49 protein-coding genes (2 of these 49 only partly in view) are annotated in these 56,416 nt (G+C 71.7%); 19 read left to right on the forward strand and 30 right to left on the reverse strand.

The window, feature by feature from the left end:
• A protein-coding gene (locus ACH41F_RS19935) for an ATP-binding cassette domain-containing protein (RefSeq protein WP_391233101.1) crosses the window boundary here: on the forward strand, nt 1–199 show its 3' end. The gene continues 698 nt to the left of window position 1, outside the view; 199 of the gene's 897 nt are visible here — the last part of the coding sequence; its start codon lies beyond the left edge, outside the window; the stop codon is at nt 197–199.
• Nucleotides 196–1,764 carry an ABC transporter permease gene (locus ACH41F_RS19940; RefSeq protein WP_391233103.1) on the forward strand — a complete coding sequence of 523 codons (1,569 nt, stop codon included), beginning with the start codon at nt 196–198 and terminating at the stop codon, nt 1,762–1,764. The genes ACH41F_RS19935 and ACH41F_RS19940 overlap by 4 nt, the downstream gene beginning before the upstream one ends.
• Before the next feature lie 44 nt (nt 1,765–1,808).
• On the opposite strand, the gene ACH41F_RS19945 is transcribed toward ACH41F_RS19940, so the two are convergent.
• The 5 genes from ACH41F_RS19945 to ACH41F_RS19965 form a co-directional block, all read right to left on the reverse strand.
• Nucleotides 1,809–3,011 carry a cytochrome P450 gene (locus tag ACH41F_RS19945; protein ID WP_391233104.1) on the reverse strand — a complete coding sequence of 401 codons (1,203 nt, stop codon included), beginning with the start codon at nt 3,009–3,011 and terminating at the stop codon, nt 1,809–1,811.
• Between the two features lie 101 nt (nt 3,012–3,112).
• Nucleotides 3,113–3,655 carry a hypothetical protein gene (locus ACH41F_RS19950; RefSeq protein ID WP_391233105.1) on the reverse strand — a complete coding sequence of 181 codons (543 nt, stop codon included), beginning with the start codon at nt 3,653–3,655 and terminating at the stop codon, nt 3,113–3,115.
• 246 nt (nt 3,656–3,901) lie between these two features.
• Nucleotides 3,902–4,576, reverse strand: coding sequence for a response regulator (locus tag ACH41F_RS19955; RefSeq protein WP_391233106.1), 675 nt, complete (start codon nt 4,574–4,576; stop codon nt 3,902–3,904).
• Nucleotides 4,573–5,928 carry a histidine kinase gene (locus ACH41F_RS19960; RefSeq protein ID WP_391233107.1) on the reverse strand — a complete coding sequence of 452 codons (1,356 nt, stop codon included), beginning with the start codon at nt 5,926–5,928 and terminating at the stop codon, nt 4,573–4,575. Before ACH41F_RS19960 ends, ACH41F_RS19955 begins: the two co-directional genes overlap by 4 nt.
• 191 nt (nt 5,929–6,119) lie before the next feature.
• Nucleotides 6,120–7,013: an alpha/beta hydrolase gene (locus ACH41F_RS19965; protein ID WP_398836790.1), complete on the reverse strand. Its 894-nt coding sequence runs from the start codon at nt 7,011–7,013 to the stop codon at nt 6,120–6,122.
• A gap of 278 nt (nt 7,014–7,291) precedes the next feature.
• Here ACH41F_RS19965 and ACH41F_RS19970 point away from each other — a divergent pair, with 278 nt between their 5' ends.
• Nucleotides 7,292–7,894: a TetR/AcrR family transcriptional regulator C-terminal ligand-binding domain-containing protein gene (locus ACH41F_RS19970; protein WP_391233111.1), complete on the forward strand. Its 603-nt coding sequence runs from the start codon at nt 7,292–7,294 to the stop codon at nt 7,892–7,894.
• A gap of 49 nt (nt 7,895–7,943) precedes the next feature.
• Here ACH41F_RS19970 and kynU read toward each other — a convergent pair whose 3' ends face one another.
• The 11 genes from kynU to ACH41F_RS20025 all read right to left on the reverse strand — a co-directional run bounded on the left by kynU (nt 7,944) and on the right by ACH41F_RS20025 (nt 18,761).
• Complete coding sequence (kynU, locus tag ACH41F_RS19975) at nt 7,944–9,128, reverse strand: kynureninase (RefSeq protein ID WP_391233112.1); 1,185 nt, start codon at nt 9,126–9,128, stop codon at nt 7,944–7,946.
• The gene (locus tag ACH41F_RS19980; protein ID WP_391233114.1) at nt 9,121–9,960 is read right to left on the reverse strand and encodes a tryptophan 2,3-dioxygenase family protein; all 840 of its coding nucleotides are present in this window, start codon (nt 9,958–9,960) and stop codon (nt 9,121–9,123) included. Before ACH41F_RS19980 ends, kynU begins: the two co-directional genes overlap by 8 nt.
• Before the next feature lie 148 nt (nt 9,961–10,108).
• On the reverse strand, nt 10,109–10,522 hold the full coding sequence (locus ACH41F_RS19985) for a DUF3151 family protein (protein ID WP_391233116.1): 414 nt from the start codon (nt 10,520–10,522) through the stop codon (nt 10,109–10,111).
• Between the two features lie 57 nt (nt 10,523–10,579).
• Nucleotides 10,580–12,049: an MFS transporter gene (locus ACH41F_RS19990; protein WP_398836792.1), complete on the reverse strand. Its 1,470-nt coding sequence runs from the start codon at nt 12,047–12,049 to the stop codon at nt 10,580–10,582.
• Between the two features lie 57 nt (nt 12,050–12,106).
• The gene (gene fbaA / locus ACH41F_RS19995; RefSeq protein ID WP_391233119.1) at nt 12,107–13,129 is read right to left on the reverse strand and encodes a class II fructose-bisphosphate aldolase; all 1,023 of its coding nucleotides are present in this window, start codon (nt 13,127–13,129) and stop codon (nt 12,107–12,109) included.
• A 130-nt stretch (nt 13,130–13,259) separates the two neighbouring features.
• Nucleotides 13,260–13,811, reverse strand: coding sequence for an orotate phosphoribosyltransferase (gene pyrE, locus ACH41F_RS20000; protein WP_391233120.1), 552 nt, complete (start codon nt 13,809–13,811; stop codon nt 13,260–13,262).
• Nucleotides 13,812–13,821: 10 nt separating this feature from the next.
• Nucleotides 13,822–14,610, reverse strand: a complete 789-nt coding sequence (locus ACH41F_RS20005) for an aldose 1-epimerase (RefSeq protein WP_391233121.1) — start codon at nt 14,608–14,610, stop codon at nt 13,822–13,824.
• A 59-nt stretch (nt 14,611–14,669) separates the two neighbouring features.
• Complete coding sequence (locus ACH41F_RS20010) at nt 14,670–15,461, reverse strand: SRPBCC family protein (RefSeq protein WP_398836794.1); 792 nt, start codon at nt 15,459–15,461, stop codon at nt 14,670–14,672.
• A gap of 81 nt (nt 15,462–15,542) precedes the next feature.
• A complete protein-coding gene (locus ACH41F_RS20015) occupies nt 15,543–17,180 on the reverse strand; it encodes a polyamine aminopropyltransferase (protein ID WP_391233125.1) in 1,638 nt (545 codons plus the stop codon).
• A 248-nt stretch (nt 17,181–17,428) separates the two neighbouring features.
• Nucleotides 17,429–17,965 (reverse strand): DUF2617 family protein, encoded by a 537-nt coding sequence (locus tag ACH41F_RS20020; RefSeq protein WP_391233127.1) that lies wholly within the window; start codon nt 17,963–17,965, stop codon nt 17,429–17,431.
• A gap of 514 nt (nt 17,966–18,479) precedes the next feature.
• A complete protein-coding gene (locus tag ACH41F_RS20025; RefSeq protein ID WP_391233128.1) occupies nt 18,480–18,761 on the reverse strand; it encodes a hypothetical protein in 282 nt (93 codons plus the stop codon).
• 212 nt (nt 18,762–18,973) lie between these two features.
• Here ACH41F_RS20025 and ACH41F_RS20030 point away from each other — a divergent pair, with 212 nt between their 5' ends.
• The 4 genes from ACH41F_RS20030 (at nt 18,974) to ACH41F_RS20045 (ending at nt 25,326) form a co-directional block, all read left to right on the forward strand.
• Nucleotides 18,974–20,140, forward strand: coding sequence for a pyridoxal phosphate-dependent aminotransferase (locus ACH41F_RS20030; protein ID WP_391233130.1), 1,167 nt, complete (start codon nt 18,974–18,976; stop codon nt 20,138–20,140).
• Between the two features lie 329 nt (nt 20,141–20,469).
• Complete coding sequence (locus ACH41F_RS20035) at nt 20,470–22,581, forward strand: molybdopterin oxidoreductase family protein (RefSeq protein ID WP_398836796.1); 2,112 nt, start codon at nt 20,470–20,472, stop codon at nt 22,579–22,581.
• Nucleotides 22,578–24,026 (forward strand): FAD-dependent oxidoreductase, encoded by a 1,449-nt coding sequence (locus tag ACH41F_RS20040; RefSeq protein ID WP_398836797.1) that lies wholly within the window; start codon nt 22,578–22,580, stop codon nt 24,024–24,026. The genes ACH41F_RS20035 and ACH41F_RS20040 overlap by 4 nt, the downstream gene beginning before the upstream one ends.
• A gap of 94 nt (nt 24,027–24,120) precedes the next feature.
• The gene (locus ACH41F_RS20045; RefSeq protein WP_398836799.1) at nt 24,121–25,326 is read left to right on the forward strand and encodes a hypothetical protein; all 1,206 of its coding nucleotides are present in this window, start codon (nt 24,121–24,123) and stop codon (nt 25,324–25,326) included.
• Between the two features lie 7 nt (nt 25,327–25,333).
• On the opposite strand, the gene ACH41F_RS20050 is transcribed toward ACH41F_RS20045, so the two are convergent.
• The 3 genes from ACH41F_RS20050 to clpB form a co-directional block, all read right to left on the reverse strand.
• Nucleotides 25,334–25,864 (reverse strand): YbjN domain-containing protein, encoded by a 531-nt coding sequence (locus ACH41F_RS20050; protein ID WP_391233136.1) that lies wholly within the window; start codon nt 25,862–25,864, stop codon nt 25,334–25,336.
• Nucleotides 25,865–25,984: 120 nt separating this feature from the next.
• On the reverse strand, nt 25,985–26,512 hold the full coding sequence (locus ACH41F_RS20055; protein WP_398836800.1) for a hypothetical protein: 528 nt from the start codon (nt 26,510–26,512) through the stop codon (nt 25,985–25,987).
• Between the two features lie 400 nt (nt 26,513–26,912).
• Nucleotides 26,913–29,510 (reverse strand): ATP-dependent chaperone ClpB, encoded by a 2,598-nt coding sequence (clpB, locus tag ACH41F_RS20060; RefSeq protein WP_398836801.1) that lies wholly within the window; start codon nt 29,508–29,510, stop codon nt 26,913–26,915.
• A 118-nt stretch (nt 29,511–29,628) separates the two neighbouring features.
• Between clpB and ACH41F_RS20065 the strand changes: the two genes are divergently transcribed.
• Nucleotides 29,629–30,051, forward strand: coding sequence for a pyridoxamine 5'-phosphate oxidase family protein (locus ACH41F_RS20065; RefSeq protein ID WP_398836802.1), 423 nt, complete (start codon nt 29,629–29,631; stop codon nt 30,049–30,051).
• A 142-nt stretch (nt 30,052–30,193) separates the two neighbouring features.
• Here ACH41F_RS20065 and ACH41F_RS20070 read toward each other — a convergent pair whose 3' ends face one another.
• Nucleotides 30,194–30,529: a hypothetical protein gene (locus ACH41F_RS20070; protein ID WP_353692756.1), complete on the reverse strand. Its 336-nt coding sequence runs from the start codon at nt 30,527–30,529 to the stop codon at nt 30,194–30,196.
• Nucleotides 30,526–30,750, reverse strand: coding sequence for a hypothetical protein (locus tag ACH41F_RS20075; RefSeq protein ID WP_391233141.1), 225 nt, complete (start codon nt 30,748–30,750; stop codon nt 30,526–30,528). Before ACH41F_RS20075 ends, ACH41F_RS20070 begins: the two co-directional genes overlap by 4 nt.
• A gap of 181 nt (nt 30,751–30,931) precedes the next feature.
• Between ACH41F_RS20075 and ACH41F_RS20080 the strand changes: the two genes are divergently transcribed.
• Nucleotides 30,932–31,885, forward strand: coding sequence for a helix-turn-helix transcriptional regulator (locus ACH41F_RS20080; protein WP_391233142.1), 954 nt, complete (start codon nt 30,932–30,934; stop codon nt 31,883–31,885).
• Between the two features lie 117 nt (nt 31,886–32,002).
• On the opposite strand, the gene ACH41F_RS20085 is transcribed toward ACH41F_RS20080, so the two are convergent.
• Nucleotides 32,003–33,037 carry a LuxR C-terminal-related transcriptional regulator gene (locus ACH41F_RS20085; RefSeq protein ID WP_391233143.1) on the reverse strand — a complete coding sequence of 345 codons (1,035 nt, stop codon included), beginning with the start codon at nt 33,035–33,037 and terminating at the stop codon, nt 32,003–32,005.
• A 403-nt stretch (nt 33,038–33,440) separates the two neighbouring features.
• Here ACH41F_RS20085 and ACH41F_RS20090 point away from each other — a divergent pair, with 403 nt between their 5' ends.
• Nucleotides 33,441–33,986 carry a DUF4352 domain-containing protein gene (locus tag ACH41F_RS20090; protein ID WP_398836804.1) on the forward strand — a complete coding sequence of 182 codons (546 nt, stop codon included), beginning with the start codon at nt 33,441–33,443 and terminating at the stop codon, nt 33,984–33,986.
• On the opposite strand, the gene ACH41F_RS20095 is transcribed toward ACH41F_RS20090, so the two are convergent.
• On the reverse strand, nt 33,973–35,079 hold the full coding sequence (locus ACH41F_RS20095) for a substrate-binding domain-containing protein (RefSeq protein WP_391233146.1): 1,107 nt from the start codon (nt 35,077–35,079) through the stop codon (nt 33,973–33,975). The genes ACH41F_RS20090 and ACH41F_RS20095 overlap by 14 nt on opposite strands.
• A 459-nt stretch (nt 35,080–35,538) precedes the next feature.
• Here ACH41F_RS20095 and ACH41F_RS20100 point away from each other — a divergent pair, with 459 nt between their 5' ends.
• The 3 genes from ACH41F_RS20100 to ACH41F_RS20110 all read left to right on the forward strand — a co-directional run bounded on the left by ACH41F_RS20100 (nt 35,539) and on the right by ACH41F_RS20110 (nt 40,387).
• Nucleotides 35,539–37,251, forward strand: coding sequence for a fibronectin type III domain-containing protein (locus ACH41F_RS20100; protein WP_391233147.1), 1,713 nt, complete (start codon nt 35,539–35,541; stop codon nt 37,249–37,251).
• A gap of 95 nt (nt 37,252–37,346) precedes the next feature.
• Nucleotides 37,347–37,862, forward strand: a complete 516-nt coding sequence (locus ACH41F_RS20105) for a hypothetical protein (RefSeq protein WP_391233149.1) — start codon at nt 37,347–37,349, stop codon at nt 37,860–37,862.
• 89 nt (nt 37,863–37,951) lie between these two features.
• Nucleotides 37,952–40,387 carry a PA14 domain-containing protein gene (locus ACH41F_RS20110; RefSeq protein ID WP_398836805.1) on the forward strand — a complete coding sequence of 812 codons (2,436 nt, stop codon included), beginning with the start codon at nt 37,952–37,954 and terminating at the stop codon, nt 40,385–40,387.
• 62 nt (nt 40,388–40,449) lie between these two features.
• Here the strand turns inward: ACH41F_RS20110 and ACH41F_RS20115 are convergent, their stop codons facing one another.
• The 5 genes from ACH41F_RS20115 to ACH41F_RS20135 all read right to left on the reverse strand — a co-directional run bounded on the left by ACH41F_RS20115 (nt 40,450) and on the right by ACH41F_RS20135 (nt 45,731).
• On the reverse strand, nt 40,450–40,896 hold the full coding sequence (locus tag ACH41F_RS20115; protein WP_391233152.1) for a heat shock protein transcriptional repressor HspR: 447 nt from the start codon (nt 40,894–40,896) through the stop codon (nt 40,450–40,452).
• A gap of 5 nt (nt 40,897–40,901) precedes the next feature.
• Nucleotides 40,902–42,080, reverse strand: coding sequence for a molecular chaperone DnaJ (dnaJ, locus tag ACH41F_RS20120; protein ID WP_391233154.1), 1,179 nt, complete (start codon nt 42,078–42,080; stop codon nt 40,902–40,904).
• Nucleotides 42,081–42,122: 42 nt separating this feature from the next.
• Nucleotides 42,123–42,785, reverse strand: a complete 663-nt coding sequence (grpE, locus tag ACH41F_RS20125; RefSeq protein WP_391233155.1) for a nucleotide exchange factor GrpE — start codon at nt 42,783–42,785, stop codon at nt 42,123–42,125.
• Entirely contained in the window at nt 42,782–44,626 is a 1,845-nt protein-coding gene (gene dnaK, locus ACH41F_RS20130) for a molecular chaperone DnaK (protein WP_391233157.1), read from the reverse strand. The genes grpE and dnaK overlap by 4 nt, the downstream gene beginning before the upstream one ends.
• A gap of 94 nt (nt 44,627–44,720) precedes the next feature.
• Entirely contained in the window at nt 44,721–45,731 is a 1,011-nt protein-coding gene (locus ACH41F_RS20135) for an MraY family glycosyltransferase (RefSeq protein ID WP_398836808.1), read from the reverse strand.
• A gap of 195 nt (nt 45,732–45,926) precedes the next feature.
• Between ACH41F_RS20135 and ACH41F_RS20140 the strand changes: the two genes are divergently transcribed.
• The 5 genes from ACH41F_RS20140 to ACH41F_RS20160 all read left to right on the forward strand — a co-directional run bounded on the left by ACH41F_RS20140 (nt 45,927) and on the right by ACH41F_RS20160 (nt 54,023).
• Nucleotides 45,927–48,215: a (Fe-S)-binding protein gene (locus ACH41F_RS20140; RefSeq protein ID WP_398836809.1), complete on the forward strand. Its 2,289-nt coding sequence runs from the start codon at nt 45,927–45,929 to the stop codon at nt 48,213–48,215.
• 179 nt (nt 48,216–48,394) lie between these two features.
• The gene (locus tag ACH41F_RS20145) at nt 48,395–49,684 is read left to right on the forward strand and encodes an FG-GAP-like repeat-containing protein (protein WP_391233163.1); all 1,290 of its coding nucleotides are present in this window, start codon (nt 48,395–48,397) and stop codon (nt 49,682–49,684) included.
• Nucleotides 49,685–49,897: 213 nt separating this feature from the next.
• Entirely contained in the window at nt 49,898–51,382 is a 1,485-nt protein-coding gene (locus tag ACH41F_RS20150) for an FG-GAP-like repeat-containing protein (RefSeq protein ID WP_391233165.1), read from the forward strand.
• Between the two features lie 182 nt (nt 51,383–51,564).
• The gene (locus ACH41F_RS20155) at nt 51,565–52,920 is read left to right on the forward strand and encodes an FG-GAP and VCBS repeat-containing protein (protein ID WP_398836811.1); all 1,356 of its coding nucleotides are present in this window, start codon (nt 51,565–51,567) and stop codon (nt 52,918–52,920) included.
• A gap of 125 nt (nt 52,921–53,045) precedes the next feature.
• On the forward strand, nt 53,046–54,023 hold the full coding sequence (locus tag ACH41F_RS20160; RefSeq protein ID WP_391233167.1) for a YIP1 family protein: 978 nt from the start codon (nt 53,046–53,048) through the stop codon (nt 54,021–54,023).
• A 75-nt stretch (nt 54,024–54,098) separates the two neighbouring features.
• On the opposite strand, the gene ACH41F_RS20165 is transcribed toward ACH41F_RS20160, so the two are convergent.
• Complete coding sequence (locus tag ACH41F_RS20165; protein ID WP_398836813.1) at nt 54,099–54,884, reverse strand: calcium-binding protein; 786 nt, start codon at nt 54,882–54,884, stop codon at nt 54,099–54,101.
• A 204-nt stretch (nt 54,885–55,088) separates the two neighbouring features.
• On the opposite strand from ACH41F_RS20165, the gene ACH41F_RS20170 reads away from it, so the two are divergent.
• On the forward strand, nt 55,089–55,502 hold the full coding sequence (locus ACH41F_RS20170) for an Imm10 family immunity protein (RefSeq protein WP_391233170.1): 414 nt from the start codon (nt 55,089–55,091) through the stop codon (nt 55,500–55,502).
• A gap of 130 nt (nt 55,503–55,632) precedes the next feature.
• Here ACH41F_RS20170 and ACH41F_RS20175 read toward each other — a convergent pair whose 3' ends face one another.
• Nucleotides 55,633–56,416 carry the 3' portion of a hypothetical protein gene (locus tag ACH41F_RS20175; RefSeq protein ID WP_398836815.1) on the reverse strand. Its footprint extends 20 nt past the window's final position, so only the last 784 of its 804 coding nucleotides appear in the window; its start codon lies off the right edge, out of view — the gene reads right to left on this strand; its stop codon occupies nt 55,633–55,635.

Genomic DNA, 56,416 nt, shown 5'->3' on the forward strand with positions numbered 1-56,416 from the left:
CAACGGACTGGCCCAGCTGCCGGGCGTCCACGACCTCGACGTCCAGGGGCGCCGCGTCCGCCTCCAGGTCGACACCGACCGGCTGGACGGCGTACTGCGCTCGTTGAGCGAGTCGGGCGTGCGGTCGCTGACCTCGACGCCGCCCACGCTGGAGGAGCTGTTCCTGCGGCACTACCAGGACGAGGCGGCGGCCCGATGAGCACCCTCACGGGCACCGGCGTCCTGCTGCGCTTCTCGCTGCGCCGCGACCGGCTGACGACCCCGCTGTGGGTCGGCGTGAACACGCTGATGGTGCTGTCGATGCCGGCCAGCCTGGAGTCCCTGTACGGCACGCCCGCGGAACGCGCCGACCTCGTCCACCAGGTGTCCGCCAACGCCTCCTTCCGCGCCCTGATCGGCCCCGTCCTCGACACCTCGCTCGGCGCGCTGACGGCCTGGCGGGTCGGCGTCTACGCGGGGCTGCTGGCGGCGGTCACGAGCCTGCTGATCGTCGTACGGCACACCCGGGACGAGGAGGAGAGCGGCCGCCAGGAGCTGATCGCGTCCGGCGCGGTGGGCCGCCGGGCCTCGCTGACGGCGGCGCTGCTCGCGGCCGGGATCGCCAACGCCGTCCTGGCCCTGCTGGTGACGGCCGGGCTGGCCCGGCAGGGCGTGGTGGGCGCGCTGGCCCTCGGTCTCGGGCTGGCCGCCGTGGGCATGGTCTTCGCCACGCTGGCGGCGATCGTCGCGCAGCTGACGGAGAGCGCGCGGCTGGCACGCGGTCTGACGGCGGGCGCCCTGGGCGCGGCGTTCGTGCTCCGCGCGGCGGGCGACGCGGCGCGCGAGGACGGCTCCTCGGCCCTCACCTGGCTGTCCCCGCTGGGCTGGCTGTCCCGGCTGCGCCCGTTCGCCGGGGAGCGCTGGTGGGTCCTGGCGCTGTTCGCGGCGGCGGTGGCCCTCCAGGCGGGGGTGGCCTACGCGCTGGCGGGCCGCCGGGACGTCGGCATGAGCTTCTTCCCCACCCGCCCCGGCCCGGCCACCGGCCGCCTGGGCACGGCGGGCGCCCTGGCCTGGCGGCTCCAGCGGGGCAGCGTGTACGGCTGGAGCGCGGCCTTCTTCGCCGTGGGGGTGGTCTACGGCGGTCTGGCGGACGGCGTCGGCGACCTCGTCGGCGACAACGACAACGCCCGGCGCGTCTTCGAGCGGATGGGCGGCCACAGCGGCCTCACCGACGCCTTCCTGGCCTCGATGACCGGCATGATGGGCCTGATCGCCGCCCTGTTCGTGGTCGGTTCGGTGCTGCGGCTGCACGGCGAGGAGACCTCAGGCCGCGCGGAGCCGGTGCTGGCGAACGCGGTCGGACGGCTGCGCTGGGCCTGCGGCCATCTCGCGGTGGCCTTCGGCGGCTCCGCCCTGATCCTGCTCCTGACCGGCGTCGGCTTCGTCGTCGGCCACGGCGGTCAGGCCGGTCCCCTCATCGGCGCGGCCCTGGTCCAGTTGCCGGCGGTGTGGGTGGTCGGCGGTGTCGCGGTCGCCTTGTACGGCCTGCTCCCGCGCGGCGCGACGGCCGCCTGGGCGGTCGCCGGAGCGGTCCTGCTGATCGGCTGGGTCGGCCCGGCACTGGACGCCCCGCAGGTGCTGCTGGACGCCTCACCGTTCGGACACCTGCCGAAGCTGCCGGGTGGGGAGATGCGGTGGGGGCCGGTGGCGGTGCTGACCGGGCTGGCCGTGGTGCTGGTGGCCGGTGGTCTGTCGGGGCTGCGGCGCCGGGACATGACGACGTGACGCCGTGCCCCGCTGGTGGCGGGGCCGGGCCGGGCCGGGGCGCCTCAGACCGTGACGTCGAGCCCTTCCAGGCCCCTGATCACGAAGTTCGGCTTGCGCTCCGGCTCCTTGGCGAGGGCCAGGGTGGGGGCGCGGTCCAGCAGGGCCGTCATGGACGCGGCCAGCTCGATACGGGCGAGCGGGGCGCCGATGCAGTAGTGGATGCCGGCGCTGAAGGAGATGTGCGGGTTCTCCTTCCGGGCCAGGTCGAGCCGCTCGGGGTGCGCGAAGACCGTGGGGTCGTGGTTGGCGGAACCGAAGAGCATGGCGATCTCGGCGCCGCGCGGGACGGTGGTCCCGTCGATCTCGATGTCGTCCAGCACCCAGCGCTCGAAGAGCTGGAGCGGGGTGTCGTAGCGCATCAGCTCTTCGATCGCGGCCGGGACCAGGGAGCGGTCCGCGCGGAGGGCCGCGAGCTGGCCGGGGTTGCGGAACAGGGCGTACCAGCCGTTGACGGTGGCGTTGACCGTGGCCTCGTGCCCCGCGTTGAGGAGCAGGACGCAGGTCGAGATCATCTCCTGCTCGGTGAGCCGGTCGTCCTCGTCGTGGGCGGCGATGAGCCCGGAGACGAGGTCATCCCCGGGATTCCTGCGTCGCTCGGCGATCAGCTCCCGCAGGTACCCGGAGAACTCCACGGAGGCCTTGACCGCCCTCGCGGCCACCTCCTCCGGCGGGTTCAGCTCGTACATCCCGCAGATGTCCGCCGACCAGGGCCGCAGCGGGGCCCGGTCCGCCTCCGGGATGCCCAGCATCTCGGCGATGACCGCGACCGGGAGCGGCTCGGCGACCTCGGTGAGCAGGTCGCCGCCGCCCCGGTGGACGAGCCCGTCCACCAGCTCACCGGCCAGCCGGGCCACGTACGGCTTGAGCTGCTCGACGGTACGCGGGGTGAACGCCTTCGACACCAGCCGCCGGATCCTGGTGTGGTCCGGCGGCTCCAGGTCGAGCATCCCGTGGTCGTTGAGCGTGTGGAACGGCTCGTGCTCGGCGGGGGGCGCGCTGCGCCCGAAGTCCTCGTGCCGGAACCGGTGCTGGTACGTCCGCCCCAACCGCCGGTCCCGCAGCAGCGCGGACACGTCGGCGTGGTGCGACACCAGCCACTGGTTCGTCGGCTCGAAGTACGCCACGCGGCCCTTGGCGCGCAGCTCGGCGTACGCGGGGTACGGATCGGCGACGAACTGCGGGTCCCACGGGTCAAAGGCAGCCATGACCGGACGCTAGCCCGACGACCACCCGTCTGACCAGGGGTGACTCAGGGGAGTGCGGGACGCGTCGGTGAGCCGCGGTGCCTCCCGCCGGCCCGGTCGGGTCAGACGACCGGGGACGCGGTGAACTGGTAGGTGCGGTCGCCCTTGCCGTCGTTCGACCAGTTGAGGTGGAGTTCGCCGTCGCCCAGGCCCTTGCTGGAGCCGATCCGGTAGCTGAGGGTGGGGGTGGTGTAGGAGCCGTTGTAGTTGCCGGTGGAGTCACTGTTCTCCAGCTTGGCCTCGATGCCCCCGTAGTTGGCGGACTTCTTGACCGGGTCGGTGCCGGACTGCGACTTCTTGATCTGCACCTTGAAGTAGGCGTCCTCGAACTTCGCGGTGTCGTCGGCGGAGGCGTAGACCGGCCCGTCCCAGCTGACCTTGGCGTAGCTGTAGACGGTGGAGCCGGAGCGCTTGGCGCACATCGTGACGGTGACGTCCCAGTTGTCGGCCCACGGGCCCGAGTACGACGGGTCGTCGATCGACTTGGAGCTGCTGGTGCAGTGGTAGCTCGCGGCGGCCGCCGGGCCGGCCGTCGCGACGGTGGCACCGCCGGCGAGGGCGGCGACGACGATCGCGGTGGAGGCGGAGCGCGTGAACGTGCGCATGCTGTGTCCTTCGCTGAGCAGGAGATGTCGGACTTCAGCAGGGTCGTGGTGGGGGGTGCCTTCGAGGACGAGGCAGGACAACCGCTTTACGAACAACCGTTCGCTTCCCGTGCTGTGATCCTGATCCAACCAACGCCCGCCAACAGGCCGCCAACGGATCGCGCCCTCGCCCTCACCGTTCGCCAACCTCCGCCGATCCCCCACGTCCTCGCCACTCCCCGGCCCCCGGCCCTCCCCCTCTTCTCCCTATCCCGGCGTCACCAGCCGCGCCTCGTACGCGAACACCGCCGCCTGGGTCCGGTCCCGCAGCCCCAGCTTCACCAGGACCCTGCTGACGTGCGTCTTGATGGTCGACTCGGCCACCACGAGCCGCTCGGCGATCTCCGCGTTCGACAGCCCCTGCGCGATCAGGACCAGCACCTCCGTCTCCCGCTCGGTCAGTTCGCCGTACGCCGCGTGCGCGGACGCCATCAGGCGCGGGGAGTCGGAGAGCTTGGAGAACTCGTTGATCAGACGCCTGGTGACCGAGGGCGCCAGCAGGGCCTCGCCGGAGGCCACCACCCGTACCCCGTCGGCGAGTTGGCGGGCCGAGGCGTCCTTCAGCAGGAAGCCCGAGGCGCCCGCGCGCAGCGCCTGGTAGACGTACTCGTCCAGGTCGAACGTCGTCAGCACCAGCACCTTCGCCGTACCGTCGGCGGCGACGATCTCCCGCGTCGCCTCGATGCCGTTCAGCTCGGGCATCCGGATGTCCATCAGGACGACGTCCGGGGCGAGTTCACGGACCCGGTCGACCGCCTCGCGGCCGTTGACGGCCTCCCCGACGACCTCGATGTCCGGCATCGCGTTCAGCAGGACGGAGAAGCCCTCGCGCACCATCATCTGGTCGTCCGCGATCAGTACGCGGATGGTGCCCGGTGTCATGCCTCACCGTCGCTCGCCAGGGCGACCGGCAGGAACACCGCCACCTCGTAGCCCCCGTCGTCGGTCCGGCCCGCCGTCATCTCGCCGTTCAGCATCGACACCCGCTCCCGCATCCCCGTGATCCCGTGCCCGGCGCCGGGCGAGGGCTTCAGCAGGGCCCTTGCGGGCGGCGGGTCGTTGACCACGCGCAGTCCCAGCCCGCCCAGCACGTATCCGATCTCCACCCGGGCACTCGCGCCCGGCGCGTGCCGCAGGGTGTTGCTCAGCGCCTCCTGCACGATCCGGTACGCCGACAGCTCGACCCCGGGCGGCAGTTCACGCACCGCTCCGGTCACCGTCTTCGTCACGCTCAGACCGGTGTCGCGCACGTTGGCGAGCAGCGCGTCCAGGTCGGCGAGGGTGGGCTGCGGGGCGTCGGGGGCCTCGTAGTCCTCGGCGCGGACCACGCCCAGCACCCGGCGCAGTTCGGTGAGGGCCGCGACCGCGTTCTCCCGGATCGTCGCGAAGGCCCGCTCCAGCTCCGGCGGCGGGTTCTCCACCCGGTAGGGGGCCGCCTCGGCCTGGATCGCCACGACCGACATGTGGTGGGCGACCACGTCGTGCAGTTCGCGGGCGATGGTGGTGCGCTCCTCCAGCAGGGTGCGCTTGGAGCGCTCCTGGAGCGTCACCGTCTGCTGGGCGGTCACCTGCCGCTCGGCGCTGCGCCGGATGTGCCACACCGTGACGACGAGGAGGAGCAGCGCGGAGACGACCAGCACGGGCCCGGTGTTGGTGGAGTAGTGGCCCCCGCCGAAGAAGGTCTCGGCGACGAAGCCGTAGAGCGCCGTCAGCAGCCACATCCATGCCGCGGTGCGCGGCCGGGTGCGTATCGCCACGACCGTCATCACGGTCACATGGGAGATGAAGCTGCCGGGCAGCCAGGGCCAGTTGCTCCAGGACGAGCCCAGGACGGCGACGGCGAACGTCGAGGCGAGGGAGAGCCAGAAGGCGCCGCCCGGCCGGAGCATCGTCAGCAGGACCGGGACCAGTGCCAGGAACCCGCACAGCAGCTGCGTCCCCTCGCCCTGGCCGTCCGCCCAGGCGGCGAGCATGGCCATCAGGCCGAAGCCGGTCACCACCGCGTGCGGGGTCCAGGCCGCGTACTCCCGCAGCCGGTCGGGGAGCCGGCGGGTGAGCGGGCCGTCCGTGCGCATCCGGGGCAGCGGCCGGTATTCGAAAGCGTCGTGGATCAGGTCCTGGCGCAGCCCGCGCAGGGCGTCCAGGGCGGCCCGCACCTCCGGGCTGCGCGGCTTGTACGCGTCGTAGCCTCCGCCGTGCGGGGCGGTCGTCTGCGTCTCGGTCGTCTCGGTCACATACACAACCGTAGGCCGAGGCCGCGGCCGGGGTCGTCCCCAGCGAGAGGGGTCCTCCGGCGTCCCCCTCAGGTACTACGGGCCCGTGTCGTCGCCCCCCGGCACCACGGGCCCGTGCCGTCCGCGACCCCCCGGGGCCCGCCGGGGGCGGGAGGAGGCACCCCGGTTCCAGGCCCCCGCGAGGCCGCCGCTCACCACGCCAGCTGCGCGATCTCCTCCGCCACCACCGCGCACGCGTCCGCCGCCGGGTCGATCAGCGGGAAGTGACCGACGTCCGCCAGCAACGTCAGCCCCACCACCTCCCCCGCCTTCGCCGCCGCGTCCGCGTAGGCCTCGGCGACCGCCTCCGGCACGTCCACGTCGGCGCGCCCCTGGACGAGGGTCGTCGCGATGCCCGTGGGCAGCAGCAGCGCGGGGTCGGCGTACGGCCGCCGGTCCTCGAAGTGCGCCTGGCCGCCGAGGAGTTGCAGCGCCGCGCCCCCGCACACGTCCAGCTTGCCCGCGGCCTCGAAGTCCGCGATGGGGGCCAGCGCCACCACGCCCCGCAGCGGCGCGGGCCGGTCGGTGCGCCACGGCGCGTCCGCGGGCAGCAGGTGCCGGGCCGCGGCCCACAGGGCCAGGTGCCCGCCCGCCGAGTGCCCGGTGACCACCGTGCGCCGCGGATCGGCCTGCGGCAGCCCCTCCCGTACGAGACCGGGCAGCGCGTCCAGCGCCGCGGCGACGTCGTCGAAGGTGTCCGGCCACCGCCCCGCGACCTGCCCCCCGCCGGCCCCGCCACCCGGTCCGCTCTGCCCCGGCAGCAGCGCACCCCGCCGGTACTCCACGTTGGCCACCGCGAACCCGCGTCGGGCCAGGAAGTCCGCGAACGGCGTGATGTGCCGCCGGTCGTAGGGGGCCCGCCACGCGCCCCCGTGCAGGACGACGACCAGCGGCGCGAGGGACACCTCGCCGCGGGGGGCGTAGAAGTCGATCACCTGGTCGGGATGGTCCCCGTAGGCCGCGCTGACGTCGGGGTCGACGGGCGGGTGGGAGAAGGCCGACTCCTCCTCGGCGGCGGCCCGGGCTGCGGCGGCGTCGTCCGGCATGCTCCAACCTCTCAGCGATGAAACGGATTTGGACGAGACAGAGGCGGCGGACCTGGAGAGAGTTCGGCCGTTGGCGGGGACGGTATCAGGCCGGTGACGTGCGCGGACACGGGGATGTCACGCTCGGTGAGGGGTAAACGGTTCTGCTGTTTCGTTACGCTGGTCCCGCTCGTACCCGGCAGCCGGCCCGTCCCCCGCGGACGACGGCCGGCACGCCGCGTACGGCAGACCCGCCCGCCCCGCGACCATCCCGTACGACCACGCCCTGGAGGCCGCCCATGCCCCCCGAACCCGGCACTCTCCGCCCCGGAGGCCGCACCGCGCGGGTGCGCGCGGCCGTGCTGCGGGCGGCCGGTGACGTCCTCGCGGAGCGGGGTTTCGCGCATCTCGACCTCGCCGACGTGGCCCGCCGGGCGGAGGTCGGCAAGACGACCGTGTACCGGCGCTGGGGCTCGGTCACCGCCCTGGTCGCCGATCTGCTCGCCGACATGGCCGAGCAGTCCCTGCCGCGCGAGGAGACCGGCTCGGTGCTCGGCGACCTGACGGCCAACGCCCGGCTGGTGCAGCGCACCCTCGCCGACCCCCGCCAGGGCGCCCTGTTCCGCGCGGTCATCGCGGCGGCCACCTGCGACGACCGTACGGCCGACGCGCTGCGCCGCTTCTACGACGTCCGGGTCGCCGAGTGGGCCCCGTGCGTCCGACAGGGCGTCGCGCGGGGCGAGTTGCCGCCCGGCACCGATGCCGGGGACGTCGTGCGGGCGGTCTCGGCGCCCCTCTACTACGCGCTCCTCACCGCCGGCACGCCCCCGGACCCCGAGGCCGCCGACCGCGCGGCGCGGGCCGCGTTCGCGGCCGCCTCGGCAGGCGCCTACGTCACCTGACGCACCCGCGGGGGCATGGCCGGACCCGGCCCCGCCCCCGTGACCCGCCTCAGGCGACGACCTCGCCCAGCACCCGGGCCGCCCGCTCCACGTCCGCGAACCCGACGTACAGCGGGGTGAAGCCGAACCGCAGCACGTCCGGGCGGCGGAAGTCACCGACCACCCCCCGCTCGATCAGCTGCCTCATCACGTCCCCGGCGTCCGCGCAGCGCAGCGCCACCTGGCTGCCGCGCTCCGCGTGCGCGACCGGCGTCAGCGACTCCACCCGCCCCTTCGGCACATACGCGGCGACGCACTCCAGGAAGAAGTCCGTCAGGGCCAGGGACTTGGCCCGCACCGCCTCGATCGAGACGCCCTCCCAGACCTCCAGGGCCGCCTCCAGCGCCAGCATGGACAGGATGTCCGGCGTACCGACCCGCCCGCGCAGCGCACCCGCCGCGGCCTCGTACCCGGGCTGCATCCCGAAGGGCTCCGCGTGGGAGTTCCAGCCGGGCAGCGGGGAGTCGAAACGGTCCTGGAGACCGGCGCGCACATAGAGGTACGCCGGTGAACCGGGGCCGCCGTTCAGGTACTTGTAGGTGCAGCCGACCGCGAGGTCGACGCCGTGCTCGTCCAGCCCGACCGGCAGCGCGCCCGCGCTGTGGCACAGGTCCCAGACCGCGACCGCGCCGGCGGCCCGCACCGCGGCGGTCAGTACGGGCAGGTCGTGCAACCGGCCCGTGCGGTAGTCGACATGGTTCAGCAGGACGGCCGCCGTCCGCGCGCCCAGCGCCTCCGGCACCTCGGCCGGTGGCACCGGACGCAGTGTGCAGCCGGTCATCCGGGCCGCCGACTCGGCGATGTACCCGTCCGTGGGGAAGGTGGTCGCGTCGACCACGATCTCGTCCCGGCCCTCGCCCGCCATCCGGACCGCCGCCACAAGTGCCTTGAAGACGTTGACACTTGTCGAGTCGCCCACGACGATCTGCCCGGCCGCCGCCCCCACCAGCGGGGCGATCCGGTCACCGATCCGCTCGGGCGCCGTCCACCAGCCGCTCTCGTCCCAGGACCGGATGCGCAGCTCGCCCCACTGCCGCCGTACGACGTCCTCGACCCGGCCGGGGACGGCGGCCGGCAGCGCGCCCAGCGAGTTGCCGTCCAGGTAGACGCCCTCGTCGAGCACGAACTTCTCGCGCAGGCCCGCCAGTTGGTCCCCGGCGTCCAACTCGCCTGCCTTGAAAGTCAGTTCAGACATGGGACCGTGCCGTCCACAGCTCGGGGAACACGTTCTTCTGCGCGCGCTTCTCCAGCCACGCCACCCCGGCCGAACCGCCGGTGCCCGCCTTGGCGCCCATCGCGCGCCGGGTGGCCACCAGATGGTCGTTGCGCCAGCGCCACACCAGCTCGGCGACGTCCGTCAGCGCCTCGCCCAGCCGGGCGACCTCGTCGAAGGGGTCACCGGCGTAGACGGCCGTCCAGGCCGCCTCCACCTCGGGCGACGGCTCGTAGCGCCGCGACACGTCCCGGCTGAGCACCGCCTGCGGGATCGCGTGCCCGCGCCGCGCCAGCAGCCGCAGCACCTCGTCGTACAGGCTCGGCTCGTGCAGCGCCTTCTCCAGCTCCGCGTGGACCCGGGGCGCGCCCCGGTGCGGGACGAGCATGGACGCGGACTTGTCGCCCAGCAGGAACTCCAGCCGGCGGTACATCGCCGACTGGAACCCGGAGCCCTCGCCGAGGGCGGACCGGTAGGAGTTGAACTGGGCCGGGGTGAGCTGTCCGAGCGGCTTCCAGGAGGCGTTCAGCGCCTCCAGCTCGCGTACGGAACGTTTCAGCGCGTCGATCGCGACCGGCACGTCGTCGGAGCGCAGCGCCCGCGCCGCGGTCTCCCACTCATGGACGATGACGGTGAACCACAGCTCCATGACCTGGGTCGTGACCAGGAAGACCATCTCTCCGGGATCGTCGGAGAGGGTGTGCTGGAGATGGGTGAGCACGTCCGCCTTGACGTAGTCCTCGTACGGCGTGGTGCCTTCGAAGTCGAGATGCGGGGTCTCTGGCTCCTGGATCTCGTGAGCCTCGTGGGACATCGCTGTCTCCTGTGGTGTATCCCGGGTAGCGGTCCGCCCCTGCCGTTACCGACACGGGGGCCCCGGTCCCCACCCCGAATCCTCGACGGTCACCCCCGGAAAGTGCAAGGCCCGACCTGATCACACGGCCGGGCCCGCACCACAGGCCCTAGCCCAGCGTCTGGGCCGCCGTCGGCGAGGAGTCCTTCAGGAACTGCGAGCAGCGCTCGTACTCCTCCTGCTCACCGATCGCCCCGGCGGCGCGGGCGAGGGCGTGCAGGGCGCGCAGGAAGCCCCGGTTCGGCTCATGCTCCCACGGCACCGGGCCGTGGCCCTTCCAGCCGCTGCGGCGCAGCGAGTCCAGACCCCGGTGGTAGCCCGTACGGGCGTAGGCGTACGACTCCACGACGCTGCCCCGCTCGAAGGCCTCGTCGGCCAGCTGGGCCCAGGCCAGCGAGGACGTCGGGTACTTCGCGGCGACATCGGCGGGCGGGGTGCCGCCGGCCAGCAGCTCACGCGGCTCCGGGTCGTCGGGGAGGTGGGTCGGGGGCGGTCCCCCGAGGAGGTTCTCGTGAATCGACATGGGTCAAGTCTCCTCCATGCCCGCACCGGCCGAACGGCCGCCGGGGGCGTAGCGGGGCTACCCGAGTCGTTTCCGCGCCGGCCGCCCCTCCAGCGGCGGCGCCGTGACCGATCCGTGGTGCAGGCACTCGGGCCGGGTGCACCCCGGCGGCAGCGGCCGTACGGTCGCGAAGGCCACCCCCGCGCCCAGCACCAGCAGCCCCGCGCACACCGTCATCGCCGTGCCGAACGCCTCGTCGAAGGCGCCCGGCGACCGGTACGCCTCCTCCCCCATCCCGGCGACCAGCGGCAGTGACGCCACCGCGATCAGGCCCGCGGCCCGGGCCGCCGCGTTGTTGATCCCGCTGGCCAGCCCCGCCCGCGCCACGTCCACCGACGCCAGGACCGTCGCGGTCAGCGGCGCCACCAGGGCGACCATGCCGAGGCCGAGCACGAGCAGCGCGGGCAGCACGTCCGCGACGTAGTCGGCGTCCGGGCCGACCCGCAGCATCAGCAGCATCCCCGCCGCGCACAGCAGCGGCCCCACGGTCAGCGGCAGGCGCGGGCCGACACGGTCGGCGAGGGCGCCGGAACGGGCGGAGAACAGCAGCATCAGCGCGGTCGTCGGCAGCAGGGCCGTACCGGCGCCGAGGGCCGAGTAGCCGGATACCACCTGGAGCTGGAGGGCGGCCAGGAAGAAGAACCCGCCGAAGGCCGCGTAGACGCAGAGCGTGACCAGGTTGACGGCCGTGAACTGCCGCGACGCGAAGATGTCCGGCGGCATCATCGGATCGGGCCGGCGCCTCTCCACGACCACGAAGGCGACCCCGCAGGCCACCCCCGCGACGGCCGCGAGGACGACGGTGAGGGAGGCCGTGCGCGCCTCGATCAGGGCGTACGTGGTGAAGGCCAGCGCGAGTGCCCCGAGGACGGCGCCGAGCACGTCGAAACGCGTGTGGCCCCGCCCTCCCCCACCCGACTCCGGGACATGGCGTACGGCGATCGGGGCGCACAGCAGCGCCACCGGCACGTTCAGCAGGAACACCCAGCGCCAGCCCGGACCGTCCACCAGCCAGCCGCCCAGGAACGGCCCGACCGCCGCGCCGATGCCGCCGAACCCGGACCACAGACCCACCGCCCGGCCCCGGTCGTCGGGGTGGAAGGAGGCCTGGATGAGGGCGAGCGAGCCGGGGGTGAGCAGGGCGCCACCGACGCCTTGCAGGGCGCGGGCGGCGACGAGTACGCGGGCGTCGGGCGCGAGACCGCACAGCAGGGAGGCGGCGGCGAACCAGACCACCCCCACGACGAAGATCCGGCGCCGCCCGTAGCGGTCCCCGAGCGAGCCCCCCAGCAGGATCAGCCCGGCCAGCGTCAACATGTACGCGTTGACCGTCCACTGGAGGGCGGCGAGGTCGGCGTCCAGGTCACGGCCGATCCGGGGAAGCGCGACGTTGACGACGGTCGAGTCCAGCATCGCCATGCTGGAGCCGAGGACGGTGGTGAGCAGGATCCACTTGCCTTGCGGCGAGGCCAGCCGGACATCGGACATGCCCCAGATATACAACGAGCCCGGTGCCATGGCACCGGGCTCGTGGTGATCTCGCGGCTACTTCAGCTTCGTGCCCGTGGAGCGCAGGTGGGCGCAGGCCTCCGTGACGCGCGCGGCCATGCTCGCCTCGGCCAGCTTGCCCCAGGTGCGCGGGTCGTAGGTCTTCTTGGAGCCGACCTCGCCGTCGACCTTCAGGACGCCGTCGTAGTTGCGGAACATGTGGTCCGCGACCGGGCGGGTGAAGGCGTACTGGGTGTCCGTGTCGATGTTCATCTTGACGACGCCGTTGTCCAGCGCGGTCGCGATCTCCTCGGCCGTGGAGCCGGAGCCGCCGTGGAAGACGAAGTCGAACGGGGAGGCCTTGCCGTACTTGGCGGCGACGCCCTCGTTCAGCTCCTTCAGCAGCTCGGGCTTCAGCACGACGTTGCCCGGCTTGTACACACCGTGCACGTTGCCGAAGGAGGCGGCGAGCAGGTAGCGGCCCTTCTCACCGAGACCGAGCGCCTCGACGGTGCGGATGGCGTCGTCGACCGTGGTGTACAGGGAGTCGTTGATCTCGTGCGAGACGCCGTCCTCCTCGCCACCGGTCGGGGTGATCTCGACCTCGAGGATGATCCGCGCGGCGCGGGCGCGCTCCAGCAGCTCCTGCGCGATCGACAGGTTGTCGGCCAGGGTCTCGGCCGAGCCGTCCCACATGTGCGACTGGAACAGCGGGTTCTCGCCCCGGGCGACCCGCTCCTCGGAGACGGCGAGCAGCGGCCGCACGTACCCGTCGAGCTTGTCCTTCGGGCAGTGGTCCGTGTGCAGCGCCACCGTGATGTCGTACTTCTTCGCGACGATGTGCGCGAACTCGGCCAGCGCCACCGCACCGGTGACCATGTCCTTGTTGTGCTGACCGCCCAGGAACTCGGCGCCGCCGGTCGAGATCTGGATGATGCCGTCGCTCTCGGCCTCGGCGAAGCCGCGCAGCGCCGCGTGCAGGGTCTGCGTCGAGGTGACATTGATGGCCGGGTAGGCGAACTTGCCCGCCTTCGCCCGGTCGAGCATCTCGTTGTAGACCTCAGGAGTTGCGATGGGCATCTGACCGCTCCTTGATTGTGCGGGTTGGCTGGATCCTTACGGCCCTGACCTAGGGTGCGACGTCATCGTCGGCCCCATCCTTCCAGACTTGACCGGATGGTCCGGCCCTCCTGTCCAGCCTGTGGATAACTCAGTCGAGCCCCAGCTCATCCTTGGAGAAGGCGAAGCGGTAGGGAACCCCCGCGCCGGACTCGATCTTCTCGGCGGCGCCGGTCGCGCGGTCGACGATGGTGGCCACGGCGACGACCTCGGCGCCCGCCTCGCGGACGGCCTCGACCGCGGTCAGGGGGGAGCCGCCGGTGGTGGAGGTGTCCTCGACGACGAGGACGCGACGGCCGGCGATGTCGGGACCCTCGACCCGGCGCTGGAGACCGTGCGCCTTGGCGGCCTTGCGGACGACGAAGGCGTCCAGCCTGCGGCCGCGCGCGGCGGCGGCGTGCAGCATCGCGGCGGCCACCGGGTCGGCGCCCATGGTGAGGCCGCCCACCGCGTCGAACTCCAGGTCTGCGGTCAGGTCCAGGAGCACCTGACCCACCAGCGGGGCGGCCTCGCCGTCGAGGGTGATGCGTCGCAGGTCGACGTAGTAGTCGGCCTCCAGACCCGAGGAGAGGGTCACCTTGCCGTGCACCACGGCCTTGCTCTTGATCTGCCGCAGCAGGGTGCCGCGTACGTCGTCCGTCATGCCTGCCAGCTTAGAGGCGGCGCCAGCTCCAGGTCGTCGAGGCCTCCAGCGGCTCCAGCGGCGTGACCAGGCGGGGATGGGTGTTGAGGCCGTTCGGCGGGCCCGTCTGCGGCTCCACGCAGACCGCCTCGGCCTGTTCGTCGTACACGACGACCCACTCCTCGCGGCTGGTCACCCTCAGCTCCAGCTGCCCCGGCCACGTCAGCGTCACGTCGACGCCCCCGGGCATGCCGAAGCAGTCGTCCCAGGGGCCGGGCCCGGGGTCCAGACGCCTGCCGGTGGGCAGGTGGTCCGCGCCGCGCTCCTCCTGCCAGGCGGCGGAGAAGGCCAGCTGTGCGTCCGCGCCGCCGAGGTTCCGGTTGAACCAGGGGTGCCAGCCGATCTGGGCCGGGAAGGAGGAGTCGTACGTCTCGACGGACATGGTCAGGGTCAGCGCGTCCGGGCCGAGCGCGACCTGCTGGGTGACGCGGCCCGGGTAGGGCCACGGTTCGACCAGGTCGTACGTGATGACGGCCTCGTCCGCGGAGGTGCGCGCGGTCCGCCAGGCGCCGTCGCGCGCGGTGCCGTGGATGGCGTGCGGCGGGGAGTTCAGCGGCATCTGATGGACCGTCGCCCCGTCCCGGAACCGGCCGTCCCTGGTCCGGCCGCACCAGGGCACCATCGGGAAGCAGCCGAAACGGTCGCCCTGCCGCAGCAGTTCGGTGCCGTCGACGCGCAGCCCGCCGATCCGGCCGCCGTTGCCCGGCAGCACGGTCACCTCCGCGTCGCCCGCGGTCAGCGTGATGGGTTCGCTACTCACGGGACGACCCTACTGGGGTGATCAAGGGGGTACTTCAGGCCACCCGCCGCCACCGGTCCTCAGCGCCGTCTGCGCAGCACCCGGCCGGCGACGATCGCCGAGGCCACGACGAGCGCCGCGGCGGGGGCGGCCCAGCGGAGCGCGGAGTGCGGGGCGACGGTCTGCGGGGCGGGCACGGGCGCGTAGCGGCCACGCGGCGGGGCGTGGTCCACCTCCTCCGCGCTCCGCCCGATCATCGTCCGCCGCGCGTGCGCGGCCTCGGCGGGGAGGTCGGGGGTGAAACCGGCGGGGGCGGGAGTGTCGTCGGCGTCCGGAGCGGGCGCCGGGGTGTCGGCGGGGGGCGGCGGGGCGGTGCTCTGTGGCGTCGCGGGGCCGGCCGTGCCGGTGTCCTCGGTGGGCGTCGCGCGCGGGGTCTGCGTCTCCCCTCCCGGCTCCGCGTCCGCCAGGTGCTCCGCGAAACGGTTCAGCAGACGGGTCACGGCCGAGGTGACGGCGTCGGGCGGGAGTTCCCGGACGCGGCCGTCCGCGGAGGCGGTGCCGGCGAAGGTGAGCGTGGCGCCGCCGTCGGTCTCGCGCACGGCGAGCGTGAGGGCGAGGCTCACCTTGCCGGTGCCGCGCGCCTCGGTGGCGTCGGCCTCGACGGCGTAGGACCCGTCGTCCCGGGCCGTGAGGCGGGCCGCGCCGCGGTAGGTGATGGTGTGGCCGCCGAAGCGCACCTTCAGCCGCCCGGTGACGGGCTCGGCGCCGGCGTCCTGCTGGAGCCCGGGAACGGCCCGGGCAACCCGAAGGGGATCGGCCAGCGCCTCCCTGAGCCGCTCCGCCGGAACCGGAACGAACACCTCATGCTCCATGTCTGCGGAGCCTACCCAGTGGGTGCCGCGGTGCACCTTGGTTGGTCGAAAGTGACGGCGCGTCTGGCGGACCGGTGCGTGTCAGTACCGCGGATGCACCAGCGTCGACGGCCTCAGTCCCGCGACCCGGGTCCGCTGCGCCGCCCTGCCGTCGGCCCGCAGTCCCGCCTCCGTCAGCGTCCGCAGCGCCGGCTCCCGGTCGGCGAGCCGCAGCACGGGACGCGGCCCGGTCGAGGCGAGCACGAACCCCCAGTCCTGGGGGGCCCGGCTCGCGCCCGTCGTCCGGTCGGGCCCGGCGGCGAAACCGGCGTCGCGGCCGCGTACGCGGTAGGCCGCCGTCCGCAGTCCCGCCGCGCGGATCGTGGTGTCCACGGTCCAGAAGGCGCGGGCGCGGGTGGAGACCGGACCGGCGTGCACGACCAGCCGGCCGCCGGGGGTCAGGGCGCGTCTGGCGAGGCCGTAGAACTCCTGCGAGTACAGCTTGGTGCTCGCGGTGATGCCGGGGTCGGGCAGGTCCGCGATCACCACGTCGTAGGCGTTCCTCGGCGCGTCCCGCAGCCAGCCGAAGGCGTCGCCCGTGGTGACGTGCACGCGCGCGTCGGCGTACGCGTGGCCGTTGAGGGCGGCGAGGGCCGGGTCCTCGTGGGCGAGGCGCACCACCACGGCGTCGAGTTCGACGACGTCCACCCGGTGGACGTCCGGATGGCGCAGCACCTCGCGGGCGGCCAGGCCGTCGCCGCCGCCGAGGATCAGCACGCGCGCGTGCTCGCCGTACATCGCGGGGTGGACCAGTGCCTCGTGGTACCGGTGCTCGTCGTGGCCGCTGACCCGCAGGCGGCCGTCGAGGAAGAGGTCGAGGGGGCGGCCGTGGGTCCCGCCGGTGAGGACGACCTCCTGGACGCCGGTCTGGAGGGCCACCCGGACGTCGGGGCCGTAGACCGCCTGGCGGGCCGCCCGTTCGAAGTCGTCGACCAGGACGGCGGCGGCGGCCAGGACGCCGAGCACGGTCAGGTTGGTGATCACCAGCAGCCAGCGGGTCCGGCGGGTCAGGTCGCGGCGGAAGAGGCCGAGGACCAGCGCGCCGCCGACGATCGCGTTCACGGTGCCGGTGATCAGGGCGCCGGTCAGCTGACCCAGGAGGGGCAGCAGGAGGAAGGGGAAGGCGAGGCCGCCGACGAGGGCGCCGACGTAGTCCGCCGCGAACAGGTCGGCCACCGCGCCGCCGGCGTCCTGGCGGCGGATGCGCTGGATCAGCTCCATCAGCAGCGGCACCTCGGCGCCGATGAGCAGGCCGATCGCCAGCGAGAACGCGACCAGCAGACAGCGTGAGCCGTTGGCCCAGACGCCGCCCCAGTCGCCGGTCCAGGCGAACACGGCGTACAGGGCCATCGCGCTGCACCCGCCGACGAGGGCGAGCGCGGCCTCGATCGCGCCGAAGGCGGCGGCCGCGTGCCAGCGCAGCCGCTTGGCGAAGAGCGAGCCGATGCCCATCGCGAAGACCATGACGGACAGCACGACGGAGGCCTGGGTGACCGAGTCGCCGATCAGGTACGAGGCGAGGGCGACCAGTTCGAGCTCGTACACCAGTCCGCACGCGGCGCAGACGAAGACGCCCGCGAGCACCAGGAACCTGCCGATCCCCGGCCGTACGGGAAGCCGCGCGGGCCCGGCCCAGGGCGGCGTGGTGCCGGGTGGGGCGGGCGCGTGGTGTTCGATCACCTTGCGACGGTACGTCACGCAGGGTGCACGCTTCGTCACCCACACGTGTGGAAATGACGGCCGGGTGGGTACTGAGGGGTTTGGCGGGCGAGGGGGGTCGCGCGGGGTTCGGTGCGCGAGGCGTGGGGTGACGGGTGTGGGTGAGGGGCGCGGAGTCAGGGGCGCGGGATGACGGATGAGGGGCGCGGGGGGTGGGGCGCGGGGGGTGGGCCGGCACCCGCTCGGGGCGGGCGCGTCGGGGGTCCCGGTCAGACGCCCGTCGCGCTGAGGCGGCCCGCCGGGACCCGTACCCCCACCCGGGTCCTGGTCGTCACCAGCTGTCCGTCCTGGGGGTAGGCGTGCCAGGTGCGCCACAGCACCTGGTCCTCGTGGCGCTGGGCGAGCAGCGCGGTGAAGGCGTGCGGGCTGCCCGGGAAGACGCCGGCCAGGCCGTGCGGGTGGTCGGAGACGAGGGCCAGCAACTCCTGGGCGCGGCCCGCGAACTGATCCGGTGACAGGACCTCCACCCGGGCCGCGAACTCGTACTCCCAGTCGCCGATCCGCTTGGCGACGCCGAGCGGCAGCGGGGTGCTGCTGCCCGCGATGCATGCCACCGTCTCCGAACAGGTGCCCCGCTCCTCCTCCAGGAGGACCTGGTGGGACGCCCCGAGAAGTCTCAGCTCCAGTTTCGCCCCGTCGAGGACGAGGTCGAGCGTGGCCAGTGCGGGAAGCGGCTCGCGCCCCAAAGCCCAGGCGAGGTCGGCCGCGCGCGTGTCGGTGTACGAGGTGTTCAGGGTCGTGAGCATGGATCGGCTCCGCAAGCACGCAAAGAAAGGAGGGGGGAGGTGTGTTCCGGCGCACCCGGGTCGACACCGGCGGGGATTCGGCCCGGTCGGCCCGGTCGGAAGGTCAGCAGGGGTGGCTCTGGGACGTCCGAAGGGCCGCCGAGTCAGGTGATTTAGAGAGAATCATGAACTGTGGCGCCGACACAGCGTTTTTACCCAACTTCGTGGGGTTTCCATCCCTCAGAGGGCCCCACAGTTCAACTGTTCAACCACGGCGCACGCCATGCCCGCCAGCGCGTGCGCCGGAGCACCGGGACGCTCGCGGCACAGCGGGAGCCGGGCCCCACCCCCGTGCGGGCCCGGCTCCCGTGTTCCGGATGCGGGCAGCTCAGCTGCCCCGTGTCAGCTGCCTCCACCGCATCCGCCCCCGCCTCCCCCTCCGCGGGACGACGACCCCCCGCCGTCGCCCCCGCCGCGCCGTCACCCCGTCATCCCGTCACCGCCGCCCCCCGTCCCCGTCCCCCGCGGCCCGCGTTCAGCTGCCGCCGCCTCCGCAGCCGCCGCCACCGCCGCAGCCGCCTCCGCCACTGCTCCCGCCCCCGCAGGACGAGCTGCTCCCGCAGGAGGAGCTGGAGGAGCCGCACGAGGAGCCGCTGGAGCCGCTGTCGGCCCACCAGCTGCCGCCGGCGCTGCTGCTGCCGCTGCCGCGCGACACCCGGCGGGCGCGAGAGCTGTGGGAGTTCCTGCTGGTGGCCGCCGCGATGATGCACACCACGAACACGATGCCGACCAACGCCAGGATGATGCCGATGACCATGGCGTCACCCTCCTTCCGTTTCCCCGAGACGACCCCCCGTGGGCGCCTCGCGTTGTGCGTGCCGGGGAGATGCCCTCCTGCGTCGACGGCCAAAGCAGAGTTGAGCAACTCCAGAGCTTGGGCGCAGGATGGCCGCCACGGCCTCTCCTTCACCGGCGGGAAGACGGTGCGGGTGCCGACGGCCGCGACACGCGCGAGGAGTGGGCGAGGACATGGGCGACAGGGCGCTGCTGAACAGCAGGCTGGACGGATTCGGCACGACGATCTTCGCGGAGATGTCGGCACTGGCCGTACAGACCGGGGCCATCAACCTCGGTCAGGGCTTCCCCGACACCGACGGCCCCGAGACCGTGCGGGAGGCAGCGGTGCGGGCGCTGCGCGACGGGCGGGGCAACCAGTACCCGCCGGGTCCCGGCGTCCCCGAACTGCGCACCGCGGTCACCGACCACCAGCGCCGCTTCTACGGCCTGACCTTCGACCCCGACACCGAGGTCCTGGTCACCGCGGGCGCCACCGAGGCCATCGCCGCCGCGATGCTCGCGCTGCTGGAGCCGGGGGACGAGGTCATCGCCTTCGAGCCGTACTACGACTCCTACGCGGCCTGCATCAGCCTCGCCGGCGCCCGGCGCGTCCCGCTGACGCTGCGCGCGCCCGACTTCCGCCCGGACCTCGACGCGCTGCGGGCCGCGGTGACCGACCGCACGCGCCTGCTGCTGCTCAACTCGCCGCACAACCCGACCGGGATGGTGCTCACACGCGAGGAGCTGACCGCCATCGCCGAACTGGCGGTGGAGCGCGACCTGATCGTGGTGACGGACGAGGTGTACGAGCATCTGACGTACGACGACGCCGAGCACGTCCCGCTCATCTCGCTGCCGGGGATGCGCGACCGTACGGTCTCCATCTCCTCCGCGGGCAAGACCTTCTCCTTCACCGGCTGGAAGGTCGGCTGGATCACCGCCTCCGCACCGCTGGTGGCGGCCGTCCGCACGGCCAAGCAGTTCCTGACGTATGTGTCGTCCGGGCCGTTCCAGTACGCGATCGCGGAGGCGCTGCGGCTGCCGGACAGCTACTTCACCGGTTTCCGCGAGCAGTTGCGCGCCAAGCGGGACATCCTCTCCGAGGGGCTCGCGGCGGCGGGCTTCGAGGTGTTCCGCCCGCAGGGCACGTACTTCATCACCACCGACATCGCCCCCCTCGGCGAGCAGGACGCCCTCGCCTTCTGCCGCGGCCTGCCGGAACGCTCCGGCGTGGTCGCCGTCCCCAACTCCGTCTTCTACGACGACAAGCAGGCCGGCCGCAGCCAGGTCCGCTTCGCCTTCTGCAAGCAGGACGACATCCTGCGCGAGGCCTCGACCCGCCTGCAGCGCCGGGCGTAGGGCCCCGCCCCGGTCGGCCGGGCGCCGTCGCACGGCCGCCCCGGCCGCCCTTGGGACGCACCGCCGTCCCGAGCCGTTCGGCCCGGCCCGGTCGCCCACTCTCGCCACCTCGCCGCCGTCCGGTCCGCGGGGTCCCTCGGCGTGCCCGCGTCCACGGTGGCGTCGGCGGTCCGATCGCCCAAGGCGCGAGAGCCTCTCCAGCGGCTCACAGGTGGGACCGGAGCCGGGCCCGCCACCGTGGGAGGAGGCACCGGCCTCGCAGGAGCCGGGGCGGGTCGGTCGAGGGATCGGCCACGAGCGCTGGGGGAAGCACATGAAGCGGACCGGGGATGAGTGAGCGCGAACCGGTGACCGGCCCCGGCGCGCAGGGCACCGCCACCCACTGCCCGTACTGCGCGCTCCAGTGCGCCATGTGGCTGCGCACCGACGACACCGGCCGCCCCACCGTCGCCCCGCGCGACTTCCCCACCAACCAGGGCGGCCTGTGCCGCAAGGGCTGGACCGCGGCGGAGCTGCTCGCGCCCGGGCGCCGGCTCACCACCCCGCTCGTCCGGCGCGCACCGGGCGGTGAGCTGGAGGAGGCCGGCTGGGACGAGGCGCTCGCGCGGGTGGTCGCCGGGGTGCGGGAGATCCAGCGGGGCAGCGGCCGGGACGCCGTCGCGGTGTTCGGCGGCGGGGGGCTGACCAACGAGAAGGCGTACCTGCTCGGCAAGTTCGCGCGCGTCACGCTGGGCACGGCGAACATCGACTACAACGGCCGGTTCTGCATGTCCTCGGCCGCCGCGGCCGGGCTGCGCGCCTTCGGCCTCGACCGGGGCCTGCCGTTCCCGCTCTCCGACGTGGGCCGGGCCGACGCGCTGCTCCTGGTCGGCGCCAACCCCGCCGAGACCATGCCGCCCTTCGTCCGTCACCTGGACGCCGCGCGGGCCGCGGGCGGCGCCCTGGTGGTCGTGGACCCGCGGCGCACCGCCACCGCCGCCCGCGCGGATCTGCATCTGCGTCCCGCCCCGGGCACCGATCTCGCCCTGGCCAACGGCCTGCTGCACATCGCGGTGGCCGAGGGGCTCGTCGACGAGGCGTACGTCGCCGAGCGCACCGAGGGCTTCACCGCCGTACGGGAGGCCGTCGCCACCTACTGGCCCGAGCACGTGGAGCGGATCACCGGTGTCCCGGTCGCCGACCAGTACCGTGCCGTGCGGCTGCTCGCGGGGGCCGGGCGGGCCCTGGTGCTGACCGCCCGCGGCGCCGAGCAGCACCGCAACGGCACGGACACGGTCAGCGCGTTCGTCAATCTGGCGCTGGCGCTCGGCCTGCCCGGCCGGGAGGGGTCCGGGTACGGGTGCCTGACCGGGCAGGGCAACGGGCAGGGGGGCCGCGAGCACGGGCAGAAGGCGGACCAGCTCCCCGGCTACCGCCGGATCGACGACCCCCGGGCGCGTGCCCATGTGGCCGGGGTGTGGGGCGTGCCGGCCGACTCCCTGCCGGGTCCCGGTCTCAGCGCGTACGAACTGCTCGGCTCCCTCGGCACCGCGGGCGGGCCGCGCGGCCTGCTGCTGTTCGGCAGCAACCCGGTCGTCTCGGCGCCGCACGCGGGCCTGGTGGAACGGCGGCTGCGCGGCCTGGACCTGCTGGTGGTCGCGGACCCGGTGCTCAGCGAGACCGCCGCGCTCGCCGACGTCGTACTGCCCACGGCGCAGTGGGCGGAGGAGGACGGCACGATGACGAACCTGGAGGGCCGTGTCATCCGTCGGCGCCGGGCGTTCGCGCCGCCCGCGGGGGTCCGCACCGACCTGTGGGTCATCAGCGAGCTGAGCCGCCGGCTCGGCCGGCCCACCGGCTTCCCGGACAGCGCGCCGGAGGTCTTCGCGGAGCTGGGGCGGGCCGCCGCCGGTGGCCCCGCGGACTACTCGGGGATCACCTACGACCGTATCGACGCCGAGGGCGGGGTCTTCTGGCCCAGCCCCGAGGGCGCCGCCCCCGCAGGGGGCAGCCCCCGGCTGTTCCTGGACGCCTTCGCCCACCCCGACGGCCGGGCCCGCTTCGTCGCCGTGCACCACACGCCGCCGGCGGAGGAGCCGGACGAGCGCTACCCCCTGCACCTGACCACCGGGCGGATCATGCAGCACTACCAGAGCGGTGCCCAGACCCGCCGCGTCCCGGAGCTGGCCGCCGCCGTCCGCGGCCCGCACGTGGAGATCCACCCCGATCTCGCCGCCCGGCACGGCATCGCCGCCGGGGACCGGGTCCGGCTGGTGAGCCGGCGGGGCAGCACCGAGGCGGCCGCCCGGCTCACCTCGGCGGTGCCCCCGGACACCCTGTTCATGCCGTTCCACTGGGGTGGGCGGCAGCGGGTGAACTCGGTGGTGGGCGACGCGCTCGACCCGGTGTCGCGGATGCCGGAGTTCAAGGTCAGCGCGGTACGACTGGAGCGTGTGGGATGACGCCGGCGCACATCGTGGTCATCGGCAACGGCATGGCGGGCCACCGGGTCGCGGAGGAGATCCACCGGCGCGATGCGGACCTGCGGATCACGGTCGTCGGCGGTGAGCCGCGGCACGCCTACAACCGGGTCCTGCTCACCAACCTGCTGGCCGGGCGGGCCACGGAGGAGTCCATCGGGCTGCCCGCCCTGCCGTCCGGCGTCCGGGTCCTCACCGGCAGGGCGGCCGTCGCCCTGGACCGGCCCCGGCGGACGGTGACCCTCGACGGCGGGGACGTCCTGACGTACGACCGGCTGGTGCTGGCCACCGGCAGCTCGCCGTTCGTGCCGCCGCTGAAGCGGATCGTGCGCGACGACGGCGGGCTCGTGCCCGGCGTGGTGCCCTTCCGCACCCTGGACGACTGCCGGCGGATCCTGCGGCTCGCCGTGCCGGGGGCCCGCGCGCTCGTCCTGGGCGGCGGGCTGCTCGGCGTGGAGGCCGCGCGGGGACTGGCCGAGCGCGGACTGGACGTCACCGTGCTGCACGCCGCCCCGCACCTGATGGAACGCCAGCTCGACGGGCCCGCCGCCCGGGTCCTGGCCCACACCCTGGGCGGGCTGGGCATCGACGTGCTCACCGGGATCGACGTGGTCGGCGGGCAGCGCGGTGCGCGGTTCACCGGGGTCGAGCTGGCCGACGGCCGGACCGTGCCCGGGGACCTGCTGGTCGTGGCGTGCGGCACCCGGCCCGACATCGCCCTCGCCCGGTCCGCGGGGCTCGCCACGCGCCGCGGGGTGCTGGTCGACGCGTGGATGCGCACCGACGACCCGGCCGTGTACGCCGTCGGTGACTGCGCCGAGCACGCCGGCACCGTCTCCGGGCTGGTCGCCTCGGCGTGGGACCAGGCGAGGACCGCGGCCGCGGCCCTGACCGGCGACCCCGAGGGCCGCCCCTACCGGCCCGCCCCGCCGGTGGCCCGGCTCAAGGCGGCGGGCATCGACCTCGCGGCGCTGGGCGACCCGGACACCGGGGACGAGCCGGACCCGGGGCGCGAGGTCGTGACGTTCACCGACAGCCGGCGGGGCGTCTACCAGCGGGTCGTGCTGCGGGACGACCGGGTCACCGGTGCGGTGCTGCTCGGCGACACCGCGACGGCCGGGATCGTCACCCGGCTCTTCGACCGCCGGGAGACGGCGCCCCGCGACCGCAGGCTGCTGCTCTTCCCCGAGCTCGCCGACACCGCGGGCACCCCGGCGGGCGGTCCGGCGGCGCTCCCGGACGACGCGGTGGTCTGCCAGTGCAACGGGGTCACCAAGGGCGCGCTGCTGCGCTGCCGGGCCGACGGCGCGCCCGACCTGGCCACCGTCGCCCGCCGGACCAGGGCGACCACGGGCTGCGGCGGCTGCACTTCGGACGTCGAGGAACTGCTGCGCCCGTCGGCCGCGGCGGACCCGGCGGGACCCTGAGCGGAGTCACGTCGCCACGCCGGGCGCCGGGAAGCCGTACCCGCACGGCTGTCGAATGCTCGCGTTTATCCCGTTCACCCTGCAATGTGCGGGTGTGACTCACGCCCGTACCCTCGACGCCACCCTCGCGCCGTCCCCCGTCACACCGCCCGGCCCCACCGGACGGACCGCGCCGCGCGCCTCCCGCGCGGTGACGCTCGGTACGGCGCTCGGCCTGTTCGTGCTCGCCCGCCTCACCGGCGCCGCCGTGCTCGCCGCGACCGCCCGGGCCACCGGGCAGCGGCCCCTCACCCTGCTCGCCCGGTCCTGGGACTCCCGCTGGTACCTGGGCATCGCCGAGCACGGCTACGGCCGCACCCTGCACCTGCGCCCCGACCTCGTCTTCAGCGACCTCGCCTTCTTCCCGCTCTACCCGACGCTGATCCGCGCGGTGACGACGCTGACCCCGCTCGGCGGCGGCGCGGCGGGCCTGCTGATCGCCTGGGCCGCCGCCGTCGTGGCCGCCGCCGGCCTCTACGCCGTGGGGCTGCGCCTGCACGGCCGGGCGGTGGCCGCGGCCCTCGTCGTGCTCTGGGGCCTGCTGCCGCACTCGGTCGTGCTGTCGATGGCGTACACCGAACCGGTGCTGACCGCGTTCGCCGCCTGGTCGCTGTACGCCGTGCTCACCGGCCGCTGGCTGTGGGCGGGGGCGCTGGCCACGCTGGCGGGGCTGGCTCGGCCGAACGGGTTCGCGGTGGCCGCGGCGGTCCTGGTGACGGCGGCGTACGAGATCGTCCGGCGGCGCGGAAAAGTTACCCACAGGCTGTGGACGGGCGCGGCGCTCGCCCCGCTCGGCTGGTGCGCGTACGTGCTGTGGGTCGGCCACCGCAAGGGCGACCTGCTCGGCGGCTACTTCGAGGTGCAGCGCCTGTGGGGCTCACGCTTCGACTTCGGCCGGGGCTCCCTGCGCTTCGTGCGCCACCTGCTCCTGCGGGAGGACCGCATGCTCCACCCGATGGCCCTGCTGATCGTCGCGGCCGCGGTCGTCCTGTACGCCCTGCTGCTCCTCGACCGCCCCCCGCTGCCCCTGCTGGTCTACAGCGGCGTCCTGCTCCTGATCACCCTCGGCGGCTCGGGCTTCTTCGAGTCCAAGCCCCGCTTCCTGCTTCCGGCGTTCCCGCTGCTGCTGCCGCTGGCGCGGGCGCTGGCGGGCACGGCGAGAGCCCGGCCCTGGCACGCGGCCGTGGTGGCCGGTGCCCTGGCCGGGCTCTCGTTCGGGTACGGCGCGTATCTGGTCGTACTGGCCGACACGCCCCTGTAGCCGGGGACTACTCCTCGTCGCCCTCGGGCTTCTCCGAGTCGTTGACCTCCTGCTCGAGGCCGAGCTGCTCGACGAGCCACTTGTCGAACTCGATGGCGGCACGCACCCAGCTGACGGTCGAGGAGACGAAGTGCTCCAGGCTGACGCCGGTGCCGATGAGCATCTGCGCCTCACCGATCAGACGGACGGTGCCGTCGTCGTGGGTGTGCGTGTAGACCTTGGGCCACAGGGTGCGCCGGTTCCAGTCGTCGATGGACTCCAGCAGCAGCGGCTTCTCGTCGATCTTGTGGGGCCGGTCGTAGAACGTCCGCACCGAGAAGACCTGCTGGTCACCCTCGCCGCGGAACATGAAATACGTACGGAACTGCTCCCACGGCGCCGCGAGGTCGCCCTCTTCGTCGACGACATACTTCAGCTCCATCTGGTCCAGGAGCTGCTTCACGAGGTCCTGATCCGGGACGACGGGGCCCGCCGGCCCTTGGGGCTGCGGCTCGGGCTGGCCCCCGAAGTTCGGAATCGAGGACGGGTCGATGGTCACCGTGATTTTCCCTTCGTACGGATCCCGCCATCCTCTCCCATCCGGGGAGGGGGGTGGCAACCCCCGACAGACCCTGTCAGCCGTGGGCTGACAGGATCCGGCCGCTCGGCCCCGCCCGGGTCAGCCGTGGACCAGCGCGGTGCCCTGGAGCTCCTGGGTGATGGCACCCTTGTCGTCGCCCACGATGTCGTAGACGATCGTGGCGTCCGCGGACCACCACAGCTCACCGTCGTACACGCGGGACGGGGCGGCGCAGGTGTTCGCCGCGGTGTCGTAGGCCCAGAAGGGGTTGTCGTTGACCATCGCGGTCAGGTCGCAGGTCTTCTTGGTGATGACCTCGTCGGCCTCGCTCGGGCCGAGGCGCGCCTCGGCACGCGTCGTGATCTTGAAGCTGGCGAAGCGGGTGGAGTGGTCGCCGATCTGGTCGACGGCGAGCTTCCAGTAGACGACCGACTTGGCCTGGAAGTCGCCCTGGTCGAGGTTGGCCGCGCCGTTGTTGTCCACGATGTACGTCGTCTTCGGCCTCGCGCCCGGGAAGGTGACGTCGAACTGGGACGTGGCGGACCAGGCGGCCGCCGGGGAGGCCATCAGGACACCCACGGCCACGGCGGACGACGCGAGACCGGCTGCGGTCAGGAGCTTGCGCATGCACATTCCTTCTCTGCTGAAGTGTGTCGCAACAGGCATGCGGGGGCGCGCGGCAGCGCCATGGCGATGTGCGTGAACGAACCCCCGTGAAACGTGCGCCCAGGCCGGAGTGATCAGGTCCACCTCACAGGCGCCCGGTCACTGTAAGCACCGCATGGACATGTCGACAGAGGAATTAGGCGCGGTGGCCGGAACCGACGACCGAAAGCGGAACGGCCCCGCGCGACTCGCCCGCCCCACGGCCCACAGCGTGGTCCACGGAGTTTCCGTGAAGCGGAGGGGCGGGAGGTGCGGGAGCCACTGCTGCGGTTGACCGAAAGCGATCATTCCGTCAGCCCTGGACACGCGTCGGCCCGCCCCGCCGAGTGCGGGACGGGCCGACGCGGGTTCCGGCTGACCGTCAGAGCGTCTTGCCGGTGGCGGGGCCCACGATCAGGCCGTCGCCGAAGGTGTCCACGCGGACCGTGTCGCCGTCCTTGACCTCGCCGGAGAGGATCTCCTTGGCGAGCCGGTCGCCGATGGCGCTCTGGACGAGGCGGCGCAGCGGGCGGGCGCCGTACGCCGGGTCGTTGCCCTCGTGGGCGAGCCAGTCCAGGGCCTCGTCGGTGACCACCAGGGTCAGACGGCGTTCCGCGAGGCGCTTGGCCAGCCGGTCGATCTGGAGCCGCGCGATCCGGCCCAGCTCGTCCTTCGTCAGGGCCGAGAAGACGACCAGGTCGTCCAGGCGGTTGAGGAACTCCGGCTTGAAAGCGGTGCGGACCACTTCCAGGACCTGTTCCTTCTTCTCCTGCTCGCTGGTGATCGGGTCGACCAGGAACTGGCTGCCGAGGTTCGAGGTGAGCACCAGGATCGTGTTGCGGAAGTCGACGGTGCGGCCCTGACCGTCCGTCAGGCGTCCGTCGTCCAGCACCTGGAGCAACACGTCGAAGACCTCGGGGTGCGCCTTCTCCACCTCGTCCAGCAGGACCACGGAGTACGGGCGCCGGCGCACCGCCTCCGTCAGCTGGCCGCCCTCCTCGTAGCCGATGTAGCCGGGAGGCGCGCCGACCAGCCGGGCCACGCTGTGCTTCTCGCCGTACTCCGACATGTCGATGCGGACCATGGCCCGCTCGTCGTCGAAGAGGAAGTCGGCGAGCGCCTTGGCGAGTTCGGTCTTGCCGACGCCCGTCGGACCCAGGAAGAGGAAGGAGCCGGTCGGGCGGTCCGGGTCGGCGATACCGGCCCGGGTGCGGCGTACGGCGTCGGAGACGGCCTGCACGGCCTCCGTCTGGCCGATGAGCCGGCGGCCCAACTCCTCCTCCATGCGCAGGAGTTTCTGCGTCTCGCCCTCCAGGAGGCGCCCGGCGGGGATGCCGGTCCAGGCGGCGACGACGTCGGCGATGTCGTCCGGGCCGACCTCCTCCTTGACCATGGTGTCCTTGGAGACCTCCTCCTCGGCCTGGGAGGCTTCTGCCAAGTCCCGTTCCAGGGTGGGGATCTCGCCGTACAGCAGCTTGCTGGCGGTGTCGAAGTCGCCGTCGCGCTGGGCCCGTTCGGCCGTCCCGCGCAACTCGTCGAGCTTCTCCTTGAGTTCACCGACCCGGTTGAGGGACTGCTTCTCCTTCTCCCAGCGGGCGGTCAGGCCCCGCAGCTCCTCCTCCTTGTCGGCGAGGTCGCGGCGCAGCCGTTCCAGGCGCTCGCGGGAGGCCGGGTCGGTCTCCTTGACCAGGGCGAGCTCCTCCATCTTCAACCGGTCGACGGCGCGCTGGAGTTCGTCGATCTCCAGGGGCGAGGAGTCGATCTCCATGCGCAGCCGGGAGGCGGACTCGTCGACCAGGTCGATGGCCTTGTCGGGGAGGAAGCGGGAGGTGATGTACCGGTCGGAGAGGGTGGCGGCGGCCACCAGCGCGGCGTCGGCGATCTGGACCTTGTGGTGGGCCTCGTAGCGGCCCTTGAGCCCGCGCAGGATCGCGATGGTGTCCTCGACGGTGGGCTCGGCCACCAGCACCTGCTGGAAGCGCCGCTCCAGCGCCGGGTCCTTCTCGATCCGCTCCCGGTACTCGTCCAGCGTGGTCGCGCCGACCATGCGCAGCTCACCGCGGGCGAGCATGGGCTTGAGCATGTTCCCGGCGTCCATGGCCGAGTCACCGCCCGCTCCGGCGCCCACGACGGTGTGCAGTTCGTCGATGAAGGTGATGATCTGCCCGTCGGAGTCCCTGATCTCGGCGAGGACGGTCTTCAGCCGCTCCTCGAACTCGCCGCGGTACTTGGCCCCGGCGACCATGGCGCCCAGGTCGAGGGCGACGAGCCGCTTGTTCTTGAGGGACTCGGGCACGTCCCCCTTCACGATCCGCTGGGCGAGCCCCTCGACGACGGCGGTCTTGCCGACGCCGGGCTCGCCGATGAGGACGGGGTTGTTCTTGGTCCGCCGGGACAGCACCTGCACGACCCGCCGGATCTCCTGGTCGCGCCCGATGACGGGGTCGAGCTTGCCCTCGCGCGCGGCGGCGGTGAAGTCCGTGCCGAACTTCTCGAGGGCCTTGTACTGCCCCTCCGGATCGGGCGTGGTCACCCGGCGTCCTCCCCTGGCCTTCCGGAACGCCTCCTGCAAGGTCCTGGCGTTCGCTCCTTGCGAGGAGAGTACGTCCGCGGCCTGCCCGCCCTTCGCGGCGATGCCGATGAGCAGGTGCTCGGTGGAGAGGTACTCGTCGCCGAGGTCCTTGGCACGGGCGCCCGCGTCCGCGACGACCGCGAGCAGGTCACGGCTGGGCTGCGGGGGCGCGACGGTGGAGCCGGCCACGCTGGGCAGCGCGCCGAGCACCTTCTCGGCGCCCGCGCGCACGGCGGCCTGGTCGGCCTCGACGGCGGCCAGCAGGTCGACGATGTTCTCGTTGTCCTGGCCCTGGAGCAGAGCCAGCAGCAGGTGGGCGGGGGTGAGGTCGGCGTGCCCCGCGGCGGCGGCGCGCTTCTCGGCCGCGTTGATCGCGTCCCGGCTCCGGTTGGTCAGCTCGGCGTCCACGTGTCCGTACTCCTCCTCGGTGTCGGCTCCTCTGGCCTGACTCAGTCAACGTACACAAAGTTGAGTCTATTCCACTCAAGGTGTGGACGGGAGGCTTTGAGGGACTACCTTCCGGGCCATGACGACGCGTACCCAGGACCTCGCGGCCCTCCCGGAGCCGTACCTCAGCTTCTGGCGGGAGCGGCACCTGTGCACCCTGACGACCCTGCGCCCGGACGGCAGCCCGCACGTCGTGCCGGTCGGGGTGACCTACGACGCCGAGGCCCGGCTCGCCCGGGTGATCACCAGCGGATCGAGCCGCAAGGCGCTGAACGTCCTGGCGGCCGGGGCCGACGGGGCTCGGGTGGCCGTGTGCCAGACGGCGGGCCGGTACTGGGCCACGCTGGAGGGGCGGGCCCGCGTCCGCACCGAGCCGGAGCGGGTCGCGGAGGCGGAGCGGCGGTACGCGGAGCGCTACGAGCGCGTGCCGCGGCCGAATCCCGCGCGGGTGGTGATCGAGATCGAGGTGACCCGGGCGATGGGGCACACGGAAAACGCGTGAGCGATCTCTTTCGGCCAGCGGCCGACAGGGTGGATACCCGGAAATGTCGCCGGAAACTGCAGCGGCGTCACCGTGTTCAGGTCACGGTGACGCCGCTGCGGGGGGAAGCACCTGCGCGATCTGTTACGACGGGGGAATCGCGTCAGGCACTGCGGGGGGTGGCTGGGATGGCCCGATGGGTGGGGGATTCAGGTTCCACCAGCCGGTGGTCTCGTTGGTCCAGATTCACAAAGATCATTCCGTACCGGATGGCACACCGCACAGGCTGCGGCGCCCCCCGAGGCCGCCGCAGACACCGGTACGCCCGTACGTCCTCGTCCTCGTCCCGCGTGACGACGACCGGCTCTCCGAAGACGGTCACCATCAGCGAGTCACCGGCGTGGGGGATCGCGGTGACCAGGTCGATGAAGTGCCAGCCGGAGCGGTAGGCCGTGGCCATCTCGCGACGGAAGGACCGGTCGTCGGGAGGAGTGGTCATGACTCGACGGCCCACGTGCTGTCGTCCGTGCCCCAGGTGCTGTCAGCCGGCTTGTCGGCCGCGACGATCCGCCACGTGCTGTCACCGAGGCCGGCGGCGCTCACCGTCGTCCCGCGCCAGGTGCTGTCCTGCGCGCTGTCGCCCTGCGTCCCCGCGAAACCGCTCAGCACTCCGACGGCCACGACGGTGGAGAAGGCGGCGGCAAGCACCGAGCGAAGCATTCTCTTATACATAGTCGGCTTCGTCCTCATTTGAAGGTCACCTCTCCCCCGCTGAGTAAGACGATGGCCCATTCGGGCACGTCATGGCCACACAATCGATGCATCATGTTCCTGCACGTTCAGGACCCTGGGGGGTGGAGATTTGGCAGCAAACGAGACTAAACGGGCACATCCTCATGCGTTGACTGAGCTGTGCGAGGAGGGCCGCCGTCTTTATGAGAACGCTCTCCGCACGGGACGGATCGCCCGTGCGGACGTGGCGCCCGCCCCGTGCCTGATGGAGTTCGCCCTCCTGCACCCCGACCCCGACGACGCCAACTGGCTGCGTCCCGTTCCACCCTCCATCGCCCTGGCCCAGCGTCTCAACCCGATCGAACACGAGATCACGCAGCGCAGGCGGCAGTCCATCGAACTCGCCGACGCTTTCGAGCCGTTCATGGCGCTGAGCGCCCAGGCGACCGCGACCACGCACTCGATCACCGTGCTCGAGGGCATCGAGCGGATCAACGCGGCGCTCGATCTGGCCACCGCCCAGTGCCAGACCGAGATGCTCACGATCCAGCCGATGCGCCGCCGGCTGGAGCACACCCTCTCCCAGGGGCTCGAGCGCGACCGGCCCCTGGTCGAACGCGGTTGCCGCATCCGGACCCTGTACCAGCACCCGGCGCGCTACAGCCCGGAGACACTCGCCTACGTGGCCCAGTTCACCGACGGCAAAGTGGAGTACCGCACCATCGACGAGCTGGTCGAACGACTGATCATCTGCGACGAGACCGTGGCGTTCATCCCCACCCGCGACGACGGGGAGGTCGCCCTCGAACTCCGCCACCCGGGGCTCGTCCGCTACCTGATCAAGGTCTTCGAGTTCATCTGGTCCCGGGCCGTCCCGCTGAGCGCGGGCGCCCCCTACGAGACCGCCCCCGACGGCATCACCGAGATCCAGCACTCCATCGCCAAGCTGCTCGTCGAGGGCCATGTCGACGAGGCGATCGCGCGCCGCCTGGGCATGAACGTGCGCACCTGCCGGGCCCACATCGCCAAGCTCGCCACCGCCCTGGGCAGCGGGAGCCGGGCGCAACTGGGCTACCTCATCGCGGAATCCGGCCTCCTGAAGCAGGAGGGCGCACTGGAGTGATCCGGCCTCCACACCAGGGAGACGGTGTGGAGGACCTGTGTGCCGCGGGGCGTCGATCTCCACCGGATCGCCCCGAACGGGCCACCCCGCCGGACCGCGCCCGTCGGTTCGGCCGTGTCAACGGACGGTCGGGGAGCCCTGGTCCGGGATCGTGACGCCGGCGATCTCCGCGGAGCGCGACGGGCCGTCGAGGCCGACCTGGGCGATCCGCACGCCGAGTTGGGTACGGCTGGCCGCGCCGAGGGTCTCCGACAGACGGGCGATGTGCGCGCGGCAGGTGCGCACGCTGATGCCGAGGCGCTCGGCGATGACCGCGTCCTGGTGGCCCTCCGCCAGCAGCGCGGCGATGGACTGCTCCCGGTGCGAGATGCCCTCGATGCCGGTGTCCGGCAGCGGGGCGGTCAACGGGATGGCCAGGCGCCACAGCCGCTCGAAGACCGTCGCGAGAAAGCCGACCAGCGCCGGGTGGCGCAGCTCCAGGGCGAGGGTGCGGTCCGCGCTGGCCGGGATGAAGGCGACCGTCCGGTCGAAGAGGATCAGCCGGTCGATGACCTCGTCGAGGGTCCTGGCCTCCACCGCCTCCCCCATCAGCTCCAGATAGTTCAGCAGCCCCTGGCCGTGCCGTGCCACATGCGTGTACAGGTCCCGCATCCGCACCCCGCGGCCGCGCAGCGCCAGCGCCCGGTGCAGGCCCTCCGTCAGCTCGTGCTCGGGCCGGATGCCGCCCGGCTGGACGGTCAGGACCTCCGTCGTGCACGCCTCGGTCGCCGCGTCCATCGCGGCCTGGATCCGGGAGAGGCCGTCGAGCACCCGGATCGAGGAGCCCTCGGCGGTCGAGGACCGCTCCGGCGCGAGTCCCGCGTACCACTCGAAGGCGGCCACCGCCGAGCCCATCCGCCGTTGACTGGCGCTCACTTCCTCGTGGACCCCGCGCAGCAGCCGTGTCATCACCTCCTGCGGGGAGGTCGGCACGAGCCAGTCCATGTCGTCGGGGTCCGGGTGCAGCAGCGCCAGCTCCAGCAGGCAGGGCACCGGTTCGGCGTCCTCGCGGGGCACGCGACCTCGCCGTACGGCCCGGGAATACACGCGATCCCCGGCCTCGCACAGTCGGTCAGCACCGTGTGGGTGCTCGTCCGTCTGGTGCCCGGCCATCGCCCAGCCCACCCCCGGTTCCAGCCTCTTGCGCCCGGTGTGCGCGCTTGTGGCACGGACACACCCCTACGGCTCCGCAACTATGCGCGGACCGGACCTGCTCCGCAACACGGCTCTGCCCACCGTGACCGAGGGAAACCGCCGGTATGCCCTCTATTCTCCGCGCCTCCGCCCGTCGAGTTGCAACAAGCTGATGCCGGGCGGGGCCGTACCCACAACAGGCCTCCGCAAAAGGAATCCCGCTCTCCGCCCGCACCGGCGGACAACCGTCCCCGCCGACCCGCACAGGGACGGCGGAGTCCGCGCGGGCGATCCGAACGGGAACGGGGGCCGTACGCGGGCGCGCGAAGGCGGCGGGCCGAAGACGTTCACTTCTGCCCACCCGGGGCGCACAATCGCCCCTATGCCCACCGCGCGCCCCCCGCTAAGCCTGCTCCTGGCCCTGCTCGCCCTGCCGCTCACGGCGGGCTGCGGCGACGGCGGGGAGGGCACGCAGCCGCCCCGCTCCCGCAAGGACGGCCATCTCACCTTCACCGTCCTGGCGCTGGACTGCGGCATCACGGGGGTGACCGGGTCGCACGCCGACGCGCCGCCCCAGGGGCAGTTCTGCGCCGCCCGGCTGCGGGTGGAGAACCGGGACCCGAACTACCACACCTACGAGTCGGCGCGGCAGCGCCTCGCGGGCGTCAGCGGCAGCCGCGCCCGGCCCGACTCCTTCGCCATGGCGGTGCGCCGCCAGTCGGACACGGTGAAGCTCGGCGGCCACACCCTGATGGAGGTCGAGCTCTGGTACGACGTCCCGAAGGACGCCGACATCACCGGGCTGCGCGTCTCGGGCGACAACGACCCGTCCGGCTTCATGAGCACCAAGCCCGTCGGACGGGCGCCCGGCGGGGTGCTGATCCCCGTGACGCCCGGGACGCGCGGGCCGGGGGCTACTTCAACTTGACGGCCGCGCAGGCCGCCGCGTACTTCGCGGTGCAGATCTGGTCCACGGTGTAGATGCCGTCGCGGACGACCGTGCTCTTGATGTTGTTCTTCGTCAGCGCGGCCACCGACACCAGCTGCGCCGGGATCTGCTTGTCGGTGGGGCTGTCGACCCGGTCCTGGGTGAGGGAGTCGAACAGGATGTCCTTGCCCTGGACCTTGGCCACGGCCATCTCCGCGGCGGCCTCGGCCTCCAGCGGGTAGGACTTGTACACGCTCATGTACTGCTCACCGGCGACGATCCGCTGCACGGCGGACAGTTCCGCGTCCTGGCCGGTGATCGGCGGCAGGTCGGTGAGGCCCGCGGCCTCCATCGCCTTGATGGCGGCACCGGCCATCGCGTCGTTGGCGGAGTACACGGCGGCGATGTTGTCCTTGCCGATCGCCTCGATCGCCTCGGTCATGTCCTCCTGCGCGATCTCCGGCTTCCAGCCGTCGACGTCGTACGTCTTGGCGATCGTCACCTTGCCGGTGAGCTCGGACAGGGCGCCCGCCTTGAACTGCCCGGCGTTCGGGTCGGAGGGCGAGCCGTTGAGCATCACGATCTTGTCGGAGGTGTCGATCCCCGAGCCGAGCGACTCCAGCAGGGTGCGGCCCTGCACCTCACCGACGAGCTCGTTGTCGAAGGAGACGTACGCGTCGATCGGGCCCTCGGCGAGACGGTCGTAGGCGATGACGGGGATGCCCGCGTCCTTGGCCTTCTGCACCGTGGGGGCGATGGCCTTCGAGTCCACGGCGTCCAGCAGGATGACGTCGACCCGGTCGTCGATCATCTGCTGCATCTGCGTCGCCTGCTTGCCCGCGTCGGCCTCGCCGTTGGCGTAGACCGTCTTGCCCTTCTTGGCGGTGAGCTCCGCCACTTTCTTCTGGATGATCGGGTAGTCGAAGTCCTCGTAGCGGGTGTTCGTCTTCTCCGGCATCAGCACGCCCACCGTGACGTCGTCGCCCTTGCTCGGGCTCGCGTCGGCGGCGTCCCCCGAGACTCCCAGTGCCCCACAGGCGGTCAGCGAGAGGGCCATCGAGGACACGGCCACACATATGGCGGTACGACGCATTGGGGAGCTCACTTCTGGTGCCATTTTCGGACGCGGGCGCAGCATTGCGACCCAGATGACTCAAAAGCCAACGCGGCCCCCGCCCCAGGCGTCAAGCGGAATCACTTAACGAGTGCGCAACACCACGCTCCGCTCGATGTGTGAAGACATCACGGAAACACCCCCGAACACCCCTTACGGGCCCTCCATTCAACGGCAGGCCCCGCGGAGGCGGAGATCCGCACAACCGGGGCCAATGCTCACGAGTCGTCACCATCGCGGGTTTCCCGCGCCGTTCCCGCTCGATCACAGGACCGAACGAAGTCGGCCAGAAACCGGGAGCCGTGCGGCCGGCGACCGAGCACGCGTCCCGCCTCCCCCGAGGCCCGGCCGAGGCCGCCGTACAACCAATCGCCGGTCCGGGCGGTCCTGGTCGACGACGGTGTCCCCTGCCGTCGTCGACCAGGACCGAAGGAACCGATGAACCCTGCCAGACGAGGCATGACCGCGACCGCCGCGATCGCCGTCGTGCTCACCACCGCGGGCACCCTGCTCACGCTCACGCCGTCCGCGTCCGCCGCGACCACCTGCGCCTCGCCGGTGTTCACACGGCAGCTCTTCGCGAACACGAGCTTCTCCGGCACCCCGAAGAAGACCGACTGCGACAGCGCGATCGACCAGAGCTGGTCCGGCGCTCCCGCCTCCGGCCTGCCGTCGGACAATTTCGGCGTCCGCTGGTCCATGACCCGCGACTTCGGCTCCGGCGGCCCCTTCGCCCTCACCGCCTCCGGACTCGACGGCATCAGGGTCTACGTCGACGGCGTCCGCAAGATCGACCTCTGGAAGAACGTCACGTCGACCGTCTCCAAGACCGTCAACGTGACGATTCCCCAGGGCAAGCACACCCTCCGCGTCGACCACGTCAACTGGACCGGCCCCGCCAAAATCAAGTTCGCCTACACACCCCGCACCTCCGCCACCGTCGACACGACCAAGCCCCTCGCTCCGACCGGCATCGCCGCCTCGTACGACACCACCTCCGGCAAGGCCAAGCTCACCTGGGCGAGGAACAAGGAGATGGACCTCGCCGGGTACAAGGTCTACCGGCGGCTCCAGGGCGACGACAGCTGGAAGAGGCTGACCACGACCACGGCGGGCTCGTACACGGACGCTCCGCCCACGACCGGCGCGACCTACCTCTACGAGGTCCGCGCCTACGACAAGGCCGGCAACGCGTCCGCGGGCAGCGCCGACAAGTCCGTCACCACGGCCGACAGGACCCCGCCCGTGAAGCCCACCGGCGTCGGGGCCGCCGACGGCCAGCCGGGCGTCACGGTGTCCTGGAAGGCGGTCGCGGGGGCGGCGGAGTACCTCGTGCACCGGCGCTGGGACACCGACGGCCAGGACGAACCGGTGGTGCAGGTGGCCAGGGTGAGCGGCACCTCATGGCTCGACACCAAGGTCCAGGACCGCCTCATGTACAGCTACTGGGTCACCGCGGTCGACACCGCCGGGAACAGGTCCGCCAAGTCCGCGCCCGCCGCCGTCGAGCGGGGCGACTGGGCGCCGTCCGCGCCCACCGGACTCACCGCCACCACACAGGCGGGCACGGGCGTCACGCTGTCCTGGAAGGCACCCACCAGCCCCGTCACCCGCGACCTCGGCCTCTTCCGGATCTACCGCGACGGCGAGCTTTTCGACGAGGTCGTCGGCCCCACGAAGACCTCGTACACCGACACGGACGTCCGGCAGGGCACCTCCTACACGTACACGGTGACCGCCGTGGACACCCAGGACCAGGAATCCGCTCCCTCGGCCCCGGTCACCGGCACCGCGCCCGCCACCGGCCTCGCCCCGGCCGCCGTGGCCGGTCTGCGCGGCGCGATGAACGGCACCGACATCGAACTCGTCTGGAAGCGCAACACCGAGGAGGACGTCGACCACTACACCGTCCACCGGGGCGTTCTCGTCGACGGCGCCTGGCAGTACGAACCGTGGGGCGAGGTCCGGCAGTCCTGGGTGGACGAGCCGACCCTGTTCTACTCCCACGAGATCTACACCCCCCGGGGCGAGACCGTCCGCTGGGCCGTCGTCGCCGTCGACGAAGCCGGCAACTCACGTTTCACCAGCGGCGAGGCCTTCTCCTACGTCACGGTCACCGAACCGCTCGCGGACCCGGAGACCACCGGGTGAACCGTCGCGAGGTGGCGGCCGAGGGAACCGAACCCCCGCCGGGGGGCGACTGGACAGTCAGAGCACCGAACTCCTGACGACCTCACGAGGACCGTATGACCATCAGCGAAAGCTCTGTCACGGACACCCTCTTCGGCCCGCTCACCGTCCGCCTGGACTCCTGGCGGGGTGAAGTCGTCGTCGAGGGCGAGGCGATCCCGCGGGTCGTGCTGAGCCGGGCGACCGGCACCAAGGACGACGGGGAGACTCCCATCGGCACCCGGAACGCCGGTCTGCTCATCCTCAGCGTCGGCGGCGAGGCGGCCGCCCTGGCACCCGGCCGGGGACGGCTGCTCCGGCATTCGTACCGGGTCGACGCCCGGCACGCGGGCCGGCACTGGCGGCTGGTGCCCCACTCCATGCCGGACAGCCGGCTCCTGCGCGACGGGCGGCGGCTGGGCGACTTCCACTCGAAAGGCCGCGGCGAGGTGAAGGCCGCCGAGTGGCGGTCGGACGCCAAGCCGGACGCCATGGACGCGGCGGTCGGCTACGCGCTGGCCGCCGCGTTCGGCACGGGCGGGGAGTCGATGTGGGCGACGGCCGCCGAGATGGTCTTCGACGTGTTTCCCTGAGACCCGCCGTACAACCAATCGGTGCGCTTAACGGTCCTGTTGCGACGACGGTGATCTCTCCCGTCGCTACATCAGGACCGAAGGACCGCATGAACCCAGCCAGACGTACGACCGCGGCTGCCGCGACCGCCGTCGTACTCGCCACCGCGGGCACCCTGCTCACGCTCACGCCCGCCTCCGCCGCGACCACCTGCGCCTCGCCGGTGTTCACACGGCAATTCTTCGCGAACACGAGCTTCTCCGGCACCCCGAAGAAGACGGACTGCGACAGCGCGATCGACCAGAGCTGGTCCGGCGCTCCCGCCTCCGGTCTGCCGTCGGACAATTTCGGCGTCCGCTGGTCCATGACCCGCGACTTCGGCTCCGGCGGCCCCTTCGCCCTCACCGCCTCCGGACTCGACGGCATCAGGGTCTACGTCGACGGCGTCCGCAAGATCGACCTCTGGAAGAACGTCACGTCCACGGTGAGCAAGACCGTCAACGTGACAATTCCGCAGGGCAAGCACACCCTGCGCGTCGACCACGTCAACTGGACCGGCCCCGCCAAAATCAAGTTCGCCTACACACCCCGCACCTCCGCCACCGTCGACACGACCAAGCCCCTCACCCCGGCCGGGATCTCCGTCTCGTACGACAAGAGCGGCAACCGCGCCAAGCTCACCTGGGCGAGGAACAAGGAGATGGACCTCGCCGGGTACAAGGTCTACCGGCGGCTCCAGGGCACCTCCTTCGGCAGCAAGGCGCTCGCCACGACCACCTCCACCTCGTACACGGACACCCCTCCGCCCACCGGCGCGAGCTACTCCTACGAGGTCCGCGCCTACGACAAGGCGGGCAACGTCTCGGCCGGCACCGCCGACCAGACGGTCACCAGCGTGGACACCACCCCGCCCGCCGCGCCCTTCGTCGAGATGGACGCCTGCCCGGTGGACCAGCCCTACGCGGCCCCGGAGTTGGTCACGACCGCGCAGAACAAGGCCGACATCGCCCTGTACGAGATGCAGCGCCTCGACCCCGCCACCAGCACCTGGGCCACCGTGTACACCGGCACCAAGGCCGCGATCTGCGACACCGGTCGCGCCGCCGACGGCAGCAAGGTCACCTACCGGGGCCGGGCCAGGGACGCCGTGGGGAACTGGTCGGCGTACTCGCCCGCCGCCACCTTCACCACCTCGGACCGGACACCGCCCGCGACCGCGGCCGACGCGCGCGTCGCGTACCGGTCGGGCGTTCCGCACCTGCTGTGGTCGGCCGTCGACGGGGCCGCCTCCTACCAGGTCCTCCAGTACGACCCGGCGACCGGCGGCTGGCTCGACGCGCTGCCCGGTGCCAAGGGCGGCACCACCCCGACCACCACCACCGGGACCGAGGCCGTGCCGCGCCAACTGCTCGCGGTCGCCGACAGCTACCGGTACGCGGTGCGCTCGGTGGACGCGAAGGGCAACGCCGCCGCGCCCGTGGAGGTCACGCTGACGATGGCGGACCGGCCCGAAGCCATCGCACCGTTCCGCACCACCGCGGCCCGGTTCGGCGAGGGCGTGATGATCGAGTGGAGCAGCGCCGACCCGTGGACCTACGGCGAGGACGAGCCGCTGCTGACCTACCGGATCGTCCGCACCGACAGGGCGACCGGCGAGAGCAGCACGGTGACCGCCTGCAAGCCCAACGACTCGCGGGACCTGCCTCTGACGGACCCCAGGACGTACTGGACCTGGAACACCGGCGACGCCCCCGACTACGCCGGTCCCCGGCAGATCAACGGCGTCTGCTGGGACGTCTCCGGTGCCTCCGAGACGACGTACGACTACACCGTCGTGACGATCGACCCGTACGGCCATGAGTCGCGGCCCGGCCCCGCCGCCACCGCGACCACCCCGGACACCGAGCGCCCGGCCCCGGTGGAGAACCTGGACGCCGAGCAGATCCCGCTCGGGGTGCGCCTGACCTGGACGCCGCCGGCCGACGACGACGTCACCGGCTACAAGGTGTGGCAGGGCGTCACGGACCCGGGGACCGGCGAGACGGTATGGGAGCAGAACTGCTGGACGGGTGACTCCCTGGCCGAGACCGAGATCCTCTGCCCGACGGTCCCCGACGGCGCCGCGCACACCTACAAGGTGGCCGCCACGGACGGCTCCCCCCTGATCGACTGGTGGGCGGGGCCCGAGGCCTTCCACCCCGCCGAGCTCTCCGTCACCCTGCCCGACACCCGGCCGCCGGGCTGGACGGGGACCACGATCCGCGAGGACCAGTACCCGGAGCTGTACGTCGGCTGCTCCGAGAGCTCCGGCCTCGGTGACTGCGGCCGGTTCGCGAGCTACCGCGTGGAGCGCTGGGACCCGGCCTCGGCCGCCTATGCCACCCTCGCCGAGGGCACTGCGGGCGACGCCGTGTACTTCATGGACAAGACGGTCCACGAGGACACGCTGGGCCTGTACTACTACCGCGTGGTCCGCCTGGACGCCGCCGGCGCGGAGGCCGCGTCCACACCGACGGCGTACGGCATCTGGGACTCCTGGCTCTGAGCCGGCACACGTGAAGGGGCCCGGAGGTTCATCCCTCCGGGCCCCTTTCACCTGCCTGCGTGTCAGTCCTGGCGCCCCTTGGGACGCCACACCACCAGTGCGCTGGTCTGCTGCACCTCCTGGTACGGCACCAGGTCACGGCGGTACGAGGCGTGGACCGCCGCCTCGCGCTGCTGCATGGCCGCGGCGGCGCCCTCGACGGCGGCCTGGAGTTCGGCCACCCTCGACTGCAACGCGGCGACCTGGTTCTCCAGCTCGATGATGCGCTTGATACCGGCCAGGTTGATGCCCTCGTCCTGCGACAACTGCTGGACGGTGCGCAGCAGTTCGATGTCGCGGGCCGAGTAGCGCCGGCCCCGGCCCGCGGTGCGGTCCGGGGAGACCAGGCCGAGCCGGTCGTACTGGCGCAGTGTCTGCGGATGCAGACCGGACAGCTGGGCAGCCACCGAGATGACGTAGACCGGGGTTTCCTCGGTCAGTTCATACGGGTTGCGTCGACGGCCGTCCATCTCCATCAAGCTCCCTTCGCGGCCTGGAACAGCTCCGCCCGCGGGTCCTCGCCCGCGGTCGCCTCGCGATACGCCTCGAGTGCGTCACGAGCCTTCCCCGTCAGATCCGCCGGGACACTCACCTCGACGGTGACCAGCAGGTCGCCGCGGGTGCCGTCCTTGCGGACCGCGCCCTTGCCCCGGGCGCGCATGGTGCGGCCGTTGGGCGTGCCCGGCGGCAGCTTCAGCGTCACGGCGGGCCCGCCCAGGGTGGGGACCTTGACCTCGCCGCCGAGTGCCGCCTCGGTGAAGGTCACCGGGACGGTGACCGTGAGGTTGTCGCCCTTGCGGCCGAAGACCGGGTGCGCGTCGACGTGCACGGTGACGTACAGGTCACCGGACGGACCGCCGCGCTCGCCCGGTGCGCCCTTGCCGCGCAGCCGGATGCGCTGACCGTCCGTCACCCCGGCGGGGATACGGACCTGCATCGTCCGCGAGGACTTGGCGCGGCCGCTGCCCTTGCACTCCAGGCAGGGGTGCTCGGCCATCAGTCCGCGGCCCTTGCAGTCCGGGCAGGGGTCGGTCAGCGAGAAGCCGCCGCCCGAACCCCGGGCCACCTGGCCGGTGCCGACGCAGGTCGGGCACACCCGCGGTGTGCCGTTCTTGTCGCCGGTGCCGGAACAGGCCTTGCAGGGGGACTGCGAGGACATCCGCAGCGGGACGGTGGCACCCTCGATGGCCTCGGTGAAGCTCAGCGTGACCTCGGTGTCGATGTCCTGGCCGCGCCGGGGCTGGGTACGGGTGGTGCCCGTGCCGCCCCGGTTGAACAGGCCCCCGAAGACGTCGCCGATGCCGCCGCCGAAGCCGCCGGCTCCCTGACCGCCGCCCTGGGCGCCTCCGAAGAGGTCGCCCAGGTCGAAGTTGAAGGAGCCGCCGCTCGCGCCCGGCCCCGGGCGGAAACCGCCGTTGCCGAAGAGGGTGCGGGCCTCGTCGTACTCCTTGCGCTTCTTGGGGTCGCCGAGGACGTCGTTCGCCTCGGAGATCTCCTTGAAGCGCTCCTCCGCCTTGGTGTTGCCCTTGTTGGCGTCCGGGTGGAACTCGCGGGCGAGCTTCCGGTACGCCTTCTTGATCTCGGCCTCGGTGGCGTCCTTGGGGACGCCGAGGACCTTGTAGTAGTCCTTCTCGATGAAGTCCTTGGTGCTCATCCTCGACGCGCCCCCTTTCCGCGGTTCCGCTCGGTGTCTACGTCAGCCCTCCTCAGGGCCGTTGTCCTTGTCGTCACCGGCCTCGGAGGAACCCTCCTCGGCCTTGACCGTCTGCGCGCCCGGCTGCGGTTCGGCGACCGCCACCCGCGCGGGGCGGATGGTGCGCTCGCCGATGCGATACCCCGGCTGGAGGATCGCGACGCAGGTCGTCTCGGTGACGTCCGGCGCGTAGCTGTGCATCAGGGCCTCGTGGATCGTCGGGTCGAAGGGCTCGCCCTCCTTGCCGAACTGCTGCAGGCCCATCTTCGCCGCGACGGTCTCCAGCGACTCCCCGACGCCCTTGAAGCCGCCGACGAGTTCACCGTGTTCGCGTGCGCGGCCGATGTCGTCGAGCACGGGAAGGAGTTCGGTCAGGAGGTTCGCGACGGCGACCTCCTTGACCGTGACCCGGTCCCGCTCCACACGGCGGCGGTAGTTCTGGAACTCGGCCTGGAGCCGCTGGAGGTCCGCGGTGCGCTCCTCGAGCGCCTTGCGGGCCTGGTCCAGCTGGGCCGTCAGACCGGCGATCTGGGCTGTTGCGTCCCCGGCCGGGGCCGCCTCCGCCTCCGGGGAGGAGGGGTCGGCGGCCTTCGGCTCGGCGTCGTCGGGGGTCGCGCCGGAGGGGACGTCGGGCTTCTCCTCGAAGCCCGGGGTCTCCTCGGTCACGCGGCACCGTCCTTGCGCTCGTCGTCGACGATCTCGGCGTCCACGACGTCGTCGTCCGCCTTGTCCTGCGGGGCACCGGCGTCGGCGCCACCGGCGGCCTGCGCGGCCTGGGCGTCGGCGTACATGGCCTGGCCGACCTTCTGGGAGACCGCGGCGACCTTCTCGGTGGCGGTGCGGATCTCGGCGGTGTCCTCGCCCTTGAGCGCGGTCTTCAGCTCCTCGACGGCGGCCTCGACCTCGGTCTTGACCTCGCCGGGGACCTTGTCCTCGTTGTCCTTGAGGAACTTCTCCGTCTGGTAGACGAGCTGCTCGCCCTGGTTGCGGGACTCGGCGGCCTCGCGGCGGGCGTGGTCCTCCTCCGCGTACTTCTCGGCCTCTTCGCGCATCCGGTTGACCTCGTCCTTCGGCAGCGAGGAGCCACCGGTGACGGTCATCTTCTGCTCCTTGCCCGTGCCCAGGTCCTTCGCGGTCACGTGCATGATGCCGTTGGCGTCGATGTCGAAGGCGACCTCGATCTGCGGGACACCGCGCGGGGCCGGCGGCAGACCGGTGAGCTCGAACATCCCGAGCTTCTTGTTGTACGCCGCGATCTCGCGCTCGCCCTGGTAGACCTGGATCTGCACGGAGGGCTGGTTGTCCTCGGCGGTGGTGAAGATCTCGGACCGCTTGGTCGGGATCGTCGTGTTCCGCTCGATGAGCTTGGTCATGATGCCGCCCTTGGTCTCGATACCAAGCGACAGCGGCGTGACGTCGAGGAGCAGGACGTCCTTGACCTCACCCTTGAGGACACCGGCCTGGAGGGCGGCGCCGATGGCGACGACCTCGTCCGGGTTGACGCCCTTGTTGGCGTCCTTGCCACCGGTGAGCTCGCGCACGAGCTCGGCCACGGCGGGCATCCGGGTGGAGCCACCGACGAGGACGACGTGGTCGATCTCGTTGATGGAGACGCCGGCGTCCTTCATGACGTTGAAGAACGGGGTCTTGCAGCGCTCCAGCAGGTCCGCGGTCAGCTGCTGGAACTGAGCCCGGGTGAGCTTCTCGTCCAGGTGCAGCGGGCCCTCGGCGGAGGCGGTGATGTAGGGCAGGTTGATCGAGGTCTCCGTGGAGGAGGACAGCTCGATCTTGGCCTTCTCGGCGGCCTCGCGGAGGCGCTGGAGGGCCATCTTGTCCTTGGCGAGGTCCACGCCGTGACCGGACTTGAACTGCTGCACCAGGTAGTCGACGACACGCTGGTCCCAGTCGTCACCACCGAGGTGGTTGTCACCGTTGGTGGCCTTCACCTCGACGACGCCGTCGCCGATCTCCAGCAGGGACACGTCGAAGGTGCCGCCACCGAGGTCGAAGACGAGGATCGTCTGGTCGTCCTTGTCGAGGCCGTAGGCGAGCGCGGCCGCGGTGGGCTCGTTGACGATGCGAAGGACGTTGAGACCGGCGATCTCACCGGCTTCCTTCGTCGCCTGGCGCTCGGAGTCGTTGAAGTACGCCGGGACGGTGATGACCGCGTCGGTCACCTTCTCGCCCAGGTAGGCCTCGGCGTCCCGCTTCAGCTTCTGAAGGATGAACGCGGAGATCTGCTGCGGGTTGAAGGGCTTCCCGTCGAGCTCGATCTTCCAGTCCGTGCCCATGTGGCGCTTGACGGAGCGGATGGTCCGGTCCACGTTCGTGACTGCCTGGCGCTTGGCCACCTCGCCGACCAGCACCTCACCGTTCTTCGCGAAGGCGACGACGGACGGCGTGGTCCTGGCACCCTCGGCGTTGGTGATGACGGTGGGCTCGCCGCCCTCCAGAACGCTGACGACGGAGTTAGTCGTGCCCAGGTCGATGCCGACCGCACGTGCCATGGTGATTTCCTCCAGCTGACTTGAGTGGAACGGACTCAAGTGTGCCTGACGTATCCCATGCGGTCAACAGACCTGAGTCACCAAGACTCAACTCTTATCCGTTCCTTACACGCAACTGGCCTCTGACCTGCGCCGATACGGGTCGAGGCGAGCTGGAAGGCTTGATACGCAGCAGTCCCAGCACGGCGACCAGGGCGCCGGCGCCCACCCAGAGCGCCCCGGACGCGCCGATCCGGCCGAGGTGGACCAGGACGGCGACGAGTACCCCCGAGACGGCGGCCAGACCGAGCAGGACCGCGACACCCGGCGGGGTCAGTCCGAGCCGCCGCAGCCGGTGGGCGAGATGGTCGGGCCCGCAGCGGCCGGTCAGCCGCCGGGACAGCAGCACCAGCGCGACGTCGGCGCCGGCCACCACGGCGAGCGCCCCGAACACCGCCGCGGTGGACCCGAGTCCGTACCCGGCGCGGGTCACCACGGCCGCCGAGGCGAGCACGAACCCGGTGAACAGCGACCCGCAGGCGCCGAGCCCCACGCGCGCGGGGGGCCAGTTGTGCATGAGGAACCCGGTCAGCGCGGCGGCCAGCACGCTCAGCAGCACCGCGAGCCCGTCCATCACTTCGACGGCGGCACAGGCCCCGGCCCCGAAGGCGGTGACGACCCCGACGGTCCCGACCACCCCGTCCGCGTGGTCCAGGGCCCGGAAACCGAGGGCAACGAACACGATCCAGCCGACGGCGAGCACCCCTCCGGCGAACCCGGTCTCCTCGTACGGCACGACCCAGGCCGCCGCCACCGCCGTCCCCACGACGAGCACGCGCGGCTTAATCCGCCGGATGTCCGCGACCAGGCCCAGCGCGGCCACGGCGGCCCCGGCGGCGAGCAGGTCGCCGACCCCGCCGTCGAGGGGCGCCGCACCCAGGCGACCCGCGGCCACCGCCACCAGGCAGGTGGCGAGGACCACGGCCACCCCGCCGAACAGCGGCACCTTGCGCTGCGGCCGTCGCCGGTCGACGACGCCCAGCCGCAGCGCGGCCGTCCGGAGCAGGGCGGTGAGGACCGCGGCGAGAAGAAGGGCGGTCGTGGCGGCGGCGATCCCGTAGAGCACGGGTCTAAATTAGTGCTACATGTACCAATTTGGTACGAATAACACGGTCAGTTCTTAAGGCAACCCTCAGCGACACAGATCACCGCACGGCTGGCTACAGTGCGGAGGCTGATACGGGTACTCTCGTAGAACTGCATAAGTTACCGCTTAGTAATCTCGCTCTGAGAAACCATCGCAGGCCCGAGGAGCCCCGACATGCAACTCGCCGCGATCATCGTGTCGCTGGTCCTGACCGTGGTCGGCGTGGCACTGTTCGCACGCGTCATCGCCCAGTTCGTCCGGTTCTTCATGCTCGGCCAGCCACTGCCCGCCGGCGTCCGGGTCGACAACCCCTACCAGCGCAGTGTGACGCTGGTGAAGGAGTTCCTCGGCCACACGCGGATGAACCGCTGGGGCGTCGTGGGCGTCGCCCACTGGTTCGTGGCGATCGGCTTCCTGACCCTGATCCCGATCCTGGGCCAGGCGATGGGCCAGCTCTTCCAGGCGGACTTCGTCCTGCCGGTCATCGGCGGGTTCCTGCCCTGGGAGATGTACGTCGAGTTCATCACCGTGATGACCGGCCTCGGTATCGCGGTGCTCATCGCGATCCGCCTGCTGAACCTGCCCTCGCGCCCCGGTCGCAAGTCCCGCTTCGCCGGCTCCAAGGCCTGGCAGGCGTACTTCGTCGAGTACGTCATCCTCACCATCGGCATCGTGATCTACGTCCTGCGCGGCCTCGAGGGCGCGCTGCACCACGTGGACCACTACGAGGCCGCGTTCTTCGCCTCGTACCCGCTGGTCGCCGCCTTCCGCAAGCTCGACGTCTCCACGCTCCAGACGCTGGTCTACCTGTTCGCCGGGATCAAGGTCACCGTCTCCTTCATCTGGATGATCGTCGTCTCGGTCAACGCCAACATGAGCGTGGCCTGGCACCGGTTCCTGGCATTCCCGAACATCTGGTTCAAGCGGAACGCGGACGGCGCGAGCTCCCTCGGCGCGCTCCAGCCGATGACCTCCGGCGGCAAGCCGATCGACTTCACCGACCCGGGCGAGGACGACGTCTTCGGCGTCTCCCAGGTCGAGCAGTTCTCCTGGAAGGGCCTGCTGGACTTCTCGACCTGCACCGAGTGCGGTCGCTGCCAGTCGCAGTGCCCGGCCTGGAACACCGGCAAGCCGCTCTCCCCGAAGCTGCTCGTCATGTCGCTGCGGGACCACTCGCACGCCAAGGCGCCCTACCTGCTGGCGGGCGGCGGCAAGACGATGGAGGGCGAGGAGAAGGCCTCCGAGGAGCAGCTGGCCGGCGTGCCCGCCGCGGCCCTCGCGGAGGCCGAGCGCCCGCTGATCGGCACCGCCGAGGAGAACGGCGTCATCGACCCGGACGTCCTGTGGTCCTGCACCACCTGCGGCGCCTGTGTCGAGCAGTGCCCGGTCGACATCGAGCACATCGACCACATCGTCGACATGCGCCGCTACCAGGTGATGATCGAGAGCGCGTTCCCGTCCGAGGCGGGCACGATGCTCAAGAACCTGGAGAAGAAGGGCAACCCCTGGGGGCTGGCCAAGAAGCAGCGCCTGGAGTGGACGAAGGAGGTCGACTTCGAGATCCCGGTCGTCGGCCGCGACATCGAGGACCTCACCGAGGTCGAGTACCTCTACTGGGTCGGCTGCGCCGGCGCCCTGGAGGACCGCGCGAAGAAAACCACCAAGGCGTTCGCCGAGCTGCTGCACATCGCGGGCGTGAAGTTCGCGATCATGGGCGGCGACGAGAAGTGCACCGGTGACTCCGCCCGCCGCCTCGGCAACGAGCCCCTCTTCCAGGAGCTCGGCATGGAGAACGTCATGGCGCTGAACATGGCGTTCGGCGAGGAGACGGACGACGAGGGCAAGGTCCTGCCCGAGTCCGCGAAGCCGAGGTCCGCGAAGAAGATCGTCGCGACCTGCCCGCACTGCCTCAACACCCTCGGCAACGAGTACCCGCAGCTCGGCGGCGACTACGAGGTCATCCACCACACCCAGCTGCTCCAGCACCTCATCGACGAGGGCAAGCTGCTGCCGGTCACCCCGGTGGACGGGCTGATCACCTACCACGACCCGTGCTACCTGGGCCGCCACAACAAGATCTACACGCCGCCGCGCGAGATCATGACGGCCGTCCCGGGCCTGCGCCAGCAGGAGATGCACCGCCACAAGGAGCGCGGCTTCTGCTGTGGCGCCGGTGGCGCGCGGATGTGGATGGAGGAGCGGATCGGCAAGCGCATCAACAACGAGCGCGTCGACGAGGCCCTGTCCCTGAACCCCGACATCGTCTCGACGGCCTGCCCGTTCTGCCTGGTCATGCTGACCGACTCGGTGAACGGCAAGAAGAACGAGGGCAAGGCCAAGGAGTCCGTCACGGTCGTCGACGTCGCCCAGCTCCTGCTGGAGTCCGTCAAGACCCCGGTCGACCCCGAGGACGCGGCGGAGACCGAGAGCGAGCCGGAGCCGGAGTCGGAGCCGGTGAAGTAGGCCCTCCGGCACGACAGGCCCAGGACGCCCCCCACGCCCTTCCGGGTGCGGGGGGCGTCGTCGTGCACCCCGACCGGCATCTCCCGCCCCGGGAACCCGGCCTGACTCCCCCTTATCCCCGGGCTCGAACGCGTGCATGATTACGGGGTTCGTTGTCGATGATGCTGACGAGGTGTGCGGTGCGCGTGCGAAGAGCCGGGGCGATCACGGCGGTGGTGTGCGGTGCGCTCCTCCTGACGTCCTGCGGACCCACCCAGCCCGCCGGGAGCGCCGACCGCACCCCGGCCGTACGCTCCGCGAAGGCCCCCGCGAAGCTGCCCGTGCCGCGCGGCGAGGGCAGCCGGACCGCCGACGACTTCAACGGCGACGGCCACCGCGACCTCGTCCTCGACGACCTGGTCAAGGCGCAGGCCCACGCGGACGACGCCGGCATCGGGATCGTCTACGGCGGCGCGCGCGGACTGACGCCGGGGGCGCGGCAGTTGCTCAGCCCGGCGAGGCAGGCCGCCGCGACCAAGGGGCAGGTGCCGGCCGTCTTCGAGGCGGAGGCCACCTGCGACCTCGACGGCGACGGCTTCACCGACCTCGTCGTCTCCACCGACCCGCCCTACGACGGCCAGGGCCGCCCCCCGGTCCCGCTCCAGGTCCTCTTCGGCTCCCCGTCCGGCCTGACCGGCAAGGCGGTCAAGCTCACCGTCCCGGACCGCGCCCGGGCCGGCAACGACTGGCCGGACCAGCCGGTGTGCGGCGACTTCGACGGCGACGACGCGACGGACCTGGTGCTGCACGCCTCCGGCTCCCGGCTCACCTACCTGCGCGGTCCGTTCACCCGCGAGGGCGCCCCGCAGGCGGCCGCCGCCCCCGTCCAGGCACCCGGCGAGATCCCCACGGGCCCGGCGACCGACGTGAACGGGGACGGCTACGACGACCTGGTGGTCCGCACCGCGGAAGGCACCGCCGGCTCCGCCCTCGTCCTCGGCGGCCCCACCGGCCCGACCCGCACCGGCACGGTCCTGCCGGACGGCATCGACGTCGCCCTTGGCCGCTTCGGCAGGGGCAAGGCCCTGGACGCGGCGATCGGCGCGATGGGCGGCACCGCCCTGCGCTACGACCTGCCGACCGCCACCCGCGCCGCCCTCCCCTCCCCCGGCTCCATGCTCGACGCCGCCGACCTCGACGGCGACGGCCTGGCCGAACTCGTCTCCAGCGGCTCGCGGATCAAGGTCTTCCCGGGCCGCGAGAGCGGGCTGACGGCCTCGGGCCTGGTCACCGTCGACCCGGGCGCGGTGGGCACCACCCGGGTCCTGGCCCTCGGCGACTTCGACGGGGACGGTCGGGCGGACCTCGTGGCCCGGACGTACCAGGGCGAGACGAAGGACAGCGTCGCCGTCTTCCCCGGGACGAAGAAGGGGCTGGTGGCCACCGAGCCGACGGTCACCTTCTCGACGTCCGCGTTCCTGACGGGGTGAGCCGCGGGGCCACCGCGCCTCGGCACGCTCCCCCGCCTCAGGGGGAACAGAAATTTACCGAACTCACGCACAACCCTTGAGTATCGGCAAAGGTCTCCTGATCGCCGACCGACCCGTGTACCCGAGGACAACTCCCGGTGAACACGGTCGATCCGCCCCCATCGACTGCGGGACGCCCCACGCGGCGTCCCCGCATGCAGCAGGAGACCCCGCATGCACAAGCACGCTCTGCGACTCGCCCTCGCGACGGCCACCGCGGCCGCGCTGACGGGCGGTCTGCTCACGTTCTCGGCCGCCACCGCGACGGCCGCGGACTCCACCACCGTCCCGCAGGCCGACTTCAACGGCGACGGCATCGGCGACGTGGCCTTCTCCGCCTCGGGCGGCTACGTGAACGGCAAGAAGGGCGCCGGCCAGCTGGTCGTCCTGTACGGCACGGCCACCGGCGTGTCCTCCGCGAAGCGTTCCGTGATCAGCCAGGACACCGCCGGCGTGCCCGGCACGGCCGAGACGAACGACTACTTCGGCTCCGAGACCGCGTACGGCGACTTCAACGGCGACAGCTACGACGACATCGCCGTCTCCGCGTCCTACGAGGACGTCGGCAGCGACGTCGACGGCGGCACCCTCGTCGTGCTGTGGGGCTCGGCGAACGGCATCACCGGCAAGGGCGTCACCGTCTCCGACCCGGCCCCGTCCTCGCACGACCTGTGGGCCAAGAACCTCGCCGCCGGCGACTACGACGGCGACAACAGGGACGACCTGGCGGTGGGCAACACCTCCAGCACGATCTACGTCTTCAAGGGCGGCATCAGCACGAGCGGCACCGCCGTCGCCGGGCGGTCCACCATCAAGCCGCCGATCCAGTCCGGCGGCACCGCCCGCGGCCCGCTCAACCTCACCGCCGGTGACGTCAACGGCGACGGCCGCACCGACCTCGTCGTCGACGGGTACGAGACCGAGACCGACTACGGCTGGAACACCAACTACCTGATCCCCGGCACCGCGAACGGCCTGTCCGTGGCGTCCGCGCAGCAGCTGAAGCCCGGCGCGATCACCGCGATCGGCGACATCGACCACGACGGCTTCGGCGACATCGTCTCCGGCATGTACTGGAACCGCACCACCGACAACGGCCAGGTCACCTACCCCGGCGGCGCCGACGGCGGCAAGGTGTGGGTCACCTACGGCTCGGCGAGCGGCGCCGGCTCGGTCACCGGCATCACCCAGAACACCGGCAACGTCCCCGGCACCTCCGAGAAGAACGACTACTTCGGCTACGAGCTGGACCTCGGCGACATCAACGGCGACGGCTTCCAGGACCTCGTGGTCGGCGTGGCCGGCGAGAACATCGACGGGGTCACGGACGCCGGCGCGGTCACCGTCCTGTACGGCTCGGCCTCGGGCCTGAACACCTCCTCCGGCGCCCAGTTCTTCGCCCAGTCCACCGCGGGCGTCCCCGGCGAGGACGAGAAGAACGACGCGCTCGGCGCCGACGTCAAGCTCGACGACGTCACCGGCGACGGCAGGGCCGACCTGATCGCCGGCTCGTACGAGAACGACGCCGACGGCGCGATTCTCTACCTGCCCTCCAACGGCACGAAGATCACCACGACCGGCTCCCGCTCGGTCTCGCCGAGCGCCTCGGGCGTGTCGACCACGGGCAACCCGGTCTTCGGCGCCAACTTCGCCGACTGAGCGGCCGTACCGCCTCCTCGTACGACCTCGGGGTCGGGCCCGTCACGACGGGCCCGGCCCCACCACCCCGCACGGTCCCGGAGCCCGGCGAGCGCACGCGCCAGGACGTCGGCGCCGCTCCCCCGGGCACGACCAGTGGCTTCGGTACCGGCCTCACCGGCTGACCCCTCTCAGGAGCACTCATGCGCACCAGCACCGCGGCAGCCCTGACCGCCACCCTCGTGGCGACCGGGCTGACCCCGCTGTTCCTCGCGGCCCCGGCGTCCGCGGCGGTCGCCAAGCACTACGACGACTTCAACGGCGACGGCTACCGGGACCTGGCGTACCGCCACCAGTACAGCGGGGTCTCCGGCCCCGGCGGCTGGACGGGCGGCGCCGTCACCGTCGTCTACGGCACCGCGAGCGGCCTGGACACCGCACACCCCCAGGTCGTCCACCAGGACAGTGCGGGCGTCCCCGGCACCGGCGAGGACGACGACACCTTCGGCGAGTCGATCGCGAGCGCCGACCTCGACAAGGACGGGTACGCCGACCTGGTCGTCGGCAACCCCATGGAGAAGGTCGGCAGCGTCGCGTACCGCGGCACCGTCACCATCGTCTGGGGCTCCCGGTCCGGCCTGTCCGGCGGCACCACCCTCGCGCCGAGGTCCGGCGCCGGCAGCCACTTCGGCAGCGACCTCGCCACCGGCGACTTCAACGGCGACGGCTCGCCCGACCTCGCGGCCATCGGCGGCCAGGAGACCTGGCTGTACCGCGGCGGCTTCACCAGGTCCGGCACGACCGGCAGCGTCAGCAAGATCGACAAGGCGGGCCAGGGCTGGTACTCCTCCGGCCTCGCCGCCGGCGAGGTCAACGGGGACGGCAGGACGGACCTGGTGATCCTCGGCGAGCAGTTCGTCGACGACCGGCCCGTCCCCCGCGTCTGGTTCCTCAAGGGCGCCTCGGGCGGCCTGACGTCGGGCGCGTCCAAGACGTACATCAGCGCCCCCTGGACCGCGGCGATCGGCGACTTCGACAAGGACGGCTACGGCGACATCGCCGTGGGCCTGCCCGACAACAACGACGGCAAGGGCATCGTCAGCGTCTGGCGCGGCGGCTCCGCGGGCCCGAGCGGCTCGATGACGTACAACCAGGCCTCCTCCGGCGTCTCCGGCAGCCCCGAGGCGGACGACAACTTCGGCTACTCCGTCTCCGCCGCCGACACCGACGGCGACGGCTACGCGGACCTCGCGGTCGGCGTCCCGCACGAGGACGTCGACGGCCGGACGGACCAGGGCGGCGTCCACGTCTTCCGCGGCGGCTCCGGCGGCCTCGTCGGCAGCCGCTCCACCTGGATCCCGCAGACGGTGCTCGGCCCGGCCGACGCGTACACCTCCTTCGGCTCCGCCGTCCGCCTGCGCGACCTGACCCGGGACGGCAGGGCCGACCTGGCGGTGGGCGCGTCCGAGGACGCCCTGCTGCTGCGCGGCACGACCACCACACCGACCGCGACCGGCTCCGTCCACCTGCCCGAGTACGGCGGCGGCTTCCTCGACTGAGCCGGGCCCGAGGGGTGACGCGTGCTTCGGCGACGTACGGACCGGCGCTGATCGCCGTACTCCCGTAGGGGATGTGGCTGATCTCCGTACTCCCGTAGGGGATTGGGGAAAAAGTCCCTTAAGGGATGTCACAGCTCGGCAGCAAAGCCGGGCCCGGACCGCCGGGCCCGGCACGTCACCGACGGGGACCAGGTACGTTCGAAGGCGTGGCTGGATTCAGGATCGGACGCGGCCGGGACAACGGCGCTCCTCACACGCGACCGCAACAACCTCCGTACGGGCAGCAGGCCCCGCAGGGACCGCCGTACGGCGGCTACCCCGCGCCGCCCTCGCACCCGCACCCGGGGCAACAGGGGTACGGCGGCCACCAGGGCGGCGGTGGCTACGACGAGCCGGAGTACTTCGGCGACGGCGGCTACGGGCAGCAGCCCGGCGGCGGCCACGACCCGTACGCGGCGAACAACCCGGGTCACACCCAGGCGTTCCAGGTCGGCGAGGACCCGTACACCCAGGGCGGCACCTACCGCGCGGGCTCGGCCCAGCCGCCGGCCGGTCCGGTGGGCCCCCGGCTGCACTGGAAGGACCTGCTGAGGGGCATCGTCACGGCCCCCGGCCCGACCTTCCTCCAGATGCGTGACTACACGATGTGGGGCCCCGCCCTGATCGTGACGTTCCTCTACGGCCTGCTCGCGGTCTTCGGCTTCGACGGCGCGCGCGAGGACGCGATCAACGCGACGCTGTCCAACGCGGTCCCGATCGTCCTGACGACGGCGGTCGCGATGGTGCTCTCGTCCTTCGTCCTGGGCGTGGTCACCCACACACTGGCCCGCCAGCTCGGCGGCGACGGCGCCTGGCAGCCCACGGTGGGCCTGTCGATGCTGATCATGTCGCTGACGGACGCCCCGCGTCTGGTCTTCGCCATGTTCTTCGGCGGCGACGCGACCTTCGTGCAGGCCCTCGGCTGGGCCACCTGGGTCGCGGCGGGCGCCCTGCTCACGCTCATGGTCGCCAAGTCCCACGACCTGCCCTGGCCGAAGGCGCTGGGCGCCGCGTCGATCCAGCTGATCGCACTGCTGTCGATCGTGAAGCTGGGCACGTTCTGACGTTCGGGGAGGCGCCGAACACGAGAGGAGGGGCTCCCCGGTGGGGGAGCCCCTCTTTTTCGGCTACTGCATGTGCTACTGCACGTCGACGTAGTCACCCGTGGCGGAGACCGCGGGGGTGGTCACGGTGCCCGCGAAGCTGTAACGGAAGTAGCCGTCGGTGGAGGCGGTGACGGTCGTCTTCAGCTCGCCCGTGGAGTTGCTCTTGATCGTCTTGACGGTGGTGTAGGTGCTGGAGCCCTTCTTACGGAACTGCAGCTTCACCGACTGGTTGGTGTACCCCGCGTACTTGCCGGTCTCCCAGTTGGCCCGCGACAGCTTGCCGGTGACCGTGATGGCCTTGCCCTTCTTCACGGGCTCCGGCGAGGCGTTGACCGTCAGCTTCGAGGCGCGCTGCACCTTGAAGGTGGTGGCCGCGTCGCGGTGGATGAAGTCGAAGTCGTGGGCCGAGACCAGCGTGCTGATCCGCCAGGTGGCCGCCGCGGTGTTGCCGTTGATGGCACTGCCGCCCTGCGGGTCGAACGTCAGCGTGCCCGTGCAGGTCGAGGTGGTGGCGCTGACCTCGGCACAGGTGATCTCGTCCTCGTCGAACCAGATCTGGTCGTAGTTGGGCGTCGGGCCGAACGCGCTGATGTACGTGTTCTCCTTGATGCCGGAGTCGTCCGACGCGGTCACGGTGACCTTGGCGTACACCGTGTCGGTGGTACCGACCACGACCGGCTTGCCGCCGTTGACGACAACCTTGTCGATCGTGATGTTGCCCGAACCGCCGTCCTCCGCCTGAGCGGCGGTGGCACCGGTCGCGGTGGCGACCAGGGCGATGCTGGTACCGAACAGGGCAAGGCGCGCGGTCATGCGCATGAAGGGTCCCCCCGGGGAGTTGCGGTGATCAAAGGGAGCCTACGTCGTTGGCCAACGCCTCACCACAGAGTTACCGCAACGCCCGGGACAACGCGCCCCACTCACGCATCGAGCGCCTGCCCGACCCGCCTGACCACGGGGGGCTGGACCGACTGGGTCTCAGCTGACCGTGGCGCCTTCCCGACGTGCTGATAGAACACGGCCATGACCTACAGGTTCGTTGCCCGTGTTGCCGGGGCGGAGATAGACCTCGACTACGACTGCTTCATCGAGGCGGGTGTCGCAGAGTCCGAGGACGGCAGCGGCTTCTTCATGATGTTCCAGTGCAGCGCCGATGAACCGGACGAGCAGGACGTCTCCCTGGGACTCGACACGCACTGCGTGGTCACCCCCGACCAGGGCACCGCATACGGCTGCGTACGGTCGGCCGAGCTGACCGGGAACGTCCTGCGCATCTCCCTGGCCCCCGAGGCGCTCCCGGCGCTGGACCTGGCGGACCCAGAGATCGAGGCAGTGCTTGAGGCACCGGCCGAGGACATCGCCCGCTTCCGCGAGGTGCTCCCCCGAGTACTGGCGTACGGCCGCGAGGATGCGCGCCCTGCTCACGTCGCCATCTGAACAGCGAGACCGGCACGAGGCCGGACTTTCCTAAAGTCAGTGCGGCGAGCTCAGCGCTTTGACCACCGAGCACTGGTAGAAGAACTTGGCTGCTGTGGAGCGCCTCAAAGCCGCTCCGCCGACCTAGTGCTCAGGGCCTCCAAGTGCCGACAGCAACCAACAGGGAACCGATCGCGGAGATTCCATAGAGGACTGCAAGCAAATACGGAGCCCAAATCTCACGCGATGTAGTAGATCTGTACACCTTAGGGTTCTGCCCACGCTCCAGCGCCTCCCATTCGGCATAAAAAATGGACGCTGGAAGATAGCGTTCAAGTCGATTAATTACAGCGAACTTCCCCGTATTTAATTGCCCGAAGGATATTATTAGGCCCTTCCATGCAAAGGAAAGAATCAGCCCAGTTAGGCAGATCAATACGACGCCAACAGATTTGACCTTTTCTCCGCCTCCTGCTCTGATGAAGAATCCTAGAGCTGCAATTATCGCGCCGTTGACGGTTATAAAGAATGTATTTACACCTTGCCTTCGACTGACAAGACTTTCGGAACTCTGCACCATGATTTTGTACAGTTCAAAAAGCCTGTCTCTGTCTTCTTGCGTCGCCGGAGGTCCGTAAGGTGTAAGCGCGCTCGATACCCGATTGGACGAGGAAATCGCTTTACCCTCCTCGCGAATAATAAGAACAACGGGCGAATACCGCTGCTGGACATCCGACGCTAACTGATCGTACGGAACCAGGTCAGGGTGATGAGCGTCCTGCTCTACTTGCCAAGTTACCCACATATCGTGGACATCTGAAGCAGTAGCGTCAACGCCCTTGGTGAAGACTAGGGAGGCATACAAGTTGCACAGACTTTCACCGTTCACTTGCGGCAATAAAGCGGAAGGAATCTGGGAGAGAATCCGGTTGGCA

The sequence above is a fragment of the Streptomyces sp. NPDC020489 genome (genome assembly GCF_044386545.1).
In the GTDB taxonomy this organism is placed as follows: Bacteria; Actinomycetota; Actinomycetes; order Streptomycetales; family Streptomycetaceae; genus Streptomyces.

Excerpts from the sequence above, each read along its gene's own strand:
- ACH41F_RS20140 (WP_398836809.1), top strand. The coding sequence starts at position 45,927 with ATGCAACTCGCCGCGATCATCGTGTCGCTGGTCCTGACCGTGGTCGGC.
- ACH41F_RS20075 (WP_391233141.1), bottom strand. The coding sequence starts at position 30,750 with ATGCTTCGCTCGGTGCTTGCCGCCGCCTTCTCCACCGTCGTGGCCGTC.
- ACH41F_RS19955 (WP_391233106.1), bottom strand. The coding sequence starts at position 4,576 with ATGACACCGGGCACCATCCGCGTACTGATCGCGGACGACCAGATGATG.
- ACH41F_RS20150 (WP_391233165.1), top strand. The coding sequence starts at position 49,898 with ATGCACAAGCACGCTCTGCGACTCGCCCTCGCGACGGCCACCGCGGCC.
- dnaJ (WP_391233154.1), bottom strand. The coding sequence starts at position 42,080 with ATGAGCACCAAGGACTTCATCGAGAAGGACTACTACAAGGTCCTCGGC.
- ACH41F_RS20040 (WP_398836797.1), top strand. The coding sequence starts at position 22,578 with ATGACGCCGGCGCACATCGTGGTCATCGGCAACGGCATGGCGGGCCAC.
- ACH41F_RS20025 (WP_391233128.1), bottom strand. The coding sequence starts at position 18,761 with ATGGTCATCGGCATCATCCTGGCGTTGGTCGGCATCGTGTTCGTGGTG.
- kynU (WP_391233112.1), bottom strand. The coding sequence starts at position 9,128 with ATGTCTGAACTGACTTTCAAGGCAGGCGAGTTGGACGCCGGGGACCAA.
- dnaK (WP_391233157.1), bottom strand. The coding sequence starts at position 44,626 with ATGGCACGTGCGGTCGGCATCGACCTGGGCACGACTAACTCCGTCGTC.
- ACH41F_RS19950 (WP_391233105.1), bottom strand. The coding sequence starts at position 3,655 with ATGCGCACGTTCACGCGCTCCGCCTCCACCGCGATCGTCGTCGCCGCC.
- ACH41F_RS20090 (WP_398836804.1), top strand. The coding sequence starts at position 33,441 with ATGCCCACCGCGCGCCCCCCGCTAAGCCTGCTCCTGGCCCTGCTCGCC.
- ACH41F_RS20065 (WP_398836802.1), top strand. The coding sequence starts at position 29,629 with ATGACGACGCGTACCCAGGACCTCGCGGCCCTCCCGGAGCCGTACCTC.
- ACH41F_RS20100 (WP_391233147.1), top strand. The coding sequence starts at position 35,539 with ATGAACCCTGCCAGACGAGGCATGACCGCGACCGCCGCGATCGCCGTC.
- ACH41F_RS20010 (WP_398836794.1), bottom strand. The coding sequence starts at position 15,461 with ATGGAGCATGAGGTGTTCGTTCCGGTTCCGGCGGAGCGGCTCAGGGAG.
- ACH41F_RS19945 (WP_391233104.1), bottom strand. The coding sequence starts at position 3,011 with ATGGCTGCCTTTGACCCGTGGGACCCGCAGTTCGTCGCCGATCCGTAC.
- ACH41F_RS19980 (WP_391233114.1), bottom strand. The coding sequence starts at position 9,960 with ATGTCCCACGAGGCTCACGAGATCCAGGAGCCAGAGACCCCGCATCTC.
- ACH41F_RS20030 (WP_391233130.1), top strand. The coding sequence starts at position 18,974 with ATGGGCGACAGGGCGCTGCTGAACAGCAGGCTGGACGGATTCGGCACG.
- ACH41F_RS20155 (WP_398836811.1), top strand. The coding sequence starts at position 51,565 with ATGCGCACCAGCACCGCGGCAGCCCTGACCGCCACCCTCGTGGCGACC.
- ACH41F_RS19940 (WP_391233103.1), top strand. The coding sequence starts at position 196 with ATGAGCACCCTCACGGGCACCGGCGTCCTGCTGCGCTTCTCGCTGCGC.
- ACH41F_RS20085 (WP_391233143.1), bottom strand. The coding sequence starts at position 33,037 with ATGGCCGGGCACCAGACGGACGAGCACCCACACGGTGCTGACCGACTG.
- ACH41F_RS19965 (WP_398836790.1), bottom strand. The coding sequence starts at position 7,013 with ATGCCGGACGACGCCGCCGCAGCCCGGGCCGCCGCCGAGGAGGAGTCG.
- ACH41F_RS19990 (WP_398836792.1), bottom strand. The coding sequence starts at position 12,049 with ATGTCCGATGTCCGGCTGGCCTCGCCGCAAGGCAAGTGGATCCTGCTC.
- ACH41F_RS19985 (WP_391233116.1), bottom strand. The coding sequence starts at position 10,522 with ATGTCGATTCACGAGAACCTCCTCGGGGGACCGCCCCCGACCCACCTC.
- ACH41F_RS20110 (WP_398836805.1), top strand. The coding sequence starts at position 37,952 with ATGAACCCAGCCAGACGTACGACCGCGGCTGCCGCGACCGCCGTCGTA.
- fbaA (WP_391233119.1), bottom strand. The coding sequence starts at position 13,129 with ATGCCCATCGCAACTCCTGAGGTCTACAACGAGATGCTCGACCGGGCG.
- pyrE (WP_391233120.1), bottom strand. The coding sequence starts at position 13,811 with ATGACGGACGACGTACGCGGCACCCTGCTGCGGCAGATCAAGAGCAAG.
- ACH41F_RS19970 (WP_391233111.1), top strand. The coding sequence starts at position 7,292 with ATGCCCCCCGAACCCGGCACTCTCCGCCCCGGAGGCCGCACCGCGCGG.
- ACH41F_RS20095 (WP_391233146.1), bottom strand. The coding sequence starts at position 35,079 with ATGCGTCGTACCGCCATATGTGTGGCCGTGTCCTCGATGGCCCTCTCG.
- ACH41F_RS20105 (WP_391233149.1), top strand. The coding sequence starts at position 37,347 with ATGACCATCAGCGAAAGCTCTGTCACGGACACCCTCTTCGGCCCGCTC.
- ACH41F_RS20170 (WP_391233170.1), top strand. The coding sequence starts at position 55,089 with ATGACCTACAGGTTCGTTGCCCGTGTTGCCGGGGCGGAGATAGACCTC.
- ACH41F_RS20035 (WP_398836796.1), top strand. The coding sequence starts at position 20,470 with ATGAGTGAGCGCGAACCGGTGACCGGCCCCGGCGCGCAGGGCACCGCC.
- ACH41F_RS20020 (WP_391233127.1), bottom strand. The coding sequence starts at position 17,965 with ATGCTCACGACCCTGAACACCTCGTACACCGACACGCGCGCGGCCGAC.
- ACH41F_RS20165 (WP_398836813.1), bottom strand. The coding sequence starts at position 54,884 with ATGCGCATGACCGCGCGCCTTGCCCTGTTCGGTACCAGCATCGCCCTG.
- ACH41F_RS20070 (WP_353692756.1), bottom strand. The coding sequence starts at position 30,529 with ATGACCACTCCTCCCGACGACCGGTCCTTCCGTCGCGAGATGGCCACG.
- ACH41F_RS20115 (WP_391233152.1), bottom strand. The coding sequence starts at position 40,896 with ATGGACGGCCGTCGACGCAACCCGTATGAACTGACCGAGGAAACCCCG.
- ACH41F_RS20160 (WP_391233167.1), top strand. The coding sequence starts at position 53,046 with ATGTCACAGCTCGGCAGCAAAGCCGGGCCCGGACCGCCGGGCCCGGCA.
- ACH41F_RS20055 (WP_398836800.1), bottom strand. The coding sequence starts at position 26,512 with ATGCGCAAGCTCCTGACCGCAGCCGGTCTCGCGTCGTCCGCCGTGGCC.